General features: G+C 65.3%; 48 protein-coding genes and 1 pseudogene (1 of these 49 running past the window's edge). 25 read left to right on the top strand and 24 right to left on the bottom strand.

Translation table 11 applies throughout. The annotated features are described in order from the left end of the window. Positions 1–479 (bottom strand): biotin/lipoyl-containing protein (locus tag KUO17_RS01680; protein WP_341869574.1); only part of this gene is annotated, 479 nt, incomplete at its 3' end. Positions 480–492: 13 nt separating this feature from the next. Further along, a complete protein-coding gene (aceE, locus tag KUO17_RS01675) occupies positions 493–3,138 on the bottom strand; it encodes a pyruvate dehydrogenase (acetyl-transferring), homodimeric type (protein ID WP_217973312.1) in 2,646 nt (881 codons plus the stop codon). Between the two features lie 383 nt (positions 3,139–3,521). On the opposite strand from aceE, the gene glnE reads away from it, so the two are divergent. From glnE to KUO17_RS01635, 8 genes are all read left to right on the top strand, one after another. Continuing rightward, positions 3,522–6,458: a bifunctional [glutamate--ammonia ligase]-adenylyl-L-tyrosine phosphorylase/[glutamate--ammonia-ligase] adenylyltransferase gene (glnE, locus tag KUO17_RS01670; protein WP_217973311.1), complete on the top strand. Its 2,937-nt coding sequence runs from the start codon at positions 3,522–3,524 to the stop codon at positions 6,456–6,458. Positions 6,459–6,631: 173 nt separating this feature from the next. Beyond that, the gene (gene waaF / locus KUO17_RS01665) at positions 6,632–7,681 is read left to right on the top strand and encodes a lipopolysaccharide heptosyltransferase II (RefSeq protein WP_217973310.1); all 1,050 of its coding nucleotides are present in this window, start codon (positions 6,632–6,634) and stop codon (positions 7,679–7,681) included. 1 nt (position 7,682) lies between these two features. Beyond that, on the top strand, positions 7,683–8,741 hold the full coding sequence (gene waaC / locus KUO17_RS01660) for a lipopolysaccharide heptosyltransferase I (protein ID WP_217973309.1): 1,059 nt from the start codon (positions 7,683–7,685) through the stop codon (positions 8,739–8,741). Then, positions 8,741–9,865 (top strand): glycosyltransferase family 4 protein, encoded by a 1,125-nt coding sequence (locus KUO17_RS01655; RefSeq protein WP_217973308.1) that lies wholly within the window; start codon positions 8,741–8,743, stop codon positions 9,863–9,865. The genes waaC and KUO17_RS01655 overlap by 1 nt, the downstream gene beginning before the upstream one ends. Continuing rightward, on the top strand, positions 9,862–10,668 hold the full coding sequence (rfaP, locus tag KUO17_RS01650; protein WP_217973307.1) for a lipopolysaccharide core heptose(I) kinase RfaP: 807 nt from the start codon (positions 9,862–9,864) through the stop codon (positions 10,666–10,668). Before KUO17_RS01655 ends, rfaP begins: the two co-directional genes overlap by 4 nt. Further along, positions 10,668–11,402, top strand: a complete 735-nt coding sequence (locus KUO17_RS01645) for a lipopolysaccharide kinase InaA family protein (RefSeq protein WP_217973306.1) — start codon at positions 10,668–10,670, stop codon at positions 11,400–11,402. The genes rfaP and KUO17_RS01645 overlap by 1 nt, the downstream gene beginning before the upstream one ends. After that, positions 11,399–12,151, top strand: a complete 753-nt coding sequence (locus tag KUO17_RS01640) for a lipopolysaccharide kinase InaA family protein (RefSeq protein ID WP_217973305.1) — start codon at positions 11,399–11,401, stop codon at positions 12,149–12,151. The genes KUO17_RS01645 and KUO17_RS01640 overlap by 4 nt, the downstream gene beginning before the upstream one ends. Beyond that, the gene (locus KUO17_RS01635) at positions 12,151–13,593 is read left to right on the top strand and encodes a lipopolysaccharide kinase InaA family protein (protein ID WP_217973304.1); all 1,443 of its coding nucleotides are present in this window, start codon (positions 12,151–12,153) and stop codon (positions 13,591–13,593) included. Before KUO17_RS01640 ends, KUO17_RS01635 begins: the two co-directional genes overlap by 1 nt. Before the next feature lie 185 nt (positions 13,594–13,778). On the opposite strand, the gene KUO17_RS01630 is transcribed toward KUO17_RS01635, so the two are convergent. The 5 genes from KUO17_RS01630 to KUO17_RS01610 form a co-directional block, all read right to left on the bottom strand. After that, the gene (locus KUO17_RS01630; protein WP_217973303.1) at positions 13,779–16,205 is read right to left on the bottom strand and encodes a TonB-dependent siderophore receptor; all 2,427 of its coding nucleotides are present in this window, start codon (positions 16,203–16,205) and stop codon (positions 13,779–13,781) included. Between the two features lie 112 nt (positions 16,206–16,317). Continuing rightward, positions 16,318–17,289, bottom strand: coding sequence for a FecR domain-containing protein (locus KUO17_RS01625; protein WP_217973302.1), 972 nt, complete (start codon positions 17,287–17,289; stop codon positions 16,318–16,320). Next, positions 17,286–17,804, bottom strand: coding sequence for an RNA polymerase sigma factor (locus KUO17_RS01620; protein ID WP_217973301.1), 519 nt, complete (start codon positions 17,802–17,804; stop codon positions 17,286–17,288). The genes KUO17_RS01625 and KUO17_RS01620 overlap by 4 nt, the downstream gene beginning before the upstream one ends. A gap of 112 nt (positions 17,805–17,916) precedes the next feature. Next, the gene (locus tag KUO17_RS01615) at positions 17,917–18,627 is read right to left on the bottom strand and encodes a 3'-5' exonuclease (RefSeq protein ID WP_217973300.1); all 711 of its coding nucleotides are present in this window, start codon (positions 18,625–18,627) and stop codon (positions 17,917–17,919) included. Positions 18,628–18,637: 10 nt separating this feature from the next. Next, a complete protein-coding gene (locus KUO17_RS01610; RefSeq protein ID WP_217973315.1) occupies positions 18,638–20,572 on the bottom strand; it encodes a DUF294 nucleotidyltransferase-like domain-containing protein in 1,935 nt (644 codons plus the stop codon). A 203-nt stretch (positions 20,573–20,775) separates the two neighbouring features. Here KUO17_RS01610 and KUO17_RS01605 point away from each other — a divergent pair, with 203 nt between their 5' ends. Further along, the gene (locus KUO17_RS01605; protein WP_217973299.1) at positions 20,776–21,219 is read left to right on the top strand and encodes a response regulator; all 444 of its coding nucleotides are present in this window, start codon (positions 20,776–20,778) and stop codon (positions 21,217–21,219) included. 98 nt (positions 21,220–21,317) lie between these two features. On the opposite strand, the gene KUO17_RS01600 is transcribed toward KUO17_RS01605, so the two are convergent. Next, on the bottom strand, positions 21,318–23,495 hold the full coding sequence (locus KUO17_RS01600) for a malate synthase G (protein WP_217973298.1): 2,178 nt from the start codon (positions 23,493–23,495) through the stop codon (positions 21,318–21,320). A 303-nt stretch (positions 23,496–23,798) separates the two neighbouring features. Here KUO17_RS01600 and KUO17_RS01595 point away from each other — a divergent pair, with 303 nt between their 5' ends. Further along, the gene (locus KUO17_RS01595) at positions 23,799–24,323 is read left to right on the top strand and encodes a glycine cleavage system transcriptional repressor (RefSeq protein WP_217973297.1); all 525 of its coding nucleotides are present in this window, start codon (positions 23,799–23,801) and stop codon (positions 24,321–24,323) included. 4 nt (positions 24,324–24,327) lie between these two features. Here KUO17_RS01595 and rarD read toward each other — a convergent pair whose 3' ends face one another. The 4 genes from rarD to KUO17_RS01575 all read right to left on the bottom strand — a co-directional run bounded on the left by rarD (position 24,328) and on the right by KUO17_RS01575 (position 27,977). Next, entirely contained in the window at positions 24,328–25,215 is an 888-nt protein-coding gene (gene rarD, locus KUO17_RS01590; RefSeq protein ID WP_217973296.1) for an EamA family transporter RarD, read from the bottom strand. A 64-nt stretch (positions 25,216–25,279) separates the two neighbouring features. Beyond that, positions 25,280–26,254 (bottom strand): serine/threonine protein kinase, encoded by a 975-nt coding sequence (locus tag KUO17_RS01585; protein WP_217973295.1) that lies wholly within the window; start codon positions 26,252–26,254, stop codon positions 25,280–25,282. Between the two features lie 170 nt (positions 26,255–26,424). Further along, the gene (locus tag KUO17_RS01580; RefSeq protein WP_217973294.1) at positions 26,425–27,180 is read right to left on the bottom strand and encodes a TOBE domain-containing protein; all 756 of its coding nucleotides are present in this window, start codon (positions 27,178–27,180) and stop codon (positions 26,425–26,427) included. A 59-nt stretch (positions 27,181–27,239) separates the two neighbouring features. Beyond that, a complete protein-coding gene (locus tag KUO17_RS01575; RefSeq protein ID WP_217973293.1) occupies positions 27,240–27,977 on the bottom strand; it encodes a ComF family protein in 738 nt (245 codons plus the stop codon). Between the two features lie 90 nt (positions 27,978–28,067). Here KUO17_RS01575 and bioB point away from each other — a divergent pair, with 90 nt between their 5' ends. From bioB to KUO17_RS01530, 9 genes and pseudogenes are all read left to right on the top strand, one after another. Beyond that, positions 28,068–29,126, top strand: a complete 1,059-nt coding sequence (gene bioB, locus KUO17_RS01570) for a biotin synthase BioB (protein WP_217973292.1) — start codon at positions 28,068–28,070, stop codon at positions 29,124–29,126. Between the two features lie 7 nt (positions 29,127–29,133). After that, positions 29,134–30,307 (top strand): annotated as a pseudogene (gene bioF, locus KUO17_RS01565) (8-amino-7-oxononanoate synthase). After that, on the top strand, positions 30,300–31,031 hold the full coding sequence (locus KUO17_RS01560; protein ID WP_217973291.1) for an alpha/beta fold hydrolase: 732 nt from the start codon (positions 30,300–30,302) through the stop codon (positions 31,029–31,031). Before bioF ends, KUO17_RS01560 begins: the two are co-directional and overlap by 8 nt. Further along, entirely contained in the window at positions 31,024–31,848 is an 825-nt protein-coding gene (gene bioC / locus KUO17_RS01555) for a malonyl-ACP O-methyltransferase BioC (RefSeq protein WP_217973290.1), read from the top strand. Before KUO17_RS01560 ends, bioC begins: the two co-directional genes overlap by 8 nt. Position 31,849: 1 nt before the next feature. Further along, positions 31,850–32,530 carry a dethiobiotin synthase gene (gene bioD / locus KUO17_RS01550; RefSeq protein ID WP_217973289.1) on the top strand — a complete coding sequence of 227 codons (681 nt, stop codon included), beginning with the start codon at positions 31,850–31,852 and terminating at the stop codon, positions 32,528–32,530. A 119-nt stretch (positions 32,531–32,649) separates the two neighbouring features. Then, entirely contained in the window at positions 32,650–32,946 is a 297-nt protein-coding gene (locus tag KUO17_RS01545) for a pyrroloquinoline quinone biosynthesis protein PqqE (protein ID WP_217973288.1), read from the top strand. Between the two features lie 268 nt (positions 32,947–33,214). Continuing rightward, positions 33,215–35,020 (top strand): phenylacyl-CoA dehydrogenase, encoded by a 1,806-nt coding sequence (locus KUO17_RS01540; protein ID WP_217973287.1) that lies wholly within the window; start codon positions 33,215–33,217, stop codon positions 35,018–35,020. A gap of 187 nt (positions 35,021–35,207) precedes the next feature. Beyond that, positions 35,208–36,491 (top strand): GGDEF domain-containing protein, encoded by a 1,284-nt coding sequence (locus KUO17_RS01535; protein ID WP_217973286.1) that lies wholly within the window; start codon positions 35,208–35,210, stop codon positions 36,489–36,491. A gap of 120 nt (positions 36,492–36,611) precedes the next feature. Continuing rightward, positions 36,612–38,390 carry an acyl-CoA dehydrogenase C-terminal domain-containing protein gene (locus tag KUO17_RS01530; RefSeq protein ID WP_217973285.1) on the top strand — a complete coding sequence of 593 codons (1,779 nt, stop codon included), beginning with the start codon at positions 36,612–36,614 and terminating at the stop codon, positions 38,388–38,390. Between the two features lie 224 nt (positions 38,391–38,614). Here the strand turns inward: KUO17_RS01530 and KUO17_RS01525 are convergent, their stop codons facing one another. Further along, positions 38,615–39,535: a LysR family transcriptional regulator gene (locus KUO17_RS01525; RefSeq protein ID WP_217973284.1), complete on the bottom strand. Its 921-nt coding sequence runs from the start codon at positions 39,533–39,535 to the stop codon at positions 38,615–38,617. A gap of 252 nt (positions 39,536–39,787) precedes the next feature. Between KUO17_RS01525 and KUO17_RS01520 the strand changes: the two genes are divergently transcribed. Then, positions 39,788–41,059 carry an aspartate aminotransferase family protein gene (locus KUO17_RS01520; protein ID WP_217973283.1) on the top strand — a complete coding sequence of 424 codons (1,272 nt, stop codon included), beginning with the start codon at positions 39,788–39,790 and terminating at the stop codon, positions 41,057–41,059. Between the two features lie 163 nt (positions 41,060–41,222). Next, the gene (locus KUO17_RS01515) at positions 41,223–41,381 is read left to right on the top strand and encodes a YqaE/Pmp3 family membrane protein (protein WP_011063854.1); all 159 of its coding nucleotides are present in this window, start codon (positions 41,223–41,225) and stop codon (positions 41,379–41,381) included. Between the two features lie 84 nt (positions 41,382–41,465). Here the strand turns inward: KUO17_RS01515 and KUO17_RS01510 are convergent, their stop codons facing one another. The 11 genes from KUO17_RS01510 to panB all read right to left on the bottom strand — a co-directional run bounded on the left by KUO17_RS01510 (position 41,466) and on the right by panB (position 53,071). Further along, complete coding sequence (locus tag KUO17_RS01510; RefSeq protein ID WP_217973282.1) at positions 41,466–43,307, bottom strand: S9 family peptidase; 1,842 nt, start codon at positions 43,305–43,307, stop codon at positions 41,466–41,468. Next, positions 43,273–44,433 carry a pyrroloquinoline quinone biosynthesis protein PqqE gene (pqqE, locus tag KUO17_RS01505; protein WP_217973281.1) on the bottom strand — a complete coding sequence of 387 codons (1,161 nt, stop codon included), beginning with the start codon at positions 44,431–44,433 and terminating at the stop codon, positions 43,273–43,275. Before pqqE ends, KUO17_RS01510 begins: the two co-directional genes overlap by 35 nt. Continuing rightward, entirely contained in the window at positions 44,405–44,680 is a 276-nt protein-coding gene (gene pqqD, locus KUO17_RS01500; protein ID WP_217973280.1) for a pyrroloquinoline quinone biosynthesis peptide chaperone PqqD, read from the bottom strand. The genes pqqE and pqqD overlap by 29 nt, the downstream gene beginning before the upstream one ends. Then, positions 44,677–45,432, bottom strand: coding sequence for a pyrroloquinoline-quinone synthase PqqC (gene pqqC, locus KUO17_RS01495; RefSeq protein WP_217973279.1), 756 nt, complete (start codon positions 45,430–45,432; stop codon positions 44,677–44,679). Before pqqC ends, pqqD begins: the two co-directional genes overlap by 4 nt. Positions 45,433–45,440: 8 nt before the next feature. Then, positions 45,441–46,352: a pyrroloquinoline quinone biosynthesis protein PqqB gene (pqqB, locus tag KUO17_RS01490; protein WP_217973278.1), complete on the bottom strand. Its 912-nt coding sequence runs from the start codon at positions 46,350–46,352 to the stop codon at positions 45,441–45,443. Positions 46,353–46,419: 67 nt separating this feature from the next. Then, complete coding sequence (gene pqqA / locus KUO17_RS01485; protein ID WP_008365141.1) at positions 46,420–46,491, bottom strand: pyrroloquinoline quinone precursor peptide PqqA; 72 nt, start codon at positions 46,489–46,491, stop codon at positions 46,420–46,422. A gap of 119 nt (positions 46,492–46,610) precedes the next feature. Continuing rightward, complete coding sequence (gene pqqF / locus KUO17_RS01480; RefSeq protein ID WP_217973277.1) at positions 46,611–48,950, bottom strand: pyrroloquinoline quinone biosynthesis protein PqqF; 2,340 nt, start codon at positions 48,948–48,950, stop codon at positions 46,611–46,613. A gap of 42 nt (positions 48,951–48,992) precedes the next feature. Then, positions 48,993–49,793 carry a carbon-nitrogen hydrolase family protein gene (locus KUO17_RS01475; RefSeq protein WP_217973276.1) on the bottom strand — a complete coding sequence of 267 codons (801 nt, stop codon included), beginning with the start codon at positions 49,791–49,793 and terminating at the stop codon, positions 48,993–48,995. A 12-nt stretch (positions 49,794–49,805) separates the two neighbouring features. After that, the gene (locus tag KUO17_RS01470) at positions 49,806–51,485 is read right to left on the bottom strand and encodes a flavin monoamine oxidase family protein (protein WP_217973275.1); all 1,680 of its coding nucleotides are present in this window, start codon (positions 51,483–51,485) and stop codon (positions 49,806–49,808) included. A gap of 227 nt (positions 51,486–51,712) precedes the next feature. Beyond that, the gene (locus tag KUO17_RS01465) at positions 51,713–52,171 is read right to left on the bottom strand and encodes an Lrp/AsnC family transcriptional regulator (RefSeq protein WP_217973274.1); all 459 of its coding nucleotides are present in this window, start codon (positions 52,169–52,171) and stop codon (positions 51,713–51,715) included. 78 nt (positions 52,172–52,249) lie between these two features. Continuing rightward, positions 52,250–53,071, bottom strand: coding sequence for a 3-methyl-2-oxobutanoate hydroxymethyltransferase (gene panB / locus KUO17_RS01460; RefSeq protein ID WP_217973273.1), 822 nt, complete (start codon positions 53,069–53,071; stop codon positions 52,250–52,252). A gap of 87 nt (positions 53,072–53,158) precedes the next feature. On the opposite strand from panB, the gene KUO17_RS01455 reads away from it, so the two are divergent. From KUO17_RS01455 to KUO17_RS01440, 4 genes are all read left to right on the top strand, one after another. Then, positions 53,159–53,959 (top strand): AraC family transcriptional regulator, encoded by an 801-nt coding sequence (locus KUO17_RS01455; RefSeq protein WP_217973272.1) that lies wholly within the window; start codon positions 53,159–53,161, stop codon positions 53,957–53,959. A gap of 136 nt (positions 53,960–54,095) precedes the next feature. Further along, on the top strand, positions 54,096–54,614 hold the full coding sequence (locus tag KUO17_RS01450; RefSeq protein WP_217973271.1) for a sigma-70 family RNA polymerase sigma factor: 519 nt from the start codon (positions 54,096–54,098) through the stop codon (positions 54,612–54,614). Next, the gene (locus KUO17_RS01445; protein WP_217973270.1) at positions 54,611–55,534 is read left to right on the top strand and encodes a DUF4880 domain-containing protein; all 924 of its coding nucleotides are present in this window, start codon (positions 54,611–54,613) and stop codon (positions 55,532–55,534) included. The genes KUO17_RS01450 and KUO17_RS01445 overlap by 4 nt, the downstream gene beginning before the upstream one ends. A gap of 114 nt (positions 55,535–55,648) precedes the next feature. After that, positions 55,649–57,604: the 5' portion of a TonB-dependent siderophore receptor gene (locus KUO17_RS01440; protein WP_255263344.1), read on the top strand. It continues 366 nt past the right edge of the window; 1,956 of the gene's 2,322 nt are visible here — the first part of the coding sequence; its start codon is at positions 55,649–55,651; its stop codon lies off the right edge, out of view.

Raw genomic sequence — 57,604 nt, 5'->3', positions numbered from 1 at the left:
GAGGCCTTGTCGGACTCCAGGGTGATCAGCGACTGGTCGGCTTCGACGGTGTCGCCGACCTTGACCAGCAGCTCGATGATCTTGGCCTTGCCCGACGAGCCGATGTCCGGCACATGAATGTCCTGAACCGTGGCAGCAGCAGGTGCGGCGGCCGGTGCCGGGGCAGCCTCTGCAGCCGGGGCGGCAGCAGGCTTCTGTTCGGCGGCAGGCGCAGCGGCGGCCGGTGCCTCAGGCGCCGCAGCGGCGCCCTCGACTTCCAGCTCCAGCAGTTCGTCGCCTTCTTTCAGGCGGTCGCCCAGCTTGACCTTCAATGCCGTGATCACACCGGCTTTAGGGGCCGGGATCTCCATGGAGGCCTTGTCGGACTCCAGGGTCAGCAGGCTCTGGTCAGCTTCGATGCGGTCGCCGACTTTGACGAACAGCTCGATGATTTCACCTTCACCGCTGCCGATGTCAGGTACGCGAATGAGTTCGCTCACTTAAAAATACTCCTCAGCAGTCCAGTGGGTTGCGCTTGTCCGGGTCGATACCGAACGTGGTGATGGCATCGGCCACGACCTTGGGTTCGATCTCGCCACGGTCAGCCAGGGCTTCCAGTGCAGCCAGCACCACGAAGTGACGGTCGACTTCGAAGAAGTGACGCAGCTTCTTGCGGCTGTCGCTGCGACCGAAACCATCGGTACCCAGGACCTTGAATTCTTTGCTCGGTACCCACTGACGAATCTGCTCGGCGAACAGCTTCATGTAGTCGGTAGAGGCGATGACCGGACCTTTGCGGCCGGCCAGGCACTCTTCGACGAACGTCTTCTGTGGCTTCTGGCCAGGGTGCAGGCGGTTGCTGCGCTCTACGGCCAGGCCGTCGCGACGCAGTTCGTTGAAGCTGGTGACGCTCCACACGTCGGCACCGACATTGAACTGTTCACGCAGGATCTTCGCCGCTTCACGCACTTCACGCAGGATGGTGCCGGAGCCCATCAGTTGCACGTGGTGCGCCGCTTCCTTGGTGTCTTCCTCGAGCAGGTACATGCCCTTGATGATGCCTTCCTCGACACCGGCCGGCATGGCTGGCTGCTGGTAGGACTCGTTCATCACGGTGATGTAGTAGAAGACGTCCTGTTGCTCTTCGGTCATCTTCTTCATGCCGTCCTGGATGATCACCGCCAGCTCATAGCCGTAGGTCGGATCATAGGTGCGGCAGTTCGGGATGGTCGCGGCCAGCATGTGGCTGTGACCGTCTTCGTGCTGCAGGCCTTCACCGTTGAGGGTGGTGCGCCCGGCAGTACCGCCGATCAGGAAGCCACGGGTGCGGCTGTCGCCAGCGGCCCAGGCCAGGTCACCGATACGCTGGAAGCCGAACATCGAGTAGAAGATGTAGAACGGCAGCATCGGCTGGTTGTGGTTCGAGTACGAGGTACCGGCAGCGATGAACGACGACATGGCGCCGGCTTCGTTGATGCCTTCCTCGAGGATCTGGCCCTTCTGGTCTTCGCGGTAGAACATCACCTGGTCTTTGTCGACTGGCTCGTAGAGCTGGCCGACCGACGAGTAGATGCCCAACTGGCGGAACATGCCTTCCATACCGAAGGTACGGGCTTCGTCCGGGATGATCGGGACGATGCGCGGGCCGATTTCCTTGTCCTTGACCAGTTGCGCGAGGATCCGCACGAAGGCCATGGTGGTGGAGATTTCACGGTCGCCCGAACCGTCCAGGATCGCTTTCAGCGTTTCCAGCGGCGGGGTCGGGACGTTGAAGCTCTGCGCGCGGCGCTGCGGCACGAAACCGCCCAGGGCCGTACGGCGCTCGCTCAGGTAGCGGGCTTCGGCGCTGTCAGGCTCGGGCTTGAAGAACGGCAGGTTCTCCAGCTCTTCGTCCTTGACCGGGATGTCGAAGCGGTCGCGGAACAGCTTGAGGCTGTCGACGTCGACTTTCTTGGTGTTGTGCGCGGTGTTCTTGGCTTCGCCGGCACCGGTGCCATAACCCTTGATGGTCTTGGCCAGGATGACGGTCGGTTGCTCTTTGTGGTTGACCGCTTCGTGGTACGCCGCGTAGACCTTGTACGGGTCGTGGCCGCCACGGTTGAGCTTCCAGATCTCGTCGTCGGACAGATCGGCAACCATCGCCTTGAGTTCAGGCGTGTTGAAGAAGTGCTCACGCACGAACGCGCCGTCTTTGGCCTTGTAGTTCTGGTACTCGCCGTCGATGACTTCGTCCATGCGACGTTGCAGGATACCGTCGACGTCCTTGGCCAGCAGTGGGTCCCAGAAACGGCCCCAGATGACCTTGGTCACGTTCCACTGTGCACCGCGGAACACGCCTTCGAGTTCCTGGATGATCTTGCCGTTGCCGCGAACCGGGCCGTCGAGGCGCTGCAGGTTGCAGTTGATGACGAAGATCAGGTTGTCCAGCTTCTCGCGGCCGGCCAGGGAGATGGCGCCCAGGGATTCCGGCTCGTCGCACTCGCCGTCGCCCAGGAAGCACCAGACTTTCTGCTTGCCTGGCTGGATGAAGCCACGGTGCTCCAGGTACTTCATGAAGCGTGCCTGGTAGATCGCCTGGATCGGGCCCAGACCCATGGAAACGGTCGGGAACTGCCAGAAGTCAGGCATCAGCCAAGGGTGAGGGTAGGACGACAGGCCCTTGCCATCGACTTCCTGGCGGAAGTTGTTCATCTGGTCTTCGGTGATGCGGCCTTCCATGAACGCGCGGGCGTAGACGCCTGGCGAGGTGTGGCCCTGGAAGTAGATCAGGTCGCCGCCGTGCTCTTCGCAAGGGGCCTGGAAGAAGTAGTTGAAGCCGATGTCGTACAGGGTCGCGCTGGAGGCGAAGCTGGAGATGTGACCACCGAGGTCAGAATCTTTCAGGTTGGTACGCATTACCATGGCCATCGCGTTCCAGCGGACCAACGAGCGAATGCGGCGTTCCATGAACAGGTCGCCAGGCATGCGTGCTTCGTGGGTGACGGGAATCGTGTTGCGGTAAGGCGTGGTGATGGCGTACGGCAGCTGGGAGCCACTGCGGGTGGCCAGCTCGCCCATACGGGTCATCAGATAGTGAGCGCGGTCTTCGCCTTCTTTGTCGAGAACCGACTCCAGGGCGTCCAGCCATTCCTGGGTTTCGACGGGATCGAGGTCTTGCATGGCTTGCTCCAGGGCGGAAAGGCTTCCAGAATCGGTTGCCTGAGTTTGCGACTGGCCTTTTGGGCAGACGACATGAAATTCTTGGATTACCGGGGGTTGTACCGGCGGCGTGTAGTTTTACTACAAATCGATCCTCATTACATGCGTTGACAGTAAAAAAGCAGTAGTAAAACTACACGAAAAAGGCTCGTGGCCCCTGTTCGGGTTGTGGGATAAATCGATACCGGTGGTTAAAAGCGAGTTAAGAAAAGGTTTGCTGTGATGATTTCTGCCAGAGAATCCGGTTTTTCAGCTATTTCTGACTTTTGTACGACAGTCCAACCGTACCGTGAGTTCCCGGGCATTGTCGTCGCCAACCGTTTCACGCCGATCAAGGATAGACCATGAGCCTGCCTCTGCTGGCCGATCTGCCAGCCCCCCTGCAACCCCTGGTCAGCCGCAATGCGGCGTCGCTGCGCACCGCCGTTGCGGCGGCCGACTCGCCGAGCCTGGATGACTGGAGCACCCGGCGCTGGGCCGAATTCGACCGGGTCGCGGCCGCCAGCGAGTTCGTGCTCGAACAGAGCCTGCGCGAGCCGGCGATGCTGCAGGCGCTGGTCGCCAGTGGCGAGCTGGACCGCCCGTTCGTCGCCGGCGAGCTGTGCGCCCAGGTGGCTGCCGCAGCCCAGGCGGCCACCGGCGAAGACGAACTGGCGCGCAACCTGCGTCGCCAGCGCACCCGCCAGCAGGTGCGCATCATCTGGCGCGACCTGACCCGCCAGGCCGACCTGGTGCAGACCTGTCGAGACCTGTCCGACCTTGCCGACGCCTCGATCGACCAGGCCTATCAATGGCTGTACCCGCGCCTGTGCGCACAGTTCGGCACCCCCACCGGACATCGCAGCGGCCTGCCCCAGCAGATGGTGGTGCTGGGCATGGGCAAGCTGGGCGCGGTAGAGCTGAACCTTTCGTCGGATATCGACCTGATCTTCGCCTACCCCGAGGGTGGCGAGACGGCCGGCGTGAAGCGCCCGCTGGACAACCAGGAGTTCTTCACCCGCCTTGGCCAGCGCCTGATCAAGGCGCTGGACCCGATCACCGTCGACGGCTTCGTGTTTCGCGTCGACATGCGTCTGCGCCCCTACGGCTCGGCCGGCGCACTGGTGCTCAGCTTCAATGCACTCGAGCAGTACTACCAGGACCAGGGCCGCGACTGGGAACGCTACGCCATGATCAAGGCGCGGGTGGTGGCCGGTGACCAGGTGGCCGGCGCGCAGTTGCAGGACATGCTGCGCCCGTTCGTGTACCGCCGTTACCTGGACTTCTCGGCCATCGAGGCGCTGCGCACCATGAAGCAGCTGATCCAGCAGGAGGTGCGACGCAAGGGCATGGCCGAGAACATCAAGCTGGGGGCCGGCGGCATCCGCGAAGTGGAATTCATCGCCCAGGCGTTCCAGCTGATCCACGGCGGGCGTGACCTGAGCCTGCAGCAGCGGCCGCTGCTCAAGGTGCTGGCGACCCTCGAAGGCCAGGGCTACCTGCCACCGGCAGTGATTGCCGAATTGCGCGAGGGCTATGAGTTCCTGCGCTACACCGAACATGCGATCCAGGCCATCGCCGACCGCCAGACCCAGATGCTGCCCGACGGCGAGCTGGACCGTGCGCGCATCGCCTTCATGCTCGGTTTCGACGACTGGGACAGCTTTCACGCCCAGTTGATGCACTGGCGCGGGCGCATCGACTGGCACTTCCGCCAGGTGATCGCCGACCCGGATGAAGAGGAGGGCGAGGAGGGCGAAGTGGTGGTGGGCGGCGAGTGGCTGCCACTGTGGGAAGAAGCCCAGGATGAAGAGGCCGCGTGCCGCCAGCTGGATGACGCAGGCTTTGCCGATGCGGCCAAGGCCCTCAAGCAGCTCGCCGGCCTGCGCGCCAGCCCGCAGTTGCGCGCCATGCAGCGACTGGGCCGTGAGCGCCTGGATGCCTTTATTCCACGCCTGCTGGCCCAGGCGGTCGAGCATGCCGACCCCGACCTGGTGCTGGAGCGTGTATTGCCGCTGGTCGAGGCGGTCGCCCGGCGTTCGGCCTACCTGGTGCTGCTCACCGAGAACCCCGGCGCGCTGCGCCGCCTGCTGACCCTGTGCGCGGCCAGCCCGTGGATCGCGGCGCAGATCACCCGCTTCCCGCTGCTGCTTGATGAACTGCTCAACGAAGGGCGGCTGTTCAGCCCGCCGCAGGCGCCGGAACTGGCCGCCGAGCTGCGCGAGCGACTGACGCGTATCCCCGAGGACGACCTGGAGCAGCAGATGGAAGCGCTGCGCCACTTCAAGCTGGCCCACAGCCTGCGCGTCGCCGCTTCGGAAATCGCCGGCAGCCTGCCACTGATGAAAGTCAGCGACTACCTGACCTGGCTGGCCGAAGCCATCCTCAACCAGGTGCTGGCCCTGGCCTGGCGCCAGACCGTGGCGCGCCACGGCCAGCCCGCGCGCAGCGACGGCAGCCTGTGCGACCCGGGTTTCATCATTGTCGGCTACGGCAAGGTCGGCGGTATCGAGCTGGGGCACGGTTCGGACCTGGACCTGGTGTTCATCCACGATGGCGACCCGCAGGCCGAGACCGACGGTGCCAAGCCCATCGACAGCGCGCAGTTCTTCACGCGCCTGGGCCAGCGCATCATTCACCTGCTGACCACCCAGACCAACTCCGGCCAGCTCTACGATGTGGACATGCGCCTGCGCCCCTCGGGCGCCTCGGGGCTGCTGGTGAGTTCGCTGGGCGCCTTCGAGCGTTACCAGCAGAACGAAGCCTGGACCTGGGAGCATCAGGCACTGGTACGGGCGCGGGTGCTGGTGGGCTGCCCGCAGGTGGGCGCGGCGTTCGAGGGCGTGCGGGCCGAGGTGCTGGGCAAGGCCCGCGACCTGGAAAAACTGCGCGCCGAGGTCAGCGAAATGCGCGCCAAGATGCGCGACAACCTGGGCACCAGGGCGACCCAGGCGGGGCTGGGCGCCAATGCCTTCGACAGCGGCGTTGCCTTCGATATCAAGCAGGATGCCGGTGGTATCGTCGATATTGAATTTATGGTGCAATACGCCGCCCTCGCCTGGTCGCACGAGCACCCGGCGTTGCTGCGCTACACCGACAATATCCGCATCCTCGAAGGGCTGGAGGCGGTTGGGCTGATGCCCGCCAGTGACGCAGTATTGTTACGCGAGGTGTACAAGGCGTTCCGTTCCGCGGCGCACCGCCAGGCCCTGCAGAAACAGGCCGGGGTGATCGATGCCGGGCAGTTCGTCGTCGAGCGCCGCGAAGTGCGGCGCATCTGGGCGCAACTGGGGCTGGGCTGAGCCGGCGCTGAACAGGCGCTGAATAGCGACCAGGCGACACGGCGCAGGAGGCGGCCACGACCACAGCCTACACGGAGTGGCGTACACTGGTCGGACCACGCCTGATTATAAAGAAGGGAGGCCAGGCTGTTGGCAAACAGGCTGCAGCCTCCCTGATCGTTTCTGGATAAAGCATGAGAATTTTGATCATTGGGCCCAGTTGGGTGGGCGACATGGTAATGGCACAGACGCTGTTCCATGTGCTGAAGCAGCGTCACCCCGCGTGCGTGATCGATGTGCTGGCCCCCGAGTGGAGCCGCCCGATCCTCGAACGCATGCCCCAGGTGCGCCAGGCCTTGAGCTTTCCGCTCGGCCACGGCGCGCTGGAGTTGGGCACGCGGCGGCGCATCGGCAAGTCGCTGGCCGGCCAGTACGACCAGGCGATCCTGCTGCCCAATTCGCTCAAGTCCGCGCTGGTGCCGTTCTTTGCCGGCATCCCCCAGCGTACCGGCTGGCGCGGCGAGCTGCGCTACGGCCTGCTCAACGATGTGCGCACGCTCGACAAGGCGCGCTACCCGTTGATGATCGAGCGTTTCATGGCGCTGGGTTATCCGGCCGGCACCGACCTGCCCAAACCCTACCCGCGCCCCAGCCTGCAGATCGAAGTCGGCAGCCGCGACGCTGCACTGGCCAAGTTCGGCCTGAGCCTGGACCGCCCGGTATTGGCCCTGTGCCCCGGTGCCGAGTTCGGCGAGGCCAAGCGCTGGCCGTCGGAGCATTACGCCAAGGTCGCCGAGCTCAAGATCCGCGAAGGCTGGCAGGTATGGCTGTTCGGCTCGAAGAACGACCATGCGGTCGGCGAGTCGATCCGCGAGCGGCTGATCCCGGGCCTGCGCGAAGAGTCGGTGAACCTCAGTGGCGAAACCTCGCTGGCCGAGGCGATCGACCTGCTGTCGTGCAGCGATGCGGTGGTGTCCAACGATTCGGGGCTGATGCACGTGGCCGCGGCGTTGAACCGCCCACTGGTGGCGGTGTACGGCTCGACCTCGCCGGGCTTCACCCCGCCGCTGGCCGACCAGGTCGAAGTGGTACGTCTTGGGCTCGAATGCAGCCCGTGTTTTGACCGCACCTGCCGTTTCGGCCACTACAATTGCCTGCGCCAGCTGGAGCCCGAGGCGGTAGCCTCGGCGTTGCAGCGGCTCAACGGTCCGTCGCTGGTCGACGTCACGGTCGAGGTCGATTAAGTTGCGGGTACTGCTGATCAAGACGTCTTCCCTGGGGGATGTCATCCATGCGCTGCCGGCGTTGACCGACGCGGCGCATGCCATTCCCGGCATCCGCTTCGACTGGGTGGTCGAAGAAGGCTTTGCCGAGATCCCCAGCTGGCACCCGGCAGTGGACCGGGTGATCCCCGTGGCCATCCGGCGTTGGCGCAAGAACCTCTGGCAGACCTTCAGGAATGGCGAGTGGCGCCAGTTCAAGAAGCGCCTGCGCGAGCGCCAGTACGACCTGGTGATCGACGCCCAGGGCCTGGTCAAGAGCGCCTGGCTGACCCGCCACGTCAAGGCGCCGGTGGCCGGGCTGGACCGTTACTCGGCCCGTGAAGGGCTGGCCAGCCGTTTCTATGACCGTCGCCTGTCGGTGGCGCGCGGGCAGCATGCGGTGGAGCGTGTGCGTCAGTTGTTCGCCCTGGCGCTGGGCTATGACCTGCCGTCCGGGCTGGGCGACTACGGCCTGGACCGCTCGCGCCTGGAAGAAATCCCCGCGCTGCCGTATGTGGTGTTCCTGCATGGCACCACCTGGGCCACCAAGCACTGGCCCGAAGTGTACTGGCGCCAGTTGGCCGAACGCCTGGGGCGTGGCGGCCTGCATATCTGCCTGCCCTGGGGCAACCCGGCCGAGAAGGCCCGCGCCGAACGTATTGCCCAGGGCTTGAAGAATGCCCAGGTACTGCCCAAGTTGAACCTGGCGGGGGTGGCGCGGGTGCTCGCTGGCGCCAAGGCGTGCGTGGCGGTGGACACCGGCCTGGGGCACCTGGCCGCAGCACTCGATGTGCCCACCCTGTCACTGTTCGGCCCGACCAACCCGGGCCTGACCGGGGCCTATGGCAGGTCGCAGGTGCACCTGGGCAGCGATTTCCCGTGTGCCCCGTGCCTGCAGAAAAAATGCACCTACAAGCCGAGCGCCGAAGACCAGCGCCGGTTCGATCTAAAACGCGAGTGGCCGCTGTGCTTCACTCGCCTGAATCCCGAGCGTGTGGCGAGCCAGTTGAGCGCGTTGCTGCGGGCTGAGGATGTTCGTTGATGCAACTGGCCTTTGTGCTCTACAAGTATTTTCCCTTCGGCGGCCTGCAGCGTGACTTCATGCGCATCGCCCTGGAGTGCCAGCGCCGTGGGCACCAGATCCGCGTGTACACGCTGATCTGGGAGGGCGAGGTGCCCGAGGGCTTCGAAGTGCTGGTGGCGCCGGTCAAGGCGCTGTTCAACCATCGGCGCAACGAGAAGCTCACCGCCTGGATGCAGGCAGACCTGGCCAGGCGCCCGGTCGACCGCCTGATCGGCTTCAACAAGATGCCGGGGCTGGACGTGTACTACGCCGCCGACGGCTGCTTCGAAGACAAGGCGCAGAACCTGCGCCACTCGCTGTACCGGCGCTGGGGCCGCTACCGGCACTTTGCCGAGTATGAGCGGGCGGTGTTCGCACGCGATGCCAAGACCGAGATCCTGATGATCTCCGAGGTCCAGCAGCCACTGTTCGTCAAACACTACGACACCCCGCCAGAGCGCTTCCACCTGCTGCCACCGGGCATCAGCCAGGACCGCCGGGCGCCGGCCAATGCCGCCCAGATTCGTGCCGAGTTCCGTCGCGAGTTCAACCTGGCCGATGACGAGCGCCTGCTGGTGCAGATCGGTTCGGGCTTCAAGACCAAGGGCGTGGACCGCAGCCTCAAGGCGCTGGCCGCCTTGCCCAACAGCCTGCGCAAGCGCACCCGGCTGATGGTCATCGGCCAGGACGACCCCAAGGTGTTCCAGCTGCAGAGCGCCACCCTGGGCCTGACCGAGCAGGTGCAGTTCCTCAAGGGGCGCAGCGACATCCCACGCTTCCTGCTCGGGGCCGACGTATTGATTCACCCGGCCTACAACGAGAACACCGGCACGGTGCTGCTCGAAGCCGTGGTGGCCGGGCTGGCGGTGCTGGTCTCGGCCGTGTGCGGCTACGCCCATTACATTGCCGAGGCCGATGCTGGCCTGGTGCTCGATGAGCCGTTCGAGCAGGAGCAGCTCAATGGCTACCTGCAACGCATGCTCGAAGACGACGCGGCGCGTGCCGCCTGGGGCCGTAACGGCCTGGCTTTCGCAGGCAGCGCCGACCTCTACAGCATGCCGCAGCATGCAGCCGACGTGATCCTGGCGCAGGAGCGCGCATGAAACTGATATTGGCAGAACCTTTCAAGCGCCTGTGGGCCGGGCGCGACGCCTTCGATGCCGTCGAGGCCCTGCAAGGCGAGGTGTACCGCGAGCTGGAAGGCCGTCGCACGCTGCGCACCGAGGTCGAGGGCAACGGCTATTTCGTCAAGATCCACCGCGGCATCGGCTGGGGCGAGATCTTCAAGAACCTGTTCAGTGCCAAGCTGCCGGTGCTGGGTGCCGGCCAGGAATGGCAGGCGATCAAGCGCCTGCACGAGGTCGGCGTGCCGACCATGACCGCGGTGGCCTATGGCGAGCGCGGCAGCAACCCGGCGACCCAGCATTCGTTCATCGTCACCGAGGAACTGGCGCCCACGGTCAGCCTCGAGGACTTCAGCCTCGACTGGGTCAAGACACCGCCGGCGCCGCGTCTCAAGCAGGCGCTGATCGCCGAGGTGGCGCGCATGACCGGCATGATGCACCGCGCCGGGGTCAACCACCGCGACTGCTACATCTGCCATTTCCTGCTGCACACCGACCGGCCAGTGACGCCGGACGACTTCAAGCTGTCGGTGATCGACCTGCACCGGGCGCAGACCCGGGCGACGATCTCGCGGCGCTGGCGCGACAAGGACCTGGCCGCGCTGTACTTCTCGGCGCTGGACATCGGCCTGACGCGCCGCGACAAGCTGCGCTTCCTGCGCGGCTACTTCCAGCAGCCGCTGCGCCAGGTACTGGCCGAGCACGCCACGCTGCTGCGCTGGCTGCAAGGCAAGGCGAACAGGCTCTACGCGCGTAAGCAACGGTATGGGGATGCGCTCTGATGGCGGGTTGGACACTGGAGCCTGCTTACCAGGCGCTGGCGCAGGATTTTGGCAGCATCGAGGCGGTCTTCGCGCTCAAGGGCGAGCGCCTCACCCATGACCCGCTGAGCGAGGTGATCCGGGTCGAGCGCGACGGCGTCAGCTACTACGTCAAGCGCTACACCGGCGCCGGCAAGGGCCTGCGCCGCTACCTGGGGCGCCCGCGCATCAAGGCCGAATGGCAGAACCTCAAACAGTTCGCCAAGTGGGGTATCCCTACCGCCGAAGTGGTGGCGTGCGGTCTTGAGCGGCGCGGCATGGCCTTTGGTCGTGGTGCGATGATCACCCGCGAGCTGCCGCGTACCGAAGACCTGTCGGCCCTGGCCAAGCGCCACGATGCGCGCCTGGCCGACGCTGCCTGGGTCGACCATATCAGCCGGCAGTTGGCGCGCCATACGCGCACCCTGCATGACCACCGCTTCACGCACAACGACCTGAAGTGGCGCAACCTGCTGGTGGACGATCAGGGCACGCTATTCTTCATTGACTGCCCGACCGGCGCCTTCTGGGTCGGCTTCATGCTGCGCTACCGGATTACCAAGGACCTGGCCTGCCTGGACAAGGTGGCCAAGTATCACCTGTCGGCTACCCAGCGTCTGCGTTTCTACCTGCAGTATCGCGGGCGCGAGCGCCTGAACGCGGCAGACAAGCGCCGCGTGCGGCATATCGTGACGTTTTTCGAGGGGCGTGAATGACTGATTTCCTGGCCAGTGCCGAGACGGCACTGCTTGAGCGCCATGGCCTGAACGGGTTCGACCCGCTGTGGGCGCTGCAACTGGACGCAGTCGACGAGCCCAACACCGGGCGCGGCGGCTGGAGCAGCGTCTACCGCCTGGAGCTGGAGGGCAAGGGGTTCTACCTCAAGCGTCAGAGCGACTACCTGACGCGTACCCTGCACAGCCCGTTCGGCGAGCCGACCTTCGCCCGCGAATTTCGCAATATCAAGCGCTACCAGCAACTGCACATTCCGGCGCTGCAGGCGGTGTTCTACGCCGAGCGCCGGGTGGATGGCGAGCGCCGCGCGATCCTGATGACCCGCGCACTGGACGACTGGAGCGATCTGGAGCACCTGCTCGGGCAATGGCCGCAACTGGCCCTGGAGCAGCGTCAGCAGATCCTGCGGGCCTGCGGCGAACTGGCGCGCACCCTGCACGCAGCGGGGCAGGTGCATGGCTGCTTCTACCCCAAGCACATCTTCCTGCGCGAGCGCAGCGAAGGCTGGCAGGCGCAGTTGATCGACCTGGAGAAGACCCGGCCGCTGCTGTTTGGCCTGCGTGACCGGCTCAAGGACCTGGAGCCCTTGCTGCGCCGCGCGGCGGCGTGGAGCGAGAGCGATGTGCGCCTGATGCTGGCGGCCTACCTGGAACAGCCGGCCGACAGTGCGCTGGTCGATACCTGGCTGCAGCGCCTGCTGCACCGCCGTCGTGATAAAGAGGCTCGCTGATGCGTCTGTCTGAACTCAAGGACGCCGGGCGCACCCCGGCATTGCCGCTGAGCATCACCCTGGCCGATGCGGCAGGGTCCGCCGAACTGCAACTGCTGAGCCTGCTGCGGGTATTGCCGGGGCAGCGCTATGTGGGGGCCGGGATCTGGCGCGGCAAGCCGGTGCTGGCCAAGTTGCTGGTCGGTGGCAGTGCCGCGCGGCACTTCCAGCGCGAACTGGCCGGCGTGCGCCTGCTTGCCGGGCAGGGTCTGAGCACGCCGCTGCTGCTGGCCGATGGGTTGCGCGAAGGCGAGGGCGGGTGGCTGCTGTTCGAGTTTCTCGAACACGCGCAGAGCCTGGGCGATGCCTGGGCCGAGGTCGCAGCCTTGCCGGCGCTGGCCGACGAGCAGCAGGCCGTGCTCGGTGAAGCCCTGGGCGCGGTGGCGCAGATGCACGCCAAGGGGCTGTGGCAGGCCGACCTGCACCTGGACAACCTGCTGCGCCATGGCGGCCAGCTGTACCTGATCGACGGGGCTGGGGTAAAAGCCGAAACCCCGGGCCAGCCGCTGTCGCGTCAGCAGGTCCTGCAGAACCTGGGGGTGTTCTTCGCCCAGTTGCCCAAGCGCCTGGAGCCGTTCGTCGAAGAGCTGCTGGTGCACTACGTGCTGGCCAACAGCGAGCATGCCTTGCCACTCGAGGCCCTGCAGAAGCAGATCGACAAGGTGCGCAACTGGCGCCTCAAGGACTACCTGGACAAGGCCGGCCGCGACTGCACGCTGTTCAGCGTCGAGCGCGGGCCCGCCGGGCTGCGCTCGGTGCGCCGCCCCGAGCTGACGGCGATGCTGCCGGTACTGGAGCAGGCCGATGCGCTGATCGAGCAGGGCCACCTGTACAAGACCGGCGGCGCGGCGAGTGTCGCGCGGGTCGACGTGGGCGGGCGCCGCCTGGTGCTCAAACGCTACAACATCAAGAGCACCGCCCACTGGCTCAAGCGTTTCTGGCGCCCGAGCCGGGCCTGGCATTCGTGGATCGAAGGGCATCGCCTGGCGTTTCTCGGCATCGCCACGCCCACGCCGCTGGCGGTGCTGGAGAAGCGTGTGATGGGACTGCGCAGCCGCGCCTACCTGGTCACCGAGTATGCCGACGGTGCCGACCTGATCGCCTGCTTCGCGCCGTTCGTCGACAGTGGCGAGGTGCCTGAGGTGCAGTTACAGGCCTTGCAGGCGCTGCTGGCGCAACTGATCCGCGAGCGTATCAGCCATGGCGACATGAAGGGCCACAACCTGTTCTGGCAGGAGGGTGAGTGGTCGCTGATCGACCTCGACGCCATGTGCCAGCATGCCACGCAGATGAGCTTTGCCCCGGCATTCGCACGTGACCGGGCGCGCCTGTTGCGCAACTGGCCGAGTGACAGTGCCCTGTACGAGCGCCTGGATCAGGCGCTGCCGCGCCTTGCCGAGTAGGCGGCGGGCAGCGTCAGCCCGTCGCCGTGGCGTCCCGCGGTAGTCGTCGCCATCAGCAAGGCCGTCGCGGGTCAAGCCCGCTCCCACAAGCCCCACACCGAACCCTGTGGGAGTGGGCCTGCCCCGCGACGGCTATTTCGGTACCCAGGGCCCGCGGCGCAGGGTTCGACTTTTCATATGCGCCCTTAGAAACGGTAGTTGACGCTGGCGACCACATTGCGTTGGTCGCCGTAGTAGCACCAGAAGCCGTCGCAGTTGGCCAGGTAGTCCTTGTTGAACAGGTTCTTGGCTTCGACCGCCACGCTCAGGCCCTGCAGGCTGGCATCCAGGCGCCCGAGGTCGTAGCGCACTACGGCGTCGTACACGGTGTAGGCGCCGGTGTGCGCCACCTCGGTGTTGGTGGTGTTGCCATAGGTGTCGCCGACATGGCGCACCCCGGCCCCCACGCCGACACCGTCGAGGGCGCCGGCATGCCAGGTGTAGTCGGCCCACAGGGTGGCCTGGCGACGCGGGATCAGTGCCATGCGGTTGCCGACCTCGGCCGGCAGGCCCTTGCTGATCTGGGTATCGGTGTAGGTGTAGGCCGCGATCAGCGCGAGGTTGTCGCTGACCGCCGTGGTGGCCTCAAGCTCGACGCCACGTACCTGCAACTCACCGACCTGGCGGTTGATGCTGCCCTCGGTGACTTTCACGTTGCCCTGGCGCAGGTCGTAGGCGGCGGCGGTCAGCAGGGTGTTGCTGCCCAGCGGCTGGTATTTCACGCCGGCTTCGTACTGGCGGCCCCTGGTGGGCTTGAACGACTGCGCCGCATTGACGCTGGCACCGGTGGTCGGCTGGAACGACTCGGTCCAGGACAGGTACGGCGTGAGGCCGTTGTCGAACACGTAGCTCAGGCCCAGGTTGCCGGTGAAGGCCTTGTCGCGCAGGGTGCTGGTGACGTCCTGCCGGTTGTGGAAGGTGGTGGCGGTGTGTATCCAGTCTTCACGCCCGCCCAGGGTCAGGCGCCAGTTGTCCCAGGCGATCTGGTCCTGCACGTAGAGGCCGGTCTGTCGGGTCGTCTGGCCGTAATCCTGCAGCGCGGTATAGCTGACGCTGGACAGGTCGGCGCCGTACACCGGGTCGATCACGCTGATCGGCGGCACGTTGATGCCGGTGATGTTGCCGTTGGCATCAAAGGTGTACGAGCCGCCATACAGCCACTGGTAGCGGGTATTGGACCGCTGGTGGTCCAGGCCCAGCAGCAGGGTGTGGCTGAACGCGCCGGTGCTGAAGTCGGCCTGCAGGTTGTTGTCCAGGGCGAACTGGCTGATGTCCTCGTTGATAATGCCTGACTCGCGATTGACCATGCCGTCGGTTTCAACGACGTTGACGGTACCCACGTTGACCGCCTGGAAGCCCAGGTCGCTCTTGGTGTAGCGCAGGTTCTGGCGAAACTGCCAGACCTCGTCGAGGCGGTGCTCGAAGGCATAGCCCAGGGCGTAGTAGGTACGGTCGTAGAAGTCCCAGTCGGGTTCGCCCAGGTTCTTGTGATGGGAAATCGTTGCCCCGGCCGGCGAGCTCAGCCGGGTGCCCTGCAACGGCAGGAACTGCCCGGTGATGCCGGTATCGTCGCGGGTGAACTGGGAAATGAAGGTCAGCCGGGTGTCGTCTGCGAGGTTCCAGGTCAGGCTCGGTGCCAGGTTGTAGCGCTTGTCCGGGATGTGCTCGACCGGGGCATGGCTGTCGCGTACCACGCCGCTGACGCGGTACAGAAATTGCCCGGCGGGATCGACCTTGCCGGTGCTGTCGACGTTGATCTGGCGGTGCTCGTTGCTGCCGAGCTGGGCCTGCAACTGGTGTGCTCTGTCGGCCTGCGGACGACGGCTGAGCAGGTCGAGCATGCCGCCGGGCGGGGTCTGGCCATACACCGATGAGGCCGGGCCGCGCAGTACGGTGATGCGTTCCAGGTTCCAGGGTTCGACCTTGGGGTTGGCGAATGAGCCCTTTGGCAGCGCCAGGCCGTCGAGAAACTGGGTGGGGTCGAAGCTGCGCACGCGCAGCCAGTCGGCGCGCGAGTCGGCGCCATAGCCGCTGCTTTGCACCCCGACGGTGTAGCGCAAGGCGTCGTTGAGGTTGAGCACCTGGCGTTGGTCGAGTTGCTGGCGGGTGATCACCGACAGCGAGCGCGGCGCTTCGACGATCGGGGTGTCGGTCTTGCTGCCTGCCGCCGTGCGCGTGGCGATGAAGCCTGTGGCCGGGCCCCAGGCACTTTCCTGGGTGTCGGCGGCATTGATGCTGGTGACCGGCAGGGCCAGGCGGCCTTCGGGGGCGGCGGCCAGGCTGTAGGTGCCGGCGCTGCTCTGTTGCAGTTGCAGGCCGGTGCCGCGCAGGGCGGCCTGCAGCGCGCCGACGCCGTCGTACTGGCCGGTGACGGGTGCCGAGTGCAGGCCGTTGGCCAGGCGCGGGTCCAGGGTCAGGGCGATGCCGGCCTGGCTGGCGATCTGGTTGAGTGTGGTGGCGAGCGGGCCGGTGGGCAGGTTGTAGTTGTGCTGCCCGGCAGCGCTCGCTGTGCTGCCGGCCAGGGTCAAGGCCAGCAGGCAGCGGCGCAGCAGCGTTTCAAAGGGGCAGGGCATGCAGCGGATCCTCGACGCAATAAGTGCTGACTAGCTTCCTTGCCGAGTGAGAGGGTAAAAGTGACAGGGGTTGCCAGATAATCTTTTGCTGTCAGGGGTGGTCTTTCGCGGGTCACCGCGAAGCAGCAGGCGCTCCCACCACCTTCACCCACCACGGCGTACGCTGCTCGATCTGCACCGGCAAGGTCGGCAGCAACGACTGCAACGCCAGGTCGCTGTCCTTGAGCGGGAAGCTGCCGGTGATGCGCAAACCCGCCACCTCAGGCGCCACGCCCAGGTAGCCGCTGCGGTAACGCGCCAGTTCCGCCACCAGCTCATCCAGGCGCACGTTGTCGACCACCAGCATGCCGCGGGTCCAGGCATCGGCGCCCATCGCCAGCGAGTCAATCCTGCCCAGGTGGTCGTGGGTCATCAGCACTTGCTGGCCTTCACGCAGGATCTGTTCGTCACCACTGTCCAGCGGCTTGGCCGCGACCGCCGATTGCAGCACGCTCAGGCGCGTGCCCTGGTCTTCCAGGCGCACCAGGAAACGCGTGCCGAGCGCGCGCAAGCGGCCATCGGCGGTGGCGACGATGAATGGGCGGTCGTCCTTGTGCCCGGTCTCGATGGAGACCTCGCCCTCGTGCAGCACCACCAGGCGCTGGCTGGCGTCAAAACGCACGTCCACCGCCGAATGGGTATTGAGGCTGATCAGCGTGCCGTCTTCCAGGCGCAGGCTGCGCTGCTCGCCGGTGCCGGTGCGCTGGTCGGCCAGCCAGTAGCCCAGGCTCTGGTGCGCATTCAGCCAGCCCATCAGGCTGGCCACCAGCACCAGGCTGGCAAGGCCTCCCCCGAGTTTGCGCACGCGCTGGCGCAAGCCTGCACGCGACTGGCCCAAGGCCTTGCGCACCGGGCCTGCAGCCGCAGCAAAGCGCTGGTTGAGCATGCCCAGTTGCATCCAGGCGCGCGCATGCTCATCGTCTGCCGCGTACCAGCGGTCGAACTCGGCACGCTCCTCGGCGCTGCCGGCATCCAGGCACAGTTGCCAGGCAATCGCGGCATCCAGTACGCGCGCCGACACCGGTTTGGCACTGATGCCGCTCATGTCGGTTCGCCGTACAGCGCCACGTAGCACTGGCGCATGCCCTGGGCCAGGTACTGGCGCACGCGCGACACCGATACGCCCAGGCGCTCGGCGATCTCGGCATGGCCCATGCCGTCGAGGCGGTTGTACAGGAATGCCGCACGCGCCTTGCTCGAGAGCTTGCCGAGCAGGCGGTCGATGGCCTTGAGGTCTTCAAGCACCAGGTGCTGTTCTTCGGGGGAGGGCTGCTCGGCCTCGGGGATCAGCATCAGCTCGGCCAGGTAGGCCTGCTCCAGTGCCGCGCGCCGAAAATGGTCGAACAGCAAGCCGCGCGCCACCGCCGCCAGGAATGCCCGCGGCTCGCGAGGGGCCGGTAACTGGTCGCGCCCCAGCAGGCGCACGAAGGTGTCCTGGCTGAGGTCTTCGGCACGATCGGCACAGGCGATATTGCGCCGCAGCCAGTTCAGCAACCAACTGCGATGATCACGGTACAGCGCACCAACCAGCTCACCGTGTGGGCTTTGCACTGACGACAAGGCGTTCCCCGAAAAACAAGCGTTAACTAACGAGAATTATTCGCGATTGTGTCAGAGCCAGTGGCACTGTGCAATTAACGCTCATCGGATCGTCGATTCGACGCATCGGGCATCAGAACCCATGGCTGTGTTGCCGACGGCGGCGCCAGCCCTGCAGGCGGTGCTCCAGCAGCAGCGGGCTGTCCAGGTGCTGGCGCCGGGCCTGGCTGAACAGGATCAGCGCAAGCTCTGCGGTGACCTGGGCATCGGCGCTGGCATGGTGACGCTCCTGGGCGTGCAGGCCGAAGTGGGCCGTCCAGTCGTCCAGCCCGGCATCGCGCAGTACCACGTCGGGGTTGAGCAGTGGTGCCAGTTCGGCGACGTCGAAGAACGGGTGCTGCAAGCGATAGCCCAGGCTTTGCTTGAGCGCGCGGCTGAGCATGCGCTGGTCGAATCCTGCATGAAACGCCAGCAGCGGGCTGTCGCCAATGAAGTCCATGAGGTCGAGCAGGGCGTGGGCGGGTTCGCAGCCAGCGGCGATCGCGCTGGGGCTCAGGCCATGGATCAGCACACTGGGGCCGGGTTTGTGGTCGTGGCGGTGCAGGGTACGTTCGAACTGCCGGCCCAGGTCGATGGCGCCGTCCTCGATGACCACGGCGCCGATCGACAGCACCTGGTCGCGGTTGAGGTTCAGGCCGCTGGTTTCCAGGTCCAGCACTACCCAGCGCTGGGCGCGCAGCGAGTGGTCCTGCAGTTCGGCGGGCGCCGCCACGTGCGCCAGGCGCTGTTGCTGGTCGGTGTCCAGTGGCGGTTGGCTGGGGCGTAGCCAGGCGAACAGGCTCATGGCAGGTAGCTCATAGTTGGTAGCGCAGGGCCAGGCTGCTTTGCAGGCGTTGAGCCTGGCGCAGGGATTCACGCAGGATACGCCGGTCAAGGTCGTTGAGGCTGTCGGGGGCCACGCGGTTGGAGTAGGGCAGGTTCTGCCGGGTCTGCAGTTGGTGCTGTTGCATGCGGGTCTGCTGAATGAAGTGGTACGCCTCTTCGTAGGCACCGCCGTCGAGCGGGTCGATGACCTCCCTGGCCACCAGTTGGCGCAGGCGCTCCTGAGTATTGTTGGCGTGGATGCCGTTGGCCAGGGCCAGCAGGCGTGCGCCGTCGACGAAGGGTGTCAGGCCCTGCACCTTGAGGTCGAGGGTGGCGGCCTTGTCGTTGCCGCTGCGGGTCAGCACGAAGTCACGCAGGCGCCCCACGGGCGGGCGCTGGCGCAGCGCGTTGGCGGCCATCATGCGCTGGAACAGGCGGTTGTCGGCGACCTGGTCGAGGATACCCTGGCGCAGTTGCTCGCACGCCTGTTCCTCGCCCCACACCACGCGCAGGTCGAAGTAGATGCTCGAGCCCAGCAGGTTCTCGGGCGTGGCCTCGCGGATGAATGCGGCGAAACGCCGGGCCCATTCGGCGCGCGACAGGCACAGCTCGGGATTGCTGGCCATGATGTTGCCTTTGCACAGGGTGAACCCGCACAGCGCAAGGCCCTGGTTGATGTGCAGCGCCAGCGGCAGCAGGCGGCCGCGAATCTCGGCGGCCTGCGCAGCATCGCGGGCCTCGAACAGGATGGCGTTGTCCTGGTCGGTGTGCAGGGTCTGTTCGCGGCGCCCCTCGCTGCCAAAGCACAGCCAGCTGAACGGCACGCCTGGGTCGCCCTTGTCCTGGATCGCCAGTTCGATCACGCGGCACACGGTGTGGTCGTTGAGCAGGGTGATGATGTGGGTGATCTGGGTCGAGGACGCGCCGTGGGCCAGCATGCGTTCGACCAGTTGGCCGATCTCGCCGCGCAGCGACACCAGGTTCTCCACGCGTGGCGCATGGCGGATGGTGCGTGCCAGGTGTACCAGGTCGACCCGTTGCAGCGAGAACAGGTCACGCTCGGAGACTACCCCGCACAGGCGCTGGTCCTGCACCAGGCAGACGTGCGCGATATGGCGCTCGGTCATCGCGATGGCGGCATCGAAGGCGCTGGCCTGGGGGCTCAGGTGAAAGGGCCGGGCGGTCATGTGCGCGGCGATCGGCGCGGCAAAGTCGGCGCTGGCGTCGGCCACCACCTGGCGCAGGTCGCGCAGGGTGAAGATGCCGACGGGCGCACGCTGTTGATCGACGATGACGATGCTGCCGACCTGCTGCTCGTGCATCAGGCGCACCGCCTCGCGCACGGCAGTGTCGGGGCTGCAGGTGACCGGGTGACGCATGGCCAGTTCGCCCAGGCGGGTGTTGAGCGAGTACTGGTTGCCGAGGGTTTCCACGGCGCGGCGCTGCACCTGCTGGTTGACCTGGTCGAGCAGGCTGCTGACCCCGCGCAGGGCGAAGTCGCGAAAGACGTCGGACAGGGCGAACAGCCGGATGAACGCGGCCTTGTTCAGTTGCAGGCAGAAGGTGTCTTCGGCGGCCAGGTGTTCGGTGCGGGTGGCGCGCTCGCCCAGCAGCGCGGCCAACGGGAAGCACTCGCCACCGGTGATCTCGAAGGTGGTCTCGGTGCCGGTGGCAGCATGGTTGCGTTCACCCACCACGCGGCCCTGCTTGACCACGTAGAAATGCTCGACGGGGCCGTCGGCGGGCTTGATGATGCTCTCGCCGCTGGCGTAGAAACGCAGTTGGCACTGTTCGACCAGGTACGCCAGGTGGGCGTTCTCCATCTGGTTGAACGGCGCAAAGCGTTGCAGGAACTGCATGGTCCCGTGGATGTTCTGCATGACTGCAGTTTTTCCGGCCTGGGCGAAGGCGTCCATTTTGCTCATGAGCATGTACCGCGTCTTTGTATCGGCGGTTGTCCGCCGACAGTTTGTTTTTATCGTGCTGCATGGTCGGCCGCAGGCTGCCTGGTGCCCATTGGACGTTTGTCTAAAGGGGGCGGGTGTCAATTACCCGACGAAAGGCAGTTTGCAGGCAGTGGGTTTGCGGTCTGAACTTGATTCAGGGGATATTTTGCGATGGATGAGTCATGCCCGAAACCGACGACATACTGAGTGATGCCGAGCGCCATGCCCTGGCGACGGTCACTGTGGGCGGGATGGCGCAGCAGCAGGTGTTGATTGTCGAAGACAACCGGGATTCGCGCGAGGCGCTGGCCAGTTACCTCAAGGCACACGGGATTCGCTGCCTGACGGCGGCGAACACGGTGCAGGCGCTGGCGTGTCTGCATCGCGAGGCGGGGATTGGCCTGCTGATCACCGACCTGCGCATGCAGCCGGTGGATGGCCTGGAACTGATCCGGCAGATTCGCGAATCGAAGCGGGCGGACTTGCCGATCATCATCGTGTCGGGGGATGCCGAGACGCAGGACGCGATTGCGGCGATGCACCTGAGCGTGGTGGACTTTCTGCTCAAGCCGATCGATGTGGAAAAATTGCTCAAGCTGGTGCGCCATGAGCTGGGAATCGGGTAGGCCGCATCGCGGGTCAAGCCCGCTCCTGCAGGGATTCGATGATCCTGTGGGAGCGGGCTTGACCCGCGAAGGGCTGCCTCAGCAGCCCTGCAACGGGCTTACAGCCCGTTACGCGCCTTGAACTCGCGACGACGACGGTGCAGCACCGGCTCGGTATAGCCGTTGGGCTGCTTCGCACCTTCGACGACCAGTTCGACCGCCGCCTGGAAGGCGATGTTGCTGTCGAAGTCCGGCGCCATCGGGCGGTACAGCGGGTCGTTGGCGTTCTGCTTGTCGACCACCGGCGCCATGCGCTTGAGGCCTTCGAGCACCTGCGCCTCGCTGATGATGCCGTGGCGCAGCCAGTTGGCCAGCAACTGCGCAGAAATACGCAGGGTGGCACGGTCTTCCATCAGGCCCACATCGTTGATGTCCGGCACTTTCGAACAGCCCACGCCCTGGTCGATCCAGCGCACCACATAGCCCAGAATGCCCTGGGCATTGTTGTCCAGTTCGTTGCGGATCTCTTCTTCCGACCAGTGGGTGTCAGCCGCCAGCGGGAGGGTCAGGATATCGTCGACCGACGCCGGGGTACGCTTGGCCAGCTCGGCCTGACGCGCGAACACGTCGACCTTGTGGTAGTGCAGTGCGTGCAGCGCAGCCGCCGTCGGCGACGGTACCCAGGCGGTGTTGGCACCGGCCAGGGGGTGGGCGATCTTCTGCTCCAGCATGTCGGCCATCAGGTCAGGCATGGCCCACATGCCCTTGCCGATCTGGGCGCGGCCCTGCAGGCCGGTGGCCAGGCCGATGTCGACGTTGTTGTTCTCGTACGCGCCGATCCACTGCTGGGTCTTCATGGCGCCCTTGCGCACCACGGCGCCCGCTTCCATCGAGGTGTGGATCTCGTCGCCGGTGCGGTCCAGGAAGCCGGTGTTGATGAACACCACGCGCTCGCTGGCGGCCTGGATGCAGGCCTTGAGGTTGACCGTGGTACGGCGCTCCTCGTCCATGATGCCGACCTTCAGGGTGTTGCGCTTGAGGCCCAGCACGTCTTCGACGCGACCGAACAGCTCGTTGGTGAACGCGGCTTCTTCCGGGCCATGCATCTTCGGCTTGACGATGTACACCGAGCCGGTACGGCTGTTCTTGCGGCTGGTGTTGCCGTTGATGTTGTGCACCGCGGCCAGGTTGGTGACCAGCGCATCGAGGATGCCCTCGGGCACTTCGTTGCCATCCTTGTCCAGGATCGCGTCGATGGTCATCAGGTGGCCGACGTTGCGCACGAACAGCATCGAGCGGCCGTGCAGGCTGACCGAACCGCCGTTGGGCGCGGTGTACTCGCGGTCCGGGTTCATGGTGCGGGTGAAGGTCTGGCCGCCCTTGCTGACGCTTTCGGACAGGTCGCCCTTCATCAGGCCCAGCCAGTTGCGGTAGATCACCACCTTGTCGTCGGCATCCACCGCGGCGACCGAGTCTTCGCAGTCCATGATGGTGGTCAGGGCGGCTTCCATCAGCACGTCCTTGACCCCGGCGGCGTCGGTCTGGCCGACCGGGGTGCTGGCGTCGATCTGGATCTCGAAGTGCAGGCCGTTGTGCTTGAGCAGCACGGCGGTCGGTGCCGCGGCGTCGCCGTGGTAGCCGATCAGTTGGGCATCGTCGCGCAGGCCGCTGTTGCTGCCGCCCTTGAGGGCCACCTGCAGCTTGCCGCCAGCGATGCTGTAGCGGGTTGCATCGACGTGCGAGCCGGCCGCCAGTGGCGCGGACTCGTCGAGGAAGGCGCGGGCGAAGGCGATGACCTTGTCGCCACGGACCTTGTTGTAGCCCTTGCCCTTCTCGGCGCCGCCGGCTTCGCTGATGGCGTCGGTGCCGTACAGCGCGTCGTACAGCGAACCCCAGCGGGCGTTCGAGGCGTTGAGGGCGAAGCGAGCGTTCATCACCGGCACCACCAGTTGCGGGCCGGCCATGCGTGCGATTTCGTCATCGACATTCTGGGTGCTGGCCTGGAAATCTGCTGCTTCTGGCAGCAGGTAACCGATCTCCTGGAGGAAGGCCTTGTAAGCCGAGGCATCGTGAGCCTGGCCTGTGCGCGCCTGGTGCCAGGCGTCGATCTGCGCCTGCAGGGTGTCGCGTTTGGCCAGCAGTGCTTTGTTCTTTGGAGCGAGGTCGTTGATGATCTTCTCTGCCCCGCTCCAGAACTGCTCGGCGTTGACGCCGGTTCCGGGAATGGCTTCGTTGTTCACGAAGTCGAACAGGACTTTGGCGACCTGAAGGCCACCGACTTGAACGTGTTCAGTCATTGCTTGCCTCACTCTGCTCAGCTATCTCAGCTCTTGTTTCAACGTTTTGTAGTGCGCGTCGCGGCATACTACATGAAGCGCTGCGCTTGGGAAAATCAGACTAAATACACCGTTTTGCGACCATTTGGTCGCGAAACGGCGTGCTGGAAGCGGGCATGTTCTCAAAAATTGTGTGAATTGTTCCAGATAAATCTTAAAACAGTACACGATTTGTTGTGTATGGCTGCTGCGGCAGGTTGCCGCGCCTTGCCTATACTTGATCGGCGCCCCCGGTATTCAGGGGCCCAGCGTGAGGAGTGCTGCGTGGATCATCTCGTATTGACCGTGATTGCCCCGGACCGGGCCGGCCAGGTGGAGCGCGTGGCCGAATGCATCGCCGAGCATAACGGCAACTGGCTGGAGAGTCGCATGTCGCGCATGGCCGGGCAATTCGCCGGGATACTGCGCGTGGCAGTACCGGCCGAATCCCATGACGAACTGGTGGAGGCGTTGCAGGCGCTGGGCAAGCACGATATCCGGGTGCTGATCGCCCAAAGCGGCATCGAGCCCTCGTGCACCTGGAAGCCGATCGCGATGGAGCTGGTAGGCAATGACCGCCCCGGTATCGTGCGTGACATTACCCGCCTGCTGGCCGAGCAGGGCGTCAACCTGGAGCGTTTCACCACCGATGTGCGGCCCGCGCCGATGAGCAGCGAACCGCTGTTTCACGCCGATGCGTTGCTGGCCTTGCCACTGACGCTGTCGCTGGATGACCTGCAACGGCGCCTGGAGACATTGGCCGATGACCTGATGGTCGAACTCAAACTGCGCCCGGAAGAGTCCGCCTAGCCGCTCAACTGCGCCGGCGCAGGCTCATCCACGCGTCCACGCTGTACAGTGCCAGGCCTGCCCAGATGAACATGAACGCCACCAGCGTGCTGCTCGAGAGGTGTTCGTCGAACAGCAGCACGGCCTGGATCAGCACCAGGGTTGGCGCCAGGTACTGCAGGAAACCCAGGGTGGTGTAGGGCAGGTGACGCGCCGCAGCGTTGAAGCACACCAGCGGTATCAGCGTGACCGGCCCGGCGGCGGCCAGCCACAGCGCGTCGGTGGTGCTGTAGAAACTGGCCTGTGCGCTGTGCGCCATGGGGTTGAGCAGCAACCAGCCAATCGCCAGCGGCACCAGCATCCAGGTTTCCACCACCAACCCGGGCAAGGCCGCCACCGGCGCCTGCTTGCGGATCAGCCCATAGAAGCCGAAGCTCAGCGCCAGTGCCAGCGACACCCACGGCAGGCTGCCGACCTGCCACACCTGCTGTGCCACCCCAAGCGCCGCGAGGCCCACGGCCACCCATTGCAGACGGCGCAGACGCTCGCCGAGCAGCAGCATGCCGAGCAGCACGTTGACCAGCGGGTTGATGTAGTAGCCCAGGCTCGCCTCGAGCATGCGCCCGTTGTTCACCGACCACACGTAGGTCAGCCAGTTGCCTGCGATCAGCGTGCCGCTCAGGGCCAGGATCGCCAGCCGGCGCGGGTTGTCACGCAGCTCGCGCCACCAGCCCGGGTGCTTCCAGAACAGCAGCAGGATCGAGCCGAACAGCGCCGACCAGAGCACCCGGTGCACGATGATCTCCACCGCCGGTACGCTCTGCAGCGCCTTGAAGTAGAGCGGGAACAGGCCCCAGATGATGTAGGCGGTCAGGCCCAGGATGTACCCGCGACGCGGGTTTGCGGCTTGCATGCAGATTCCTTGCTTAGGCAGCTATCTAATAGCCCGGCCATTGTAGACAGACTGGCGCAAGGTTCTAGAACAATTTAAGCGGCTCTTCGGCCAGGGCGGCGGTCTGCTCGCGCAGGGCCAGGATCTGGTCGCCCCAATAGCGCTCGTTGCCGAACCAGGGGAAGCTGCGCGGGAAGGCCGGGTCGTCCCAGCGGCGCGCCAGCCAGGCACTGTAGTGCATCAGGCGCAGGGCGCGCAGTGGCTCGATCAGGGCCAGTTCGCGCGGGTCGAAGTCGTGGAACTCGTTGTAGCCATCCATCAGTTCGGCCAGTTGGCCCAGGCGCTCATGGCGCTCGCCGGCGAGCATCATCCACAGGTCCTGCACGGCCGGGCCGGTGCGGCAGTCGTCGAGGTCGACGATGTGGAACACTTCGTCGCGGCACATCATGTTGCCGGGGTGGCAGTCGCCGTGCAGGCGGATGACCTTGTGCGGGGTACGCGCGTAGGCGTCCTCGACGCGCTTGAGCAGGTCGCGGGCGACCGACTCGTAGGCGGGCAGCAGGCTGCGCGGCACGAAATCGCCTTCGAGCAGGGTATTGAGCGAGGCGTGGCCGAAGTTCTCGATGGCCAGGGCTTCGCGGTGTTCGAACGGGCGCGTGGCGCCGACGGCGTGCAGGCGCCCGAGCAGTTGGCCGAGGCGGTAAAGCTGGTCGAGGTTGCCGGGTTCGGGGGCGCGGCCGCCGCGGCGCGGGAACAGGGTGAAGCGAAAGCCTGCATGTTCGAACAGGCTTTCGCCGTTGTGCACCAGTGGGGCGACCACGGGCACTTCGCAGTCGGCGAGTTCGGCGGTGAAGGCGTGTTCTTCGAGGATGGCGGCGTTGCTCCAGCGGCCGGGCCGGTAGAACTTGGCGATCAGCGGCTCGGCGTCTTCGATGCCTACCTGGTAGACGCGGTTCTCGTAGCTGTTGAGCGCCAATACGCGCGCGTCACTGAGAAAGCCGATGCTTTCGACGGCGTCGAGGACCAGGTCGGGGGTGAGGGTTTCGAAGGGGTGGGACATGCGAGCTCCTGCGGCGCGACGGGTGGCCGGGCGTATGAGAGCCATGGTACAGCATGCGCACCCCATGGGCCCCTTCGCTGGCAAGCCAGCTCCCACAGGTACCCTGCAGTATTCAAGAACAGTGACATTCCTGTGGGAGCTGGCTTGCCAGCGAAGAGGTCAGCGCAGATCTAGAGCGGTGTACCCAGCAGTACATACGCCGGCGAAAACCTGACCGCCACCTCGCTGCCCACCGCCACCCGGTTGTCCAGCAGCCACTGCGGCTCGGCAAATGCACACAGCGTCTGTCCGTTGCTCAGGCTCAGGCGCACCTCGCTGGACCCCTGCGGATCACCCATCAGCGCCTGCACCACGGCGCTCAACTGGTTGACCTGCGCCGGCCCCGGCATCACCACGTCCAGCCAGCCGGCCTTGATCAGCGCCACCACCGGCGTGCCCAGTTCCAGTTCCAGGCGCACGGTGCTGTCATGGGTGATCTGCGCCTCGATGCGCAAGTCGCCGGCCAGGGCCAACTCGACCGTGTCGATACGCCCCTGCGCCCGCATCGCACTCACGCGCCCATGCAACTGGTTGCGCGCACTGGTGCGCAGCATCAAGCGGCTCAGCAGGTCGAGGTCGCTGGCGTCTTCAGCCGCCTCGAGCACCTGGGCCTGCAACACTTGCAGTTTCTGGTACAGGCGCAGCACGCGCAGGCCTTCTTCGGACAGCTTCGCACCCCCACCACCGCGTCCGCCGACGCTGCGCTCCACCAACGGGCTGGCGGCCAGGTTGTTGAGTTCGTCGATCGCATCCCACGCCGCCTTGTAGCTCATGCCCGCGCTTTTCGCCGCACGGGTGATCGAGCCCTGCTCGGCAATGTGCTGCAGCAACGCAATGCGCTGCGGACGGCGAACGATATGTTGGGTCAGGGGCGCTGGCAGGGACATGGGCAGGCACGCATTCGGGCGACAAGTGGCCCAGAAAGTGCCCGCCAGCCTGCCGCAAGTCAAGCGCTACCCGGCTTGGGCGTACGCGCCAGGCAATACACATCGACCCGCTGCGCACCCGCCTGGCGCAGCAGGCTGGCCAAGGCCTGTGCAGTGGCACCGGTAGTGAGTACATCGTCGACGATCGCGACATGGCAACCCTTGATCGTCTCAGGATCAACCAGGCGAAACGCCCGCAGCAGGTTGCTGCGACGCGCCTTTGCCGTCAGCCCCTGCTGCGCCAGGGTGTCATGCGGGCGCTGCAGTAGCTGGGCGTTGCAGGCGATGCCCAGCTGTGCAGCCAGCCACTGGGCGAGCATCCCGGCCTGGTTGAAGCCGCGCTCACGCAGGCGTCGCGGTGCCAGGGGCACCGGCAGCAGCAGCGCCGGGCGTGGCAAGTCGTCGGCGAACCGATGCTCCAGCCAGCAGCCGAGCAGTTGCGCCAGCAAACGGCCCAGCGGCCACTGGCGCTGATGCTTGAAACGGGTGATCAGCGCGTCCACCGGGAAGCCGTAATGCCACGGCGCTTCGACCTGGGTGAAGGCCGGTGGCCGTCGGCTGCATTGGCCGCAGGTCAGGCCGCGCATGGGCAAGGGCAGCGCACAGGTCTGGCAGCACTCGTCCAGCCATGGCAGTTCGGTCTCGCAGGGGCCGCAGATGGGCCTGGGTTGCTGTGCGGGTTCATCGCACAATAAACATGATTGGTTGTTATTTAGCCAGTTGTAAACCAGCTGCTTGACGGGTGGTTGACAGTGCATGGCGCTTCCTTAACTATGCGAGCTATCCGTGATGCGCTCGGCGGGCTTTCCTGTCCCGGCGCCAGTACAAGCCTAAACAAGGAAACACCCATGAGCGCCAGCACAACTGCAACGCTTCGTCACGACTGGTCCCTGGCCGAAGTCAAAGCACTCTTCCAGCAACCCTTCAACGACCTGCTGTTCCAGGCGCAGACCGTGCACCGCGCGCATTTCGATGCCAACCGCGTGCAGGTCTCGACCCTGCTGTCGATCAAGACCGGCGCCTGCCCGGAAGATTGCAAATATTGTCCGCAGTCCGGTCACTACAACACCGGGCTGGAAAAACAGAAGCTGATGGAAGTGCAGAAGGTGCTGGAGGAGGCCGCCCGCGCCAAGGCCATCGGCTCCACGCGCTTCTGCATGGGCGCGGCGTGGAAACACCCGTCGGCCAAGGACATGCCCTACGTGCTGCAGATGGTCAAAGGGGTCAAGGCCATGGGCCTGGAAACCTGCATGACCCTGGGCAAGCTCGACCAGGAACAGACCGAGGCCCTGGCCCACGCCGGGCTGGACTACTACAACCACAACCTCGACACCTCGCCGGAATTTTACGGCAGCATCATCACTACCCGTACCTACAGCGAGCGCCTGCAGACCCTGGCGTATGTGCGCGATGCCGGGATGAAGATCTGCTCGGGCGGCATCCTGGGCATGGGCGAGTCGCTGGACGACCGCGCTGGCCTGCTGATCCAGCTGGCCAACCTGCCGGAGCACCCGGAGTCGGTACCGATCAACATGCTGGTCAAGGTGGCCGGCACGCCGCTGGAGAACGCCGAGGAGGTCGACCCGTTCGATTTCATCCGCATGTTGGCGGTGGCGCGCATCCTGATGCCGCAGTCGCATGTGCGCCTGTCGGCCGGCCGCGAAGCGATGAACGAGCAGATGCAGGCGCTGGCGTTCTTCGCCGGGGCCAACTCGATCTTCTACGGCGAGAAGCTGCTGACCACCGCCAACCCCCAGGCCGACAAGGACATGCAACTGTTCGCCCGCCTCGGTATCCAGCCCGAAGCACGCGAAGAGCATGCCGACGAGGTACACCAGGCCGCCATCGAGCAGGCGCTGGTGGAGCAAAAGAGCAGCGAGCTGTTCTACGACGCCGCGTCTGCCTGAGGTCTGCATGAGCTTCGATCTGAGCGCGCGCCTGGAACAACGGCGCGCCGCGGCGCTGTATCGCCAGCGGCCCCTGTTGCAAAGCCCGCAAGGGCCCGAGGTGGTGGTCGACGGTACGCCGCTGCTGGCGTTCTGCAGCAACGATTACCTGGGCCTGGCCAACCACCCCGACGTGATCGGCGCCTGGCGCGCCGGCGCCGAGCAGTGGGGCGTGGGCGGGGGGGGCGTCGCACCTGGTGATCGGCCACAGCACGCCGCACCATGAGCTGGAGCTGGCGCTGGCCGAATTCACCGGCCGCCCGCGTGCATTGCTGTTCACCACCGGCTACATGGCCAACCTGGGCGCATTGACCGCGCTGGTGGGGCAGGGTGACAGCGTGCTGCAGGACCGCCTCAACCATGCCTCGCTGCTGGATGGCGGGCTGCTCAGTGGTGCACGTTTCAGCCGCTATCTGCACAACGATGCCCAGAGCCTGGGCAAGCGTCTGGACAAGGCTACCGGCAACGCCCTGGTGGTGACCGACGGGGTGTTCAGCATGGACGGCGACATTGCCGACCTGCCGGCACTGGCCGCGCAGGCGCAGCGCAAGGGTGCCTGGCTGATGGTCGACGATGCGCATGGGTTCGGCACGCTGGGCAAGCACGGCGGCGGGGTAGCCGAGCACTTTGGCCTGGGCGTGGAGCAGGTGCCGGTGCTGGTCGGCACGCTGGGCAAGGCCTTCGGTACCGCCGGTGCATTCGTGGCAGGCAGTGATGAGCTGATCGAAAGCCTGATCCAGTTCGCCCGGCCCTACATCTATACCACCAGCCAACCGCCGGCCCTGGCCTGCGCCACGCTCAAGAGCCTGCAGATGCTGCGCGACGAACATTGGCGCCGCGAGCACCTGGATGCGTTGATCCGTCAGTTCCGGCTGGGCGCCGAACAGCTCGGTCTGCAACTGATGGACAGCTTCACGCCGATCCAGCCGATCCTGATCGGCGACGCCGCCCGCGCTGTGCGCCTGTCGGCGATGCTGCGCGAGCGCGGGTTGATGGTGACGGCAATCCGCCCGCCGACGGTGCCGGCTGGCAGTGCGCGACTGCGCGTGACCCTGACCGCTGCTCACAGCGCGGCGCAGGTGCAGCTATTGTTGAATGCATTGGCCGAGTGCTATCCACTGCTGGAGCCTGCTGATGCGTGATCGATTGATACTGTTGCCAGGCTGGGGGCTGGGCCGCGCTGCGCTGGAGCCGCTGGCGGCGAGCCTGCGCGGTCAGGACAGCAGCTTGCACGTCGAGCTGTTCGACCTGCCACAGTTGGCCGAAAACGATGTGCATGTGTGGCTCGACTACCTGGATCGGCATTTGCCCACCGATACCTGGCTGGGCGGCTGGTCGCTGGGCGGCATGCTCGCCGCGGAACTGGCGGCGCGGCGCGGCGATCATTGCTGCGGGCTGGTGACGCTGGCCAGCAACCTGAGTTTCGTGGCCCGCCCGGACTGGCCCCACGGGATGCCGGCGGACACCTTCAGTGCCTTTCTGGATGGTTGTCGGCACCACCCCCAGGTGACGCTCAAGCGTTTCAAATCGCTGTGCAGCCAGGGCGCGCAGGTGCCACGCGGCCTGCTCAGGTTGCTTGATGTGGGCGTGCCGGCGACCGACCCGCTGTACCTGGCGATGGGCCTGGAGGTGCTGAAACAGCTCGATACCCGTGCGGCGCTGACAAATTTTGGCGGCCCGCAACTGCACCTGTTCGCCGGCAGCGATGCGCTGGTGCCCGTCGAAGCGGCCAAGGCCCTGTGCGAACTGTTGCCGGACGTCGAGGTGGGCATTGTCGAGGACAGTTCCCACGCCTTCCTGCTGGAGTACCCGCAGGAGCTGGCGGCCACCATCAAGACCTTCCTGCACGAGAGTGGCGATGACTGATCTTTCCCTGCCCAACCTGCCTGGCGGCTTGCCCGACAAGCGCCAGGTAGCGGCTTCCTTTTCCCGTGCAGCGGCCAGCTACGACAGCGTCGCCGAGCTGCAGCGCGCGGTGGGCGCGCGCCTGCTGACGCAACTGCCGCAGGCGCTGCAGCCGCGCTGCTGGGTCGACCTGGGCAGTGGCACCGGGCATTTCAGCCGGCTGTTGCAGCCACGTTATCCACAGGGGCTCGGGGTGGCGGTGGACATTGCCGAAGGCATGCTGCGCCATGCCCGCGAGCAGGGTGGGGCGCATTACCACGTGGTGGGTGATGCCGAGCGCCTGCCGCTGCGTGATGAAAGCGTCGAGCTGATCTTTTCCAGCCTGGCGGTGCAGTGGTGCGCCGACTTCGGCGCGGTGCTGCGCGAGGCGCATCGGGTGCTGCAGCCCGGTGGCGTGCTGGCGTTCGCCAGCCTGTGCGTGGGCACCCTGTTCGAGCTGCGTGAAAGCTGGCAGGCGGTGGACGGCCTGGTGCACGTCAACCGCTTTCGCCATCTGGCGGACTACCAGCGGCTGTGCGCCGACAGTGGGCTGCAGGTGCTCGGCCTGCAGGCCCAGCCGCATGTGCTGCATTACCCTGATGTACGCAGCCTGACCCACGAGCTCAAGGCGCTGGGCGCACACAACCTCAACCCCGGGCGCCCGGCCGGCCTGACCGGTCGGGCGCGCATGCAAGGCCTGCTGCAGGCCTACGAGCGCTTTCGCCAGCCGCAGGGACTGCCCGCGACCTATCAGGTAGTGTATGCGGTACTGCACAAGCCGCAGCACCAGGGGGATTGAGATGCATGCTGCCTATTTCATCGCCGGCACCGATACCGACGTGGGCAAGACCACCATTGCCGCCGGGCTGTTGCACGCCGCCGGCCTTGCCGGACTGAGCACCCTGGGTGCCAAGCCGGTCGCCTCGGGGTGCAGTGTTACCCCCAAGGGGCTGCGCAACGTGGATGCACTGGCATTGATGGCGCAAAGCAGCATCGAACTGCCTTATGCGCAGGTCAACCCGTTTGCTTTCGAGCCGGCCATTGCCCCGCACCTGGCGGCGCGTGAGGCAGGCGTGGCGCTGAGCGTGCAGGCGTTGCTGGCGCCGATGCGCGAGGTACTGGCACAGGGCGCGGACTTTACCCTGATCGAAGGGGCGGGCGGCTGGCGCGTGCCGTTGTCCGACCAGGCCAACCTGTCCGATCTTGCCATTGCGCTGCAGTTGCCGGTGATCCTGGTGGTCGGCGTACGCCTGGGCTGCATCAATCATGCGCTGCTCAGTGCCGAGGCCATTGCCCGTGATGGCCTGCCGCTGGCCGGTTGGGTGGCCAATATCATCGAGCCGCGTACCTCGCGCCTGGAAGAAAACCTCGCCACCCTGGCCGAGCGCCTGCCGGCGCCTTGCCTTGGGCGCGTGCCCAAGCTCAAGGGGGTCAGCGCCCAGGCCGTGGCCGAGCATCTGCAACTGGACCTTCTGGACTAGGCTGAGTCTATTGGCGGGCACTGTGCCATTAGTGTTTTTGTCGGGCCTTTTGCCTGTTGGTCTGCTTCAATAGGCGCATTGATTGTTACCCGTGGCACCTGCCACCTGGAGAAAATGACATGGAAATCTCGGGCAGCTCCGCATTCTATGCCGGCCTGAGCTCGATTCAGACCGGTCAGAACCGTGTCGATCAAGCGGCCAACCAGATCGCCACCACCACGGTCGAGCGTTCTGCCACCAGCCAGTCCAGCGACTACCAGGCCGAGCGCCTGCGTTCGGTGGACCGCAGCCAGCAGATGGATCTGGCCACCAGCACCGTTGAATTGGCACTGGGCAAGCACCAGGTCGAACTGGGTGTCAAAGTGGCCAAAGCGTCCGACGAAATGCTCGGCACCCTGATCGACACCTTCGCCTGAGCCGTCCTGGCTTACCCACGGCGACCCTTTTCATCACCTCTTCATCTCGCGTCCCGGCCTTTGCAGGCCGGGCGTTTGGCTGCACCTGCGGTTTGTGCAGCGGCGGCCGGAGCGCAGTTCGGCATGGCAGATCTGCCCTCTGGCGGGTGCTTGACAAGGTTTCGGCGTAAACGTATGTTTCAAACAACTGTTTGACCGAAAGCCGCCTAGCGCGTGTCGGTATGTCGCGGTCTCCCTATCAAGGATTCATCAGCAGAGGTTCATCGCTATGCCTGATTACAAAGCCCCCTTGCGTGATATTCGTTTCGTTCGCGATGAACTGCTGGGCTACGAAGCGCACTATCAGAGCCTGCCGGCCTGCCAGGACGCGACGCCCGACATGGTCGACGCGATCCTTGAGGAAGGCGCCAAGTTTTGTGAACAGGTACTGGCCCCGCTGAACCGTGTGGGCGACCTGGAAGGCTGCACCTGGAGCGAGTCGGGCGTTAAGACCCCAACCGGCTTCAAGCACGCCTACAAGCAGTTCGTCGAAGGCGGCTGGCCGAGCCTGGCGCATGACATCGACCATGGCGGCCAGGGCCTGCCGGAGTCGCTGGGCCTGGCGGTGAGTGAAATGGTCGGCGAGTCGAACTGGTCGTGGGGCATGTACCCGGGCCTGTCGCATGGCGCGATGAACACCATCTCCGAGCACGGCACCCCCGAGCAGCAGGAGGCTTACCTGACCAAGCTGGTGTCGGGCGAATGGACCGGCACCATGTGCCTGACCGAACCGCACTGCGGCACCGACCTGGGCATGCTGCGCACCAAGGCCGAGCCACAGGCTGACGGCTCCTACAAGGTCACCGGTACCAAGATCTTCATCTCGGCCGGCGAACACGACATGGCCGACAACATCGTGCACATCGTGCTGGCCCGCCTGCCCGATGCACCGGCGGGCACCAAAGGCATTTCGCTGTTCATCGTGCCCAAGTTCATGCCGACCGCCGATGGCGGCGTGGGCGAGCGCAACGCGGTCAGCTGCGGTTCGATCGAACACAAGATGGGCATCCACGGCAACGCCACCTGCGTGATGAACTTCGACGCCGCCACCGGCTACCTGATCGGCCCGGCCAACAAAGGCCTGAACTGCATGTTCACCTTCATGAACACCGCTCGCCTGGGTACCGCGCTGCAAGGCCTGGCCCACGCCGAAGTGGCATTCCAGGGTGGCCTGAAATATGCGCGTGACCGCCTGCAGATGCGTTCGCTGACCGGCCCGAAAGCCCCGGACAAGGCGGCTGACCCGATCATCGTGCACCCGGACGTGCGTCGCATGCTGCTGACCATGAAGGCGTTCGCCGAAGGCAACCGCGCGATGGTCTACTTCACCGCCAAGCAGGTCGACATCGTCAAGTACAGCCAGGATGAGGAGGAGAAGAAGAAGGCCGATGCACTGCTGGCCTTCATGACCCCGATCGCCAAGGCGTTCATGACCGAAGTCGGTTTCGAGTCGGCCAACCATGGCGTGCAGATCTACGGCGGCCACGGTTTCATCGCCGAGTGGGGCATGGAGCAGAACGTTCGCGACAGCCGCATCTCGATGCTGTACGAAGGCACCACCGGCATCCAGGCCCTCGACCTGCTGGGCCGCAAGGTGCTGATGACTCAGGGCGAAGCGCTCAAGGGCTTCACCAAGATCGTGCACAAGTTCTGCCAGACCCATGAAGGCAACACCGCCATCGGCGAGTTCGTCGCGCCGCTGGCTGCGTTGAACAAGGAGTGGGGCGAGCTGACCATGAAGGTCGGCATGGCCGCGATGAAGGACCGTGAGGAAGTCGGTGCCGCCTCGGTGGACTACCTGATGTACTCCGGTTACGCGTGCCTGGCCTACTTCTGGGCCGACATGGCGCGCCTGGCGGCCGAGAAGCTGGCGGCCGGCACCACCGAAGAGGCGTTCTACACCGCCAAGCTGCAGACGGCGCGCTTCTACTTCCAGCGTATCCTGCCGCGTACCCGCACCCACGTCGCCACCATGCTGTCGGGTGCGAGCAACCTGATGGACATGAACGAAGAGCACTTCGGCCTCTCGTACTGAGTCATGGCCTGAAACAAAAAACGCCCGCCCTCACCGGCGGGCGTTTTTGTATTGGGTTACGAATAAATCCTAAGCCTCGCTCCCTCCCTGCCGTTACAGCGCCTGCGGCATATTCATCTATTCATGTGCGCTGCCGACACATTAAAGGCACAATGCCATTACTTGATCTGCCGGGTCGGAGATTCCCTTGTTTCGTTTATCCGCTGTACGCCTGAGCCATTTTCTACCGTCGCTGTTCTTGCTGGTGTCGGGGCTCGCGGCTGCTTATGTCAGAGACCTCAGCGTCTTCTTCACATCGCTGTTCAACGTGTTGCCCACTCTGGTGCTGTTGCTCGGGGGGGCCTACTGCGCGGTGTACCGCCGCCAGCGTGAACTGTTCCTGATGGTCACGGTGTACATCGCCTACTTCCTGCTCGACACCCAGACCGACTTCTACCGTGACAACGGCGTGGTACGTGAAGATGCGGCTGTGGTGTTCCACCTGGTGTGCCTGCTGCTGCCGATCCTGTTCGGGTTGTACGGCGCCTGGCAGGAGCGCACCCACCTGTTCCAGGACATGGTGGCGCGCTTTGCCGTGCTGCTGGCGGTGGGCAGCGTGGCCCTGGGCCTGGAGCAGAGTTATCCGCAGGCGCTGCTGGGCTGGCTGGCGGAGATCCGCTGGCCGGCGCTGCATGGCCAGTGGATGAGCCTGATCCAGCTGGCGTATCCGGTGTTCTTCTGTGCCTTCGTGCTGCTGGTGGTGCAGTACCTGCGTGAACCGCGGCCCTTGCATGCGGCCCAGGTGATTGGTCTGGTCGGTATTTTCTGGATGCTGCCCAAGACCTTCATCCTGCCCTTCACCCTGAACATCATGTGCAGCCAGGTGATGCTGATGATTGCCGCGGCGGTCTCCCACGAGGCCTATCAGATGGCCTTTCGCGACGAGCTCACCGGCCTGCCGGGCCGGCGCGCGCTCAACGAGCGCATGCAGCGCCTGGGGCGCAACTATGTGCTGGCGATGACCGACGTCGACCACTTCAAGAAATTCAACGATACCCACGGCCACGACGTCGGCGACCAGGTGCTGCGCCTGGTGGCCAGCAAGCTGTCGAAGGTCACCGGTGGTGGTCGCGCCTACCGCTATGGCGGCGAAGAATTTGCGCTGGTGTTTGCGGCCAAGACCCTGGAGGAGTGCCTGCCGCACCTGGAGGCGGTGCGCGAGGTGATCGCCAACTACAATATCCAGCTGCGCAACCAGGACAGCCGCCCTCAGGATGACCAGCAAGGGCGCCAGCGCCGCGGTGCCGCAGGTGCGGGCAGTGTCTCGGTGACCATCAGTATCGGTGCTGCCGAGCGCCTGCCCGAGCACCGCAGCCCTGATGAGGTGCTCAAGTCTGCCGACCAGGCGCTGTACAGCGCCAAGGGCGCGGGGCGTAACTGCACCATGACCTATGGTCATCAGGCCAGGCGAGGGGCGGTGCGTACGGCGTGACTTGAACTGACTATTCAGTCGTTAGATGACCCTATGTCTCGCAAAAGTTGTTCGGTTACACTGGTCCGCAACTGTGTAGCGGCCTCGCGAGGCCGCCCCGACTCAAGGTGAGAGGTTGCCATGGCTGACTATAAAGCGCCCCTGCGCGATATGCGCTTCGTGCTCAACGAAGTCTTCGAAGTGTCCCGGCTGTGGGCGCAATTGCCCGGGCTGTCCGAGGTGGTCGACGAAGAGACGGCGCTGGCGGTACTCGAAGAAGCCGGCAAGGTCACCAGCCAGCGAATCGCCCCGCTGAGCCGCAGCGCCGACGAGGAGGGCTGCCACTGGGATAACGGCGCCGTGCGCACCCCGGCCGGCTTCATCGACGCCTACCGTACCTATGCCGAAGGTGGCTGGGTGGGGGTGGGCGGCGACCCGGCCTACGGCGGCATGGGCATGCCCAAGGTGATCTCGGCCCAGGTCGAGGAAATGGTCAACTCGTCCAGCCTGGCCTTCGGCCTGTACCCGATGCTCACCGCCGGCGCCTGCCTGTCGATCAACGCCCATGCCAGCGACGAGTTGAAGGCGCAGTACCTGCCGAACATGTACGCCGGTGTCTGGGCCGGCTCCATGTGCCTGACCGAGCCTCACGCCGGTACCGACCTGGGCATCATCCGCACCCGCGCCGAGCCGCAGGCCGATGGCAGCTACAAGGTCACCGGCACCAAGATCTTCATCACCGGCGGTGAGCACGACCTGACCGAGAACATCATTCACCTGGTGCTGGCCAAGCTGCCGGATGCGCCGGCGGGGCCCAAGGGCATCTCGCTGTTGCTGGTGCCCAAGTTCCTGGTCAATGCCGATGGCAGCCTGGGCGAGCGCAACCCGGCCACCTGTGGCTCGATCGAGCACAAGATGGGCATCCAGGCCTCGGCCACCTGCGTGATGAATTTCGACGGTGCCGTGGGCTATCTGGTCGGCGAGCCGAACAAGGGTCTGGCAGCGATGTTCACCATGATGAACTACGAACGCCTGGGTGTTGGCATCCAGGGCCTGGCTTCTGCCGAGCGCTCCTACCAGAACGCCATCGAGTACGCCCGCGACCGCCTGCAAAGCCGCGCCCCGAGCGGCCCCCAGGCCAAGGACAAGGCGGCCGATCCGATCATCGTGCACCCTGACGTGCGCCGCATGCTGCTGACCATGAAGGCCTTGAACGAAGGCGGGCGGGCCTTTTCGACCTACGTGGCGATGCAACTCGACACGGCCAAGTTCAGTGAAGACCGTGACGTGCGCAAGCGCGCCGAAGACCTGGTCGCCTTGCTGACCCCGGTGTCCAAGGCGTTCCTGACCGACCTGGGCCTGGAAGTCACCGTGCATGGCCAGCAGGTGTTTGGCGGCCATGGCTACATTCGCGAGTGGGGCCAGGAGCAATTGGTGCGCGATGTGCGCATCACCCAGATCTACGAGGGCACCAACGGTATTCAGGCGCTGGACCTGATGGGGCGCAAGGTAGTGGGCAGCGGTGGCGCGTTCTACACACTGTTCGCCGACGAGATTCGCCATTTCATCGCTACGGCCGACAGCCAACTGGGCGAGTTCGTACAACCTTTGCAGGCCGCTCTGACCACGCTCGACGAGTTGACCGCCTGGGTTCTGGACCGCGCCAAGGCCAACCCCAACGAAATCGGTGCAGCGTCGGTGGAGTACCTGCAAGCCTTCGGCTATACCGCCTATGCCTACATGTGGGCATTGATGGCCCGCACCGCACTGGCCAGGCAGGGCGAGGACGATTTCTACGCCAGCAAGCTGGGCACGGCGCGCTTCTACTTCGCCCGTCTGCTGCCGCGTATCCACTCGCTCAGCGCGTCGGTGCGTGCGGGCAGTGAGTCGCTGTACCTGCTCGATGCCGATCAGTTCTGACTGTTAATGCGTCATGTAAGCATTTGCTTACATGGCGTGGTGACGTTTCGCCTCTTCCCCAGGATTGGATCCACAGTTAATCTTCACTCTATGGACGTAGCGCAGGAAGCGCACTGACCATAACAGGGACACGAAGGATTCCTGCCAGGACGGCGGGTCGAAAAGGATGTCAGGGAAACAGTCTGCAAAGCCCCGCTTCGGCGGGGTTTTCTTTTGCCCGGGTTTCAGCCGAGCACATCCAGGGGCGATACGCCGATCTGACGCGGGTCGACCTCCTCCTCCAGCAACGTACGCAGCAGTTCTACCGATGCTTGCTGGCGTTGCGCATCGCGAAACACCAAACCTACCTTGAGCGGTACCCGCGGTTCGCTGAGCGGCTTCCACAGCAGCTCTGGATCGTGCGTGGCTTCCCGCGCGCGCCCCGGCAGCACGGTGGCCAGCGAAGACTGCACCAGGCTGTCGAGAATCCCGCCCATGTTGTTCATTTCGGCCTGTACCTGCGGGCGTCGTCCCAGGTTGGCCAGTTGTGTCTGCCAGATCTGGCGCACCTGGAACTCTTCGCCCAGCAACAGCATGGGCAGTTCGGCTGCCTGTTTGAGCGACACCTTCTTGAACTCGCGCAGCGGGTGGTTGTGCGCAATCACCAGTTGCAGTTCGTCCTCATACAGCAGCAGCCCGTGCAGCCCCGGCTGGCGGGGCGGCAGGTAACTGATGCCGATGTCCAGCGTGCCGTTGAGCAGGCGCCGCTCGATCTCCAGCCCCGACAGTTCATAGATCTGCACTACAAGGTGCGGCTGCGCCTTGCGCAGGCGGTCGAGCAACTGCGGCACCAGGCTGGGGCGCACGGTCTGCAGCACGCCGATGGCCAGGGTGCGCAGGGCCTGGCCGCGGAAGTTGCGCAACGCCTCGCGGGCGCGCTGCAAGCCGTCAAGCAGGGGCAGGGCGTGGTTGTACAGGGTGTGTGCGGCCAGGGTCGGGAGCAGGCGCTTGTTGCCGCGCTCGAACAGGCTGACGTCGAGGCTGTGCTCCAGCTGGCGGATCTGTTGCGACAGGGCTGGCTGTGACAGCGAAAGGCGTTCGGCGGCCCGGCCCACATGGCCTTCCTCGTACACCGCGACGAAATAACGCAGTTGGCGAAAATCCATAAGCAATACTTATCGAAAAAGCTCGAAAAACGAAATGGCCGAAGGCCTGCAAGGCGCCTAGTCTACCCATATTCCACGAGGCTTACAGGGCCACAGAGCGTTCCGGGTAACGTGGAGATGGATGGCAGTTACATAGGCAAGGCAAATTTGCTGTAGCGATCAGCGTGGACCTCTGGAGCATGCGCGTTTGAAAAACCTCCTGAATTACCCGGCCCTGTGTGTACACCACGTGATGTGGCACGGGCAGCGCGCATGAACCTGTTCAATCTGCGCCGCCAGGCAGCGCGTGCCGCCGAGCGGGCCCCGGCCCCGGTGGCACGGGCCCAGACCGAGCAGCTCTCGCGCGGCTGCCTGATGCCGGCTACCGAGCGTGCACCGCAGGTATTCGTGCGCGGTCAGGGCTCGTGGCTGTGGGACAGCGAAGGCCGTGCCTATCTGGACTTTACCCAGGGCTGCGCGGTGAACAGCCTCGGGCATAGCCCCAAGGCACTGGTGCAGGCGCTGAGCGCGCAAGCCCAGGCCTTGATCAACCCTGGCGCGGGTTTTCACAACCGTGGCCTGCTGCAACTGGTCAACCGCCTGTGCAGCAGCACCGGCAGCGACCAGGCCTACCTGCTCAACAGTGGTGCCGAGGCCTGCGAAGGGGCGATCAAACTGGCGCGCAAGTGGGGGCAACTGCATCGCAACGGTGCCTATCACATCATCACCGCCCGCCAGAGCTGCCATGGGCGCAGCCTGGGGGCACTGTCGGCGTCGGACCCTTCGGCGTGCAACCGCTGCGAGCCAGGCGTGCCGGGCTTCAGCAAGGTGGCGTTCAACGACCTGGCGGCGCTGCATGGCGCAGTGGACTCGCGCACCGTGGCGATCATGCTTGAGCCGATCCAGGGCGAGGCGGGTGTCATTCCGGCCACCGGCGAGTACCTCAAGGGCGTCGAGCGGCTATGTCGTGAACTGGGCATCCTGCTGATCCTCGATGAAGTACAGACCGGTGTGGGGCGCTGCGGTGCGCTGCTGGCCGAGCAGACGTATGGTGTGCGCGCCGACATCATTACCCTGGGCAAGGGCCTGGGTGGTGGCGTGCCGCTGGCCGCCTTGCTGGCGCGGGGCACGGCCTGCTGCGCCGAGGCGGGTGAGCTGGAGGGCAGCCATCATGGCAATGCGCTGATGAGCGCTGCGGGCCTGGCAATTCTGGATGCGGTGCTGGAGCCCGGCTTCCTGGAGCAGGTGCAGGCGTCGGGGCGGCACCTGCGCGATGGGTTGAGCCACCTGGCCGGCCGTTATGGCCAGGGTGAAGTGCGTGGCCAGGGCTTGCTGTGGGGCCTTGAGTTGAGCGACGACACGGCCGCTGCCGTGGTCAAGGCGGCCTTGCAGGAGGGCCTGCTGCTGAACGCGGCGCAGCCCAATGTGCTGCGCTTTTCGCCGGCGCTGACTGTGAGCCGGGGCAACATCGATGAAATGCTGCTGCGCCTGGGCCGGGCCTTTGCCCGGGTGCACACGGCCCGGCTCGACCCGCGGCGTGCGTGAGCGGCGGCGCCGCCAAGAATTCTACGAACCGTCTCGCGTTCCTGCGCATCGCCCCGGGCCTGATCCTTTTGGCCAGGGGCGTTTTTTTGCGCAGTGCTGGCAATTTGAACCACTGGGCAGGCGCTGTAGTCTGTTGTTAGGACTTTACTCGAGGAACTGCCCGATGGACCTGATTCGAATTATCTTTGCCATTCTGCTGCCCCCACTGGGTGTTTTCCTGCAGGTCGGTTTTGGCGGCGCCTTCTGGCTGAACATCCTGCTGACGTTGTGCGGGTACATTCCGGGCATCGTGCACGCGGTGTACATCATCGCCAAGCGCTAAACCGCGTCGCGGCCTTCGCTGGCAAGCCAGCTCCCACAGGGGTCACCGCAGTCCCTGTGGGATGGCTTGCCAGCGAAGGGGCCGTCAAGGCTGGTCCAGAACGTCGCGGTAGAACTTCCATTCCTCTTCCAGCGCATGCGCCAGGTTGGCCGCGGTCCTGAAGCCATGGCGTTCGGTCGGGTAGAAATGTGCTTCGGTCCTGACCCCGTTGGCCTGCAACGCCGCCAGCATCGAGCGGGTCTGCTCCGGCACCACCACCGCATCCAGTTCGCCCTGGAAGAAAATCACCGGTACCTTGATCTGCGCCGCATGCAGCAACGGCGTGCGCGCCTGGTAGCGCTCGATATCCTGTTGCGGGTCGCCGATCAGCCAATCCAGATAGTCGCCCTCGAACTTGTGCGTGGCGCGTGTCAGCGCCAGCGGATCGCTCACCCCGTACAGGCTGGCACCCCCCCTGAACACATCATGGAACGCCAACGCACACAAGGTGGTGTAGCCCCCCGCGCTGCCACCCCGAATGAACGCCTGAGCCGGGTCGATCAACCCTTGCCCGGCCAGGTAGCCGACCACTGCGCAGGCATCCTGCACATCCACCTCGCCCCAGCGCAGGTGCAGCGCCTGGCGGTACGCCCGCCCGTAGCTGCTGCTGCCACGGTAATTGAGGTCGGCCACGGCAAAGCCGCGCTGGGTCCAGTACTGGATGCGCGGGTCCAGCACCGGATAGCACGCCGAGGTCGGCCCGCCATGCACGAACACCACCAGGGGCGGGGCGTTCACAGCCTCCATGGGGGCATAGAAGAACCCATGCGCCACCCCGTCGCCGCTGGGGTAGCTGATGCTCTGCGCACGGCTGATGCGCTCGCTGGGCAAGGGCAATGCCCCGCCGGCCAGCACCTGTACCTCACGGCTGCGGCGGTCGATGGCGATGACGGCCGGCGGGCTGATGGCGGAGGCGGCGATGACATACAGGCACTCATCGTCGATATCCAGGCAACGGAAACGGCTGTAGGCATCGCTGAAGTCTTCCCGTGCGCCGCCGGCATGGCGCAGGCCCAGGCGGCTGAAGCCCCCCTCGAACCAGCTTGCCACGTATGCGTCGCCACCCAGTGGCAGCCACGTGCTGGCGCCCAACTGCCAGGGCGCGCCAGCATGGTCTGCGCGCTCGGCAGGCAAGGCCGTCCAGCCGTCTGGGGTTTCGCCCCAGGGTTGCCAGTAGCCATCGCGGTCCGACAGGCAGTACAGGCGCCCGTCTGCATCGAAGCGCGGCTGCTGCAGCGACTCAGGCTGTGCATCGGCGCCGGCTACGCAGCGCGGTTCACCCCAGCGGTCTGCGTCCAGGCGTTCGGCACACAGTAAACGGGTGGCAGTCCAGGGTTGCTCTGGCCGGCTCCACTCGATCCAGGCCAGGCGCTGGCCATCGGCGCTGAGGGTGGGGGCTGCGTAGAAGTCGGCGCCTTCGGCCAGCACCTCGCGCTCGCCCCCGGCAGCGATTGCCACCAGCCGATGTTCGGCACCCTCCGGCCCATGGGTTTCTTCCACGGCCAGCACCTGGCCTGCCGCCCAGCGCACATCGCCGTAGCGACGCTCACCCCGGGTCAGCGCGCGCGGTGCGCTGGCGTCGAGGTCCTGGGTGTAGAGCTGCTGATCGGTCTCATTGACGAACACCACCGCGTTTTCGCTCAGGCAGAAACTGCCTCCACCGTACTCATACACCCGGCTGCGCGCACTGAAGCCGTCGGGCGTCAGGCAGCGGGCCTGGCCATCGCGCCACTGCCAGATCCGGCAGGCGCCGTCCTGGGGGCGGAACTCGTTCCAGAACAGGCCCTGCGGGCTGGCCTTGAGTTCGGCATAGTCGGTGCCGGCGGCAACCGCCTGTTGTGCGCTGAAACGCTCAGCCGCGGGCGATGAGACGGGAGTTTCGATCATTGCGAAAGGTCATCTGGTCGATGGTCTGGCTGGCGGTTTCGGCCTCCTCCCGGGCAGCGAGGATGATCCCGTGGTCCGCCGACTTGGCGCACACCGGGTCGGCATTGCTGGCGTCACCGGTGAGCATGAAGGCCTGGCAGCGACAGCCGCCGAAGTCCTTTTCCTTCTCGTCGCAAGAGCGGCACGGCTCGGGCATCCAGTCGTAGCCGCGAAAGCGATTGAAGCCGAACGAGTCATACCATATGTGCTGCATGCTGTGTTCGCGCACATTGGGAAACTGCACCGGCAACTGGCGTGCGCCGTGGCAGGGCAGCGCCGTGCCGTCGGGGGTGACGGTCAGGAAGATGCTGCCCCAGCCGTTCATGCAGCCCTTGGGGCGCTCTTCATAGTAGTCCGGGGTGACGAAAATCAACTTGCACGGGTTGCCGGCCGCCTGGAGTTTCTCGCGGTACTCGTTGGTGATGCGTTCGGCGCGTTCGAGCTGCGCGCGGGTCGGCAGCAGGCCGGCGCGGTTCAGGTGTGCCCAGCCGTAGAACTGGCAGGTGGCGAGCTCGACGAAGTCGGCTTCCAGCGCGATGCACAGCTCGATGATGCGGTCGATCCTGTCGATGTTGTGCCGGTGGGTGACGAAGTTCAGCACCATGGGATAGCCGTGGGCCTTGACCGCTCGGGCCATCTCCAGCTTCTGCGCGAAGGCCTTCTTCGAGCCTGCCAGCAGGTTGTTGACCTGCTCGTCGCTGGCCTGGAAGCTGATCTGGATATGGTCCAGGCCGGCGCGCTTGAAGTCGGCGATCTTCTGTTCGGTCAGGCCGATGCCGGAGGTGATCAGGTTGGTGTAGTAACCCAGCCGTCGGCCCTCGCCAATCAGCTCGGCGAGGTCCTGGCGCACCAGCGGTTCACCGCCGGAAAAGCCCAACTGCGCGGCACCCATTTCGCGCGCCTCGGCCATGACCTTGAACCACTGCTCGGTGCTCAGCTCCTTGCCCTGTTCGGCGAAATCCAGCGGGTTGGAGCAGTACGGGCATTGCAGCGGGCAGCGGTAGGTCAACTCGGCCAGCAGCCATAGCGGCAGGCCGACCTGGGGCTTGGCCGGCACCTCACTCAAGGACGATCCAGTGTTGCTCACGGGCGACCTCCATGAATTGCTCGATGTCTTCACCGAGCTCGGGTACACCGGGGAACTGCTCATCCAGCACGGCAATGATCGCGGCCACGTTGCGCTCGCCGTCGATCAACCCGCCGATCAGCGCGGCGCTTTCGTTGAGCTTGATCATGCCCTCCGGGTAGAGCAGCACATGGCCCTTCTGTGCGGGTTCGTACTGGAAGCGATAGCCGGGGCGCCAGCGTGGCGTCTTTGTGCGGTCGAAACTCATAACGTAATCCCCTTGTGCCATACCCGTTCGGTTGTGACGCTGTGGTAAGGCGGGCGGTTCAGTTCATAGGCCATGCTCATGGCGTCGAGCATGCTCCACAGAATATCGAGCTTGAACTGCAGGATCTCCAGCATGCGCTGCTGGCCTTCGAACGTGGTGTAGTGCTGCAGGGTGATGCTCAGGCCATGCTCCACGTCGCGCCGGGCCTGCCCCAGGCGGGTACGGAAGTATTCATAGCCGGCCGGATCGATCCACGGGTAGTGCTGTGGCCAACTGTCCAGGCGCGACTGATGGATCTGCGGCGCGAACAGTTCGGTCAGCGAACTGCTGGCGGCTTCCTGCCAACTGGCGCGGCGGGCGAAGTTGACGTAGGCATCGACCGCAAAGCGCACGCCGGGCAGCACCAGCTCCTGCGAGCGCAACTGGTCCGGGTCGAGCCCCACCGCCTGGCCCAGGCGCAGCCAGGCTTCGATACCGCCGTCTTCGCCGGGCGCGCCGTCGTGGTCGAGCAGGCGCTGGATCCACTCGCGGCGGATCTCGCGGTCGGGGCAGTTGGCCAGGATCGCCGCATCCTTCATGGGGATGTTGACCTGGTAGTAGAAGCGGTTGGCGACCCAGCCCTGGATCTGTTCGCGGCTGGCGCGGCCTTCATACATCGCCACGTGGTAGGGGTGATGGATGTGGTAGTAGGCGCCCTTGGCGCGCAAGGCCTGCTCGAAGGCAGCGGGTGACAGCGGTACGGCTTCGCTCATGTCGGCTCCTACAGCTCGATGCTCATGCCGTCGAAGGCCACTTCGACGTTGCGCCGTGCCAGTTCGGCGCGCTCGGCGGAGTCTTCATCGAGAATCGGGTTGGTGTTGTTGATGTGGATAAGCACCTTGCGCTGGTCGGGGAAGCCCTCCAGCACTTCGAGCATGCCGCCGGGGCCGTTCTGCGCCAGGTGGCCCATTTCGCGACCGGTACGGGTACCGACACCGCGGCGCTGCATTTCATCATCCTCCCACAAGGTGCCGTCGACCAGCAGGCAGTCGGCGTCCTGCATCATCTGCAGCAGCGTGGCGTCGACCTGGCCCAGGCCCGGTGCATAGAACAGCTTGCCGCCGGTGCGCAGGTCCTCGACCATCAGCCCCAGGTTGTCGCCGGGGTGCGGGTCGAAGCGGTGCGGGGAATAGGGCGGGGCGGCGCTGCGCAGCGGGAAGGGAGTGAAGCGCAGGTTCGGGCACGCCTGGATCACGAAGCTGCCTTCGAGCGCGATGCGGTTCCACTGCAGGCCGCCGTTCCAGTGGCTGAGCATGGTGAACAGCGGGAAGCCGGTGCTCAGGTCCTGGTGGACCATGTCGGTGCACCAGACCTGGTGCGGGCAACCTTCGCGCAGGCTGAGCAGGCCGGTGGTGTGGTCGATCTGGCTGTCGAGCAGGATGATCGCATCGATGCCGCTGTCGCGCAGGGCACGCGCCGGCTGCATCGGCGCAAAGCCCTGCAGCTGCGCGCGGATGTCCGGCGAGGCGTTGCACAGCACCCAGTGAATGCCGTCGTCGGACAGGGCGATCGACGATTGGGTGCGTGCGCTGGCACGCAGGCTGCCATCACGAAAGCCCTTGCAGTTGACGCAGTTGCAGTTCCACTGCGGGAACCCGCCACCGGCGGCGGAACCTAGAATCTGGATGTACATGGCCACTCCTGCACCGTCTGAAAATGAAAACGCCCCGGCTGACCGAGGCGTTGTACCGCAAGCAGACTCAGCGACTTGCGAAGTACATGGTCACTTCAAAGCCAATACGCAGGTCAGTGTAAGCAGGTTTGGTCCACATGGGAGTACTCCTTCCGGATAGGTCTGGGGGTGGGGCGCTACTTATTTAGGCTGCCACTGAAACAAGGGGTTACAACAGCCCGGGTAGCGCCATCTTACTAAAATTATTGAACCGTATGGTTAACCCTGTGTGAAAGGTTGTTGCGTTGCAGGTAACAATCCGCTGTCTTGCGGCGCGCTGGCCAGGTACAGGGCGTTGTCGAACAGGTGCAGGACGGCGTGCGCCAGTTGTTGCGCGGTCACGGCCAGGATGTCTGCCTGCAGTGCTGTCAGGCTCGGCGTGGCGACACCGGCCAGGCGGGCCTGCCATGCCCACTCGGCGACGTCGGCGTTACCCATGTCCGGCTCGTGGAACTGGGCCGCCAGGGCCTGGCGTGCCTCGGTATCGTCGGCCAGGTCATGGGCGAATGCGTCGAGCACGCTGCGTATGTGCCCGAGAAGTGCTGCCGGGCTGGCAGTGGGTGATTGCACGCCCAGCAGCAGACCGGTGCAGCCCTGCAGCTGGCGCAGCGCGCTGAACACCGCGTAGCCCAACTGCAGTTCTACCCGCAGGCGCTGGTAGAAGGGGCCTTGCAGCCGGTGCGCCAGCAGGCGATAGATCGCTTCGGCGCCCACTGGGGCGGGGCAGAACACCAGCAGTGCGTGCTCACCTTCGGGCAGCGGTACGTGGTGCCACTGGCCGATGATCTGGCCCGTGACCGTCTCGGCCATGCCCGGCTGGCCTGGCACGTGTGCCAGCAGCCTGTTCAACGCAGGCTGCGCAGTGTCGGCGAAGCCACTGCTCATGCCCTGCCACTGTGCATGCTGCCAGAGCGCATCGAGGTCGGCCTGGGCGATGAGGCACGAGGGCAATGGCCCCTGGTCGCGCCCGACGAGGTAGCACGGCAGTTGCTTGAGCAGCAGACGGATGGGAATCAGCGGCAGCTCGGCGCCATGACCTGCCGTCCAATCCTGGGGCGCGGGCAGGTGCAGCAGTGTCAATGCCTGCTCGACGACGGCAATCACGGCAGCCGGCGCCCCTGCGCAACGCAGTTGCCAGAGGTGTTCGCACCCGCTCCATTGCAGCTCTATCGAGGCGCGAGTGGCGCGTTCGGCCAAGGGGCGCAAGGCAATGTCCAGCACCTGCCACAAGCGCTCCCGTAGCGCCGAGTGCACCTGCCAGCGCAGGTGGATCACCCCGTACTGGCGCATTGGCGGCAGCAGCAGGCTGTGCTCAAGCCCCGCTGGCGTCGGTGCGGCGCCTGCTTCGATCAGTTCGGCGGCCAGCAGGGGCTCGGCAGGCGGCAGGTGCCAAGGCTGGCAAGCCTTGCCGGCAAAAGGTTCGAGCACGGCCTGCAGCGCCGCAAGGCCGGTGTCGTCAAGAGCGTCGAAGGGCTGGCCACTGCTGTCGCGACGCGCCAGTTCCAGTGCGCCAGCAGCCTGCGCCCGCGACTGCTGAAGGCGCGCGTATTCGGTGTTCAGGCGCGTGAGGTCGGCGCTGCGCAGAAAACTCAGCCAGTCCTTGAACAAGGCTTCAACCTGATCGGCTGGCGCCGTCTTGCTCAAGGTGAAGTGGGCGTGCACCAGGGCTTGCCCGCTGAATTCATACAGCGGCGTGAAACTGAAGCGCTCCAGCCAGCGGCGCTGGCGCAGCGTGGCCAGCAGCCCGCCGGGGCGGGTGTCCGAGAGCCAGGTGTGGAGGAAGGTGAGCGCCTGCGTGGCGTCTTCGGGCAGGTGTTCGTAGCCGAGCAACAGGTCGAGCTGTCCCGGCAGCGGCTCGGCCCGTGCAGGTCCAGCCAGCAACGTCGGTGGTGGGCCCTGCTCGATGGCCTGCCCCGGTGTGAAGGCAGCCCCATGGCGCACCGCCATCGCTTCAAGGGTCGCCAGCGATTGCGGACCGACCAGGCTCAGGGTCATCTGCCCGGCCTGGTAGAAACGCTGGTGAAAGCCTTTCAGGGCCTGCTGGAAGGCGTCGTCCGGCACGTTCAAGCTGTAGCGGTTACCGGCGTGAAAGCCGCTCAGCGGGTGTTGCTTCGACACGCTCTGCAGCAGTGTGAACTGGCGCTGGGCTTCAGGGTTGCGGGCCCAGGCAATGAACTCGGCATGGATCACTTCGCGCTCGCGCACCTGTTGCGCACGATCGGCCTGGGGCTGGGCGAGCATCCCGCACAAGCGTTCCACACCTCCTTCGAAGGCGGCCATGGGCACTTCGAAAAAGAAGTCGGTAGTGCGCTCGCGGGTACTCGCATTGACCTGGCCGCCCTGGCGCTGCACGTAGCGCATCAGCGCATCGTCGATCGGGAAGCGTGCGTTGCCGAGGAAGAACAGGTGTTCGAGAAAGTGCGCCAGGCCCGGCCACGCCCGTGGCGCATCGTGGCTGCCGGCCCGCACCCGTATGGCCGCAGCGCAGCGCTTGAGGTGTGGCGCATGGCGCAGGGTGACCTGCAGGCCGTTGGGCAGGGTGAGGTGGGCGCTGGACATGACGGCTCCGGTAACGTGCGAACCGTCATGCTAGCGGATAAATCAGGGCTTGCGCGGGCTGGCGTGGAGTTCGGTGCGCAGGTCGTGCAGGTAAGGCGTGCTGGCCCGCCCCTCGTGTACGCGCTGCAGGTCAAGGTCTGCGACCAGCAGCGTGGCGTCATGCCCGGCCATGGCCAGCAGGCTGCCATCCGGCCCGACGATGCTGCTCTGCCCGCAATAGTGGATCTGCTGCTCGGCGCCACAGTAGTTGGCGTAGACCAGGTAGCACTGGTTCTCCTGGGCGCGTACGCGCACGGTGAACTGACAGATGAAATCGTAGGGCTGCATGTTGGCCGTCGGCACCAGGATCAGCTCGGCACCTGCCATGGCCAGGCGCCGGGCGTTTTCGGGGAACTCGATGTCGTAGCAGATCAGCAGGCCGACTTGCCAGCCATTGAGCGTGACCACCGGAAAGTGGTCGGGGCCGGGGCTGAACATGGCCCGGTCGAGGCCGCCGAACAGGTGGGTCTTGCGGTAGTTGGCCAGGCTGCTGCCGTGGGCGTCGATCAACTGCACGCTGTTGTACACCTGGCCGTCATCGCCGAGTTCGGGGTAGCCGTAGACGATGGCAATGCGATTGGCCTGGGCGATGTCCACCACGGCCATGGCCGAGGGACCGTCCTGCGGCTCGGCCAGGCGTGCGACCGCCTCGCTGCCGATGTTGTAGCCGCTGAGGAACATTTCCGGGCACACCAGCAACTCGGCGCCGCGTGCGGCGGCCAGGTGCGCCTGCTGGTGCAGGCGCTCCAGATTGCCGGGTACGTCCAGCGGGTGCGGCGGGCCCTGGTACAGGGCTATGCGCATGGGGTTCTCCTTTCAGTCGGCCAGGGCAATCGGGCCGATCTCGTTGAATACATCGCCTGGGCCGGGATTGTCGGCGTGGGTGCGGCCACCAAAGTGGTTCATGATGCCCCACACCGCGTTGAGCGAGGTCTGCACGGCGCCTTCGACCCAGGCCGGGGTCCAGGATACATCGTCACCGGCGATGAACATGCCGCGCTGCTCGGCGGGCATTTCCTGCTGCATGAAGTGTGCGTACATGCGCTGATTGTAGCGATAGTGGCCGGGCAGGGCGCCCTTGAACGCGCCCAGGAAGTGCGGGTCGGCCTCCCACGACACGGTGATCGGGTCGCCGATGATGTGCCCGGCGATGTCGACCTTGGGGTAGATCTTCTTGAGGGCGTCCAAGGCCAGCTTCACGCGTTTTTCCACCGGGTGCGGGAGCATCTTGAGTGCATCGCTCATCCACGAGTACGACAGACAGATCACCCCCGGCTTGTCGTCGCCGTTGTCGAACAGGTAGGTGCCGCGGGTGAGGCGGTCGGTGAGGGTCATGCTCATCAGGTCGCGGCCGGTCTCGGGGTCCTTGTCCTTCCAGAACGGGCGGTCGACCATCACGAAGGTTTTCGACGCCTGCATGTAGCGGGTGCGGTCCAGGGCCATCCACATCTTCTGCGAGAACAGCGACTCTTCGCACTCGATCTGGGTGGTCAGCAGCCAGCTCTGGCAGGTGGTGAGCACGGCGGCGTAGTGGCGGGTGTCGCCCCAGGTGTCGGTGACGGCCAGGCGGCCATCGGCGGCACGGGCGATGCTTTTGACGCCCGAGCGCGGTGCGCCGCGGTGCAGCGTACTGAGACTGGTGCCGGCCGGCCAATGAGCACAGCGCTCAGGCACATGGCGCCAGATACCCTGTGGCACCTGCTCGACGCCGCCCACTACAAGGTGCTGGTGATCGTCGCAGTTGGTCATCACCACACGGAAGATCTCGAGCATCGAGTTGGGGAAATCCGAGTCCCAGCCACCGGTGCCGAAACCGACCTGGCCGAACACTTCGCGGTGCAGGAAGCTGAGCTTGGCAAAGGCCTTGGAGGTGGCGACAAAGTCGTAGAAGGTGCGGTCGTCCCACAGCGGTACCAGGGTGTTCCACAGTGCCTTCAGGCGCGGCACATCGCGCTCGCGGATGGCCTGCTGGATATCGCCGAAGCGGGCGCCGTCTTCCAGCGCATCGGCCCAGGCGTCGGCCACTTCCTGGAACAGTGCGGGCAGGTCGGCAAGCTTCTCGGCGTAGTGGGTCTGGCCTTCAAGGTCGACCACGGTGCTGCCCGAGGCTGCGGTCAGTGGGTTGGGAAAGGGGCGGGTTTCAAGCCCGAGCTTGTCGACGTAATGATAGAAGGCGGTAGAGGAGACCGGAAAACGCATGCCGCCCAGTTCCGCGACGATGCCATCGGTGCCGGCGAAGGTCTGCGAGCGCAGGCGCCCGCCCATTTTCGAGGCCTCGTAGACCACGGGCTTGAGGCCCAGCTTCATCAACTCATAGGCCGCCACGAGCCCGGCGATACCGGCACCGACGATGGCGACTTCTTCGCCGTGGCGCTCGGCGGGGATGCTGCCCAGACCAGCCGGGTGTTCGATCCAGTCGTCGAAGGCAAAGGGGAAGTCGGGGCCAAAGATGGTGATTGGCTTTTTACCGTCGGCGGGGTGGCGATTGTTGTTCATGAGTGACCTTGCCAGGGGCTGCGCGGGAGGCGGAGCTTGAGTATAGGAAATGCCTGGCGGTCATTTTACGGGGGGGGAGTGTTGGTTATTAAGGTGCAGAGTGTCGTCGTTTTGTGGTGATTCTGGTCATTATGACGATAATAATCTGCAAAGTGATGCGTCTGCTCAGGAGGACGCCGGCCAACTGAATGGCTGCATAGCCCTGCAGGACAGGTGTTGCAGGGGTGTCAAACCGGCTGGCCGCGGTCCACCTTGCTGCTGAGGATGATCGAAGTGGTGGTCTTCTCCACACCTTCCACGCTGCCGATCTGGTCGAGCAACTGGTCGAGCTGCTCGGGCGAGTCGCTGCGCAGCCACGCCACGTAGTCATATTCGCCACTGACCGCACACAGCTGCTGGACCTGGCCCATGGCGCTCAGGCGGCGCACCACCTCCTTGCCTGCACGTGGGCGCACGGTAATGCCGACATACGCCTGCAAGCCGCCGTCGATCACGCGCTGGCCAAGGCGTACACCGTAACCACTGATGACGTTGGTCTTCTCCAGACGCGCCAGACGCGCGGTCACGGTGGTGCGGGCAATCCCCAATTGTCGGGCCAGCATGGCCACGCTTTCGCGGGCGTTGATCTGCAGGGCGGCGATCAGTTGACGGTCGATTTCGTCGAGGGCGGCAGGGCGGGTGGGCATGGACAAGGTTCGTTTCAGTCGGCTCGAAAGGTGCGCCGATTAACGCAGCTAATCGGCGCACTGTCCACGCCAGCGCTGTCAGCTGGCGGCCTTGAAGCAATGTTCCAGCCCCGGGAACGCGCCGCTGCGTACTTCGTCGGCATAGTCTCCCAGCGCCTTCTCTATCTGCATTTGCAAGTCGGCGTAGCGTTTGACGAAGCGTGGCTGATACTCGCCGAACAGGCCCAGCAGGTCCTCGGTCACCAATACCTGTCCGTCACATGCAGGCGAAGCGCCGATGCCGATAGTGGGGATGCGCAGTTCTTCACTCACGCTGCGTGCGAGCGGTTCTGCAATGCCTTCGAGTACGACCGAGAATGCGCCGGCGGCTTGCATGGCCAAGGCATCGTCACGCACTTTCTGCGCGCTTTGCGGGTCGCGTCCCTGGGCTTTGAAGCCGCCCATGCTGTTGACCTGCTGGGGCATCAGACCGACGTGGGCCATGACCGGAATGCCGCGGCGCACCAGGAATTCGACGGTCTCGGCCATCTCGGCGCCGCCTTCGAGTTTGATGCCCTGGGCGCCGGTTTCGCGCAGCACGCGCGCGGCGCTGTGAAAGGCCTGTTCGTTCGATGCCTGGTAGCTGCCGAAGGGCAGGTCGACCACGACACAGGCGCGTTCGCTGCCGCGCATCACTGCCTGGCCGTGGGCGATCATCATGTCCAGGGTCACGCCCAGGGTGCTGGGCATGCCATACAGCACCATGCCCACCGAGTCGCCGACGATGATCAGGTCGGCATGGGCATCCACCCAGCGCGCCATCGGCAGGCTATAGGCGGTCAGCACTACCAGGCTGCCGGCGCCTTTGCGCTGCTGCAGGGCGGGAATGGTGAGGCGGTTGAGGCGTACATGCGTGCTCATCGACAAGGCTCCGATTGGGTTGTGCAGCGGGTTGCGGCGCAGGCTACCATCGGCATTCATGGCTCACTTGAGCACAGGGGACAGCTGATGCCGCAAACGGGACAGTCGTGCGAGGTGCCGCAGGTGCCGCTGGTGCTCACGCACCCGGTACAGCGGCGCATGTTCGGGATCCCGGCGGGCTATGAGGTGCAGATGCACAGCCACGACTGGGTGCAGTTCACCTATGCCAGTGCCGGGATCATGCAGGTGCTGACCGAGCACCACAGCTACCTGCTGCCGCCGCAATGCGCGCTGTGGATACCGGCCGGCGTGCGCCACACCGCGTTCAGCGAGCAGGCGCTGGCCTTTCGCGGGTTGTACCTGGATGCCTCGGTGCTGCAGGGTTATCGACGAGATTGTGCAGTGCTGCAGGTAACGCCGCTGGTGCGCGAGTTGATCGAGCGTGTCAGTCAGTTTCCCGACCACTACCCACCACAAGGACCGCAGGCGCGCCTGCTGCAGGTGTTGGTGGATGAGCTGCGCGAGCTGGTCGAAGCGCCGTTCAGCCTGCCGTTGCCCAGTGACCCGCGGCTGCGCCGGATCACGGATGCGTTGCAGGCTGAACCGGGTGACAACCGCACCATCGAGCAATGGGCGCAGCAGGTGGGTGCGTCGCGGCGCACGCTGGTGCGTCTGTTCCAGGCGCAGACGCAGCTGTCGTTTCGCGAGTGGCGTCAGCGCCTGCGCTTGCTGGCGGCGCTGCCGATGCTGGCGCAAGGCATGAGCGTGACCCGGCTGGCGAATGAGCTGGGGTACGACTCGGTGTCGGCGTTCATCGGTTTGTTCCAGCGTCATTACGGCAAGACGCCAGGGGCGTATGCGACCAGCCTGGCCAGATCATCCGGCTGAATATCCCTGGCACGGAGCACGGCGTGAGGTGGCATTCGTCACTGAATGTTTGTAATGGGAATGATTCGCTATTAAGGTGCGCGCGGTCGCCATGCATATGCGTGGCTTTTTTGGGCTTCCCGGGCTGGGGCGTGCCATGTCGCAACCTGAAACCGACTCGATCATTTCCCTTGATGTGCTCTACGGCGCGCACCACGGCTGGCTGCAGGGCTGGTTGCGGCGTTCGGTGGGGTGTTCGCAGCAGGCGGCGGATCTGGCCCAGGACACGTTCCTGCGCTTGCTGGTGCGCGGCCAGCCGATCAGCAACCTGGCGCCGCGGGCACTGCTCGCGCGGATTGCGCGCGGCCTGATGATCGATCACTGGCGACGGGATGCGCTGGAACGCGCCTATCTGGAGACCCTGGCGCAATTGCCGCTGAGCAGCCACCCGTCACCGGAGGTCCGCCACGAGGCCCTGCAGTGCCTGGAGCGCATCGCGAAGTTGCTCGATGGCCTCAAGCCTGCGGTGCGTGAAGCCTTTGTGCTGTATCAGCTGGGAGGCCTGAGCCACGCGCAGGTGGCGCAGGAGCTGGGGGTGTCCAGCCGCACCGTCGAGCGGCATGTGGCCAGTGCGCTGCTGCATTGCTATCGCGTGTGTTTCGAGGGGCCGCCATGAGCGTGTCTGCAGAACGCGTGCCTGAACCTATCGTGCGCGCAGCCATCGCGTGGCAGATGCGCTTGCGGACCAACGCCGGCAGTGCCGAGCTGCATGGCCAGTTCCAGGACTGGCTGGGCCGCGATACCCGCCATCAACTGGCCTGGCAACGCTTGCAGCAGATGGGGGGAATATTCCAGGCCAGCCCGCTGCCCGATGCTACTCAGACCATCCCCTTGTTGCGTCGGGCGGAGGTCGACCTGGGCCGACGCCGCGCGCTGAAAGTGCTGGGTCTGGGGGCGGCAGGCGTCACGCTGCTGGCGGTCAATGCACCGCCTGCCTGGCATGCCGACTTTTCCACGGGCGTTGGCGAACGTCGGCAGGTGGCACTGGCGGACGGCGGCCAGGTGCTGCTCAACACCGGCAGTGCGCTGGATGTACGGGGGCGCGAGTTGCTGTTGCGGGCCGGTGAAATGCTGCTGGACGGTGACCGCTGGCAGGCGCGGTGCCGCTTTGCGTCGTGCGAAGGGCAGCAGGCCAGGGTGCTGTTGCGCGAGCATGACGGCTACAGCGAGATTCGTGTGGCGCGTGGCCAGGTGCAGGTTCGGGCCGGCGCCGAGCAGCGCTCGCTGCAGGCCGGCGAGGGCCTGAGCGTATCGGCGCTGGGCATGAGCGCGCTGGGCCTGGGGCCGCTGGACCCCTTTGCCTGGGCGCGTGGCCTGATGGTGGTCAACGATATTCGGCTATCGGAGTGCCTGGCCGAGGCCGGGCGTTACCGCCAGGGCTGGCTGGGCTGCGACAGCGCAGTGGCCGAGCTGCGTCTTTCCGGGGTATTCCGTCTGGATGAACCGATGCAGATGCTGCGCAACCTCACCCACCTGCTACCGGTGAAAATCGTCGAGCGCACCCGCTGGTGGGTACGCATCGTGGCGGTGGCATAAAAAACTGTCGGATTTTTTCGACTCGTCCGGTTAGGGAAGATCATTCCCTCAATGGATACCGTCATGCGTTGTGCCAAACCCCTGCCGCTCCCTCCCACGCCTCGTGCGTTGCCCATGGCCATCTGCCTGGCGCTGGCCTTGATGGGCGGCACTGCGAGCCTGTCGGTGCAGGCCGCTGCAGCGGCGTCCGCAGTGGCTGCCCCGCGCATTGCGGCCGGCCCGCTTGGCCAGGCGCTGAGCACATTCGCAGAGCGGGCGGGCATCACGCTGTCGTATTCCCCGCAGCAGGTGCGTGGCCTGAACAGCCCGGGCCTGGTCGGTGGCGGATCGCTGGAGGATGGGCTGGCGGCCCTGCTCGGCAGCAGTGGCCTGGTCGCGCGCAAGACCGCGTCGGGGTATGTGGTGGTGCCCGCGCAGACCGAGTCGAGCCTTGAACTCGACGCTACCAGCATCGACGCAAGCGCCGTGCAGAGCGCCTTTGCACCGGTACCGGGATATTTCGCCAGCACAGCCAGCAGCGCCACCAAGACCGATCGGCCAATCCTGGAAACCGCACAGAGCATCAGTGTGGTCACCGCCGAGCAGATCGCCGACCGCAAGGTCAACCGCGTGGAGGATGCGGTGGCCTATAGCGCAGGCGTGCGGGTAGGCAGTTCGGGGCTTGATCCGCGCTTCGACATGATCAGCGTGCGCGGGTTCGAGACCACCATGGCCGCCGACTTCCTGGACGGCCTGCGTCAGCCCGGCAGCGGCTGGCTGTCGCTGTACTCCACCGAGGCCTACAACCTCGAACGTATCGAAGTGCTCAAGGGCCCGGCCTCGGTGCTCTATGGGCAGATCAGCCCTGGCGGCATGGTCAACCGGGTGAGCAAGCGACCAAGCCTGCTGGCCAGGAACGAGGTGCAGGTGCAGTCCGGCAATTACAACCATCAGCAGGGCCAGTTCGATATCGGTGGTCGCCTGGATGAGGACGGCGATGTGCTGTTCCGAACCGTCGGCGTGTACCGCGATGCCGAGAACTACATCGAACAACTGAACAACGATGTGCGCATGCTCGCGCCGTCGCTGAGCTGGCAGATCGACCCCGACACCAGCCTGACCGTGCTGGCGCAGTACCAGGAGCGTGAAACCGCGGGCTCGCCCATGCTCTACCAGCAAGGTGATCACCTGACCAACTTCTGGCAGGGCGACGAGTACTTCGACAAGCTTGAGCAGCGCCAGTGGACGCTCGGCTACGAGTTCGAGCACCGCTTCAACGACACCTTCACCTTCCAGCAGAACCTGCGTTACGGCCAGGTGGACACCACCAACCAGTACCTTGAGCCTTCCGAGGCCGGCGATGGTCATACCCTCGACCGTGACGCGGTCGGGGTGTACGAAGACATGTCCTCGCTGTCGACCGATACCCGCCTGGTGAGCCGCTTCGACACCGGTGAGCTGCGCCACACACTGGTCACCGGCTGGGACTACGCACGGGTCGAGACATCGCTGTTGTACGCCACCGGGCCTGGCCCGTCGCTGGACCGTTATGCCCCGGACTACCACCAGCCGGTAGCGCGCCCCACCGATCCGCTGGCCGACGAGGACGGGCTGGAGCACCGTAGCGGGCTCTACCTGCAGGACCAGATCGAGATCGATCGCTGGCGCCTTTCGGCCGGGTTGCGCCGCGACTTCGTGCATGTGCGCCGTACCAACAACCTGGCCGATACCAACCGCAAGGACACCGACTCGGCCACGACCGGGCAGCTCGGCGTGCTGTACCTGTTCGATAACGGCATCGCCCCCTACGCCAGCTATGCGACCTCGTTCCTGCCGCAAACCAGCAGCCAGCCCGACGGCTCGCCGTACAAGGCGACCGAGGGCAAGCAGTACGAAGTGGGCCTGAAGTACCAGCCGCCGGGCACCGAGACGATGCTGACGGCTTCGCTCTATCACCTGACGCAGCGCAACGTGCTCAACCGAGACCTGTCCGACCCGCTCAAGAGCATCGCCACCGGCGAGCAGGTGTCCCGTGGCCTTGAGCTGGAAGCGGTGTCCGACCTGAGCGATCGTCTGAAAATGACCGCCAGC

Origin of the sequence: Pseudomonas aegrilactucae, from assembly GCF_019168305.1 — a bacterium.
Taxonomy (GTDB): domain Bacteria; phylum Pseudomonadota; class Gammaproteobacteria; order Pseudomonadales; family Pseudomonadaceae; genus Aquipseudomonas; species Aquipseudomonas aegrilactucae.
Note: the sequence above shows the minus strand (reverse complement) of the source record. Positions and strands in the feature narration are given on the sequence as shown.

Coding starts and splice junctions, on each gene's coding strand:
- bioB (WP_217973292.1), top strand. CDS start 28,068: ATGAGCGCCAGCACAACTGCAACGCTTCGTCACGACTGGTCCCTGGCC.
- KUO17_RS01515 (WP_011063854.1), top strand. CDS start 41,223: ATGGACCTGATTCGAATTATCTTTGCCATTCTGCTGCCCCCACTGGGT.
- rfaP (WP_217973307.1), top strand. CDS start 9,862: ATGAAACTGATATTGGCAGAACCTTTCAAGCGCCTGTGGGCCGGGCGC.
- pqqF (WP_217973277.1), bottom strand. CDS start 48,950: ATGTCCAGCGCCCACCTCACCCTGCCCAACGGCCTGCAGGTCACCCTG.
- KUO17_RS01455 (WP_217973272.1), top strand. CDS start 53,159: ATGCCGCAAACGGGACAGTCGTGCGAGGTGCCGCAGGTGCCGCTGGTG.
- KUO17_RS01475 (WP_217973276.1), bottom strand. CDS start 49,793: ATGCGCATAGCCCTGTACCAGGGCCCGCCGCACCCGCTGGACGTACCC.
- KUO17_RS01540 (WP_217973287.1), top strand. CDS start 33,215: ATGCCTGATTACAAAGCCCCCTTGCGTGATATTCGTTTCGTTCGCGAT.
- KUO17_RS01575 (WP_217973293.1), bottom strand. CDS start 27,977: ATGCACTGTCAACCACCCGTCAAGCAGCTGGTTTACAACTGGCTAAAT.
- KUO17_RS01625 (WP_217973302.1), bottom strand. CDS start 17,289: ATGAGCGGCATCAGTGCCAAACCGGTGTCGGCGCGCGTACTGGATGCC.
- KUO17_RS01520 (WP_217973283.1), top strand. CDS start 39,788: ATGAACCTGTTCAATCTGCGCCGCCAGGCAGCGCGTGCCGCCGAGCGG.
- KUO17_RS01445 (WP_217973270.1), top strand. CDS start 54,611: ATGAGCGTGTCTGCAGAACGCGTGCCTGAACCTATCGTGCGCGCAGCC.
- panB (WP_217973273.1), bottom strand. CDS start 53,071: ATGAGCACGCATGTACGCCTCAACCGCCTCACCATTCCCGCCCTGCAG.
- KUO17_RS01600 (WP_217973298.1), bottom strand. CDS start 23,495: ATGACTGAACACGTTCAAGTCGGTGGCCTTCAGGTCGCCAAAGTCCTG.
- KUO17_RS01605 (WP_217973299.1), top strand. CDS start 20,776: ATGCCCGAAACCGACGACATACTGAGTGATGCCGAGCGCCATGCCCTG.
- KUO17_RS01560 (WP_217973291.1), top strand. CDS start 30,300: ATGCGTGATCGATTGATACTGTTGCCAGGCTGGGGGCTGGGCCGCGCT.
- KUO17_RS01585 (WP_217973295.1), bottom strand. CDS start 26,254: ATGTCCCACCCCTTCGAAACCCTCACCCCCGACCTGGTCCTCGACGCC.
- pqqD (WP_217973280.1), bottom strand. CDS start 44,680: ATGAGTTTCGACCGCACAAAGACGCCACGCTGGCGCCCCGGCTATCGC.
- KUO17_RS01450 (WP_217973271.1), top strand. CDS start 54,096: ATGTCGCAACCTGAAACCGACTCGATCATTTCCCTTGATGTGCTCTAC.
- KUO17_RS01525 (WP_217973284.1), bottom strand. CDS start 39,535: ATGGATTTTCGCCAACTGCGTTATTTCGTCGCGGTGTACGAGGAAGGC.
- KUO17_RS01630 (WP_217973303.1), bottom strand. CDS start 16,205: ATGCCCTGCCCCTTTGAAACGCTGCTGCGCCGCTGCCTGCTGGCCTTG.
- KUO17_RS01615 (WP_217973300.1), bottom strand. CDS start 18,627: ATGAGCCTGTTCGCCTGGCTACGCCCCAGCCAACCGCCACTGGACACC.
- KUO17_RS01530 (WP_217973285.1), top strand. CDS start 36,612: ATGGCTGACTATAAAGCGCCCCTGCGCGATATGCGCTTCGTGCTCAAC.
- pqqC (WP_217973279.1), bottom strand. CDS start 45,432: ATGAGCGAAGCCGTACCGCTGTCACCCGCTGCCTTCGAGCAGGCCTTG.
- KUO17_RS01580 (WP_217973294.1), bottom strand. CDS start 27,180: ATGTCCCTGCCAGCGCCCCTGACCCAACATATCGTTCGCCGTCCGCAG.
- KUO17_RS01610 (WP_217973315.1), bottom strand. CDS start 20,572: ATGAGCAAAATGGACGCCTTCGCCCAGGCCGGAAAAACTGCAGTCATG.
- KUO17_RS01545 (WP_217973288.1), top strand. CDS start 32,650: ATGGAAATCTCGGGCAGCTCCGCATTCTATGCCGGCCTGAGCTCGATT.
- KUO17_RS01645 (WP_217973306.1), top strand. CDS start 10,668: ATGGCGGGTTGGACACTGGAGCCTGCTTACCAGGCGCTGGCGCAGGAT.
- KUO17_RS01640 (WP_217973305.1), top strand. CDS start 11,399: ATGACTGATTTCCTGGCCAGTGCCGAGACGGCACTGCTTGAGCGCCAT.
- KUO17_RS01635 (WP_217973304.1), top strand. CDS start 12,151: ATGCGTCTGTCTGAACTCAAGGACGCCGGGCGCACCCCGGCATTGCCG.
- bioD (WP_217973289.1), top strand. CDS start 31,850: ATGCATGCTGCCTATTTCATCGCCGGCACCGATACCGACGTGGGCAAG.
- rarD (WP_217973296.1), bottom strand. CDS start 25,215: ATGCAAGCCGCAAACCCGCGTCGCGGGTACATCCTGGGCCTGACCGCC.
- KUO17_RS01510 (WP_217973282.1), bottom strand. CDS start 43,307: ATGATCGAAACTCCCGTCTCATCGCCCGCGGCTGAGCGTTTCAGCGCA.
- glnE (WP_217973311.1), top strand. CDS start 3,522: ATGAGCCTGCCTCTGCTGGCCGATCTGCCAGCCCCCCTGCAACCCCTG.
- waaF (WP_217973310.1), top strand. CDS start 6,632: ATGAGAATTTTGATCATTGGGCCCAGTTGGGTGGGCGACATGGTAATG.
- aceE (WP_217973312.1), bottom strand. CDS start 3,138: ATGCAAGACCTCGATCCCGTCGAAACCCAGGAATGGCTGGACGCCCTG.
- KUO17_RS01465 (WP_217973274.1), bottom strand. CDS start 52,171: ATGCCCACCCGCCCTGCCGCCCTCGACGAAATCGACCGTCAACTGATC.
- bioC (WP_217973290.1), top strand. CDS start 31,024: ATGACTGATCTTTCCCTGCCCAACCTGCCTGGCGGCTTGCCCGACAAG.
- pqqB (WP_217973278.1), bottom strand. CDS start 46,352: ATGTACATCCAGATTCTAGGTTCCGCCGCCGGTGGCGGGTTCCCGCAG.
- KUO17_RS01470 (WP_217973275.1), bottom strand. CDS start 51,485: ATGAACAACAATCGCCACCCCGCCGACGGTAAAAAGCCAATCACCATC.
- KUO17_RS01655 (WP_217973308.1), top strand. CDS start 8,741: ATGCAACTGGCCTTTGTGCTCTACAAGTATTTTCCCTTCGGCGGCCTG.